This window comes from Pseudomonas fluorescens (assembly GCF_001902145.1).
GTDB lineage: Bacteria > Pseudomonadota > Gammaproteobacteria > Pseudomonadales > Pseudomonadaceae > Aquipseudomonas > Aquipseudomonas fluorescens_BV.
In genome coordinates this window covers 549,727-607,397 of the sequence record NZ_MRST01000024.1, presented here as the reverse complement: position 1 = coordinate 607,397, position 57,671 = coordinate 549,727, and the positions used below count along the sequence as shown (strand labels likewise).

The 57,671-nt window shown below is 61.7% G+C and carries 43 protein-coding genes and 1 pseudogene (1 of these 44 running past the window's edge); 27 read left to right on the top strand and 17 right to left on the bottom strand.

Translation table 11 applies throughout. The features are described from left to right. The 5 genes from BUE92_RS16600 to pbpC form a co-directional block, all read right to left on the bottom strand. On the bottom strand, positions 1–227 hold the 5' end (the start) of the coding sequence (locus BUE92_RS16600; RefSeq protein WP_020302184.1) for a DUF4136 domain-containing protein. Its footprint begins 331 nt before the window's first position; only the first 227 of its 558 coding nucleotides appear in the window; the start codon lies at positions 225–227; its stop codon lies off the left edge, out of view. Between the two features lie 44 nt (positions 228–271). Further along, positions 272–874, bottom strand: a complete 603-nt coding sequence (locus tag BUE92_RS16595; protein ID WP_073525007.1) for a DUF4136 domain-containing protein — start codon at positions 872–874, stop codon at positions 272–274. 23 nt (positions 875–897) lie between these two features. After that, positions 898–1,647 (bottom strand): methyltransferase, encoded by a 750-nt coding sequence (locus BUE92_RS16590; RefSeq protein ID WP_073525004.1) that lies wholly within the window; start codon positions 1,645–1,647, stop codon positions 898–900. Further along, positions 1,640–1,948 carry a MazG-like family protein gene (locus BUE92_RS16585; protein ID WP_073525002.1) on the bottom strand — a complete coding sequence of 103 codons (309 nt, stop codon included), beginning with the start codon at positions 1,946–1,948 and terminating at the stop codon, positions 1,640–1,642. The genes BUE92_RS16590 and BUE92_RS16585 overlap by 8 nt, the downstream gene beginning before the upstream one ends. Before the next feature lie 164 nt (positions 1,949–2,112). Further along, positions 2,113–4,425, bottom strand: coding sequence for a peptidoglycan glycosyltransferase PbpC (gene pbpC, locus BUE92_RS16580; RefSeq protein ID WP_073524999.1), 2,313 nt, complete (start codon positions 4,423–4,425; stop codon positions 2,113–2,115). Between the two features lie 224 nt (positions 4,426–4,649). On the opposite strand from pbpC, the gene BUE92_RS16575 reads away from it, so the two are divergent. Beyond that, positions 4,650–4,943, top strand: coding sequence for a hypothetical protein (locus BUE92_RS16575; RefSeq protein WP_073524997.1), 294 nt, complete (start codon positions 4,650–4,652; stop codon positions 4,941–4,943). Positions 4,944–5,073: 130 nt separating this feature from the next. Here the strand turns inward: BUE92_RS16575 and BUE92_RS16570 are convergent, their stop codons facing one another. Further along, positions 5,074–9,972 carry an alpha-2-macroglobulin family protein gene (locus tag BUE92_RS16570; RefSeq protein ID WP_073524994.1) on the bottom strand — a complete coding sequence of 1,633 codons (4,899 nt, stop codon included), beginning with the start codon at positions 9,970–9,972 and terminating at the stop codon, positions 5,074–5,076. 851 nt (positions 9,973–10,823) lie between these two features. Here BUE92_RS16570 and BUE92_RS16565 point away from each other — a divergent pair. Next, positions 10,824–12,167, top strand: a complete 1,344-nt coding sequence (locus BUE92_RS16565; protein ID WP_073524992.1) for an MATE family efflux transporter — start codon at positions 10,824–10,826, stop codon at positions 12,165–12,167. A 112-nt stretch (positions 12,168–12,279) separates the two neighbouring features. Here BUE92_RS16565 and speA read toward each other — a convergent pair whose 3' ends face one another. From speA to BUE92_RS16545, 4 genes are all read right to left on the bottom strand, one after another. After that, the gene (gene speA, locus BUE92_RS16560; RefSeq protein WP_034126423.1) at positions 12,280–14,193 is read right to left on the bottom strand and encodes an arginine decarboxylase; all 1,914 of its coding nucleotides are present in this window, start codon (positions 14,191–14,193) and stop codon (positions 12,280–12,282) included. A 142-nt stretch (positions 14,194–14,335) separates the two neighbouring features. Continuing rightward, positions 14,336–14,707 carry a translation initiation factor Sui1 gene (locus BUE92_RS16555; RefSeq protein ID WP_073524990.1) on the bottom strand — a complete coding sequence of 124 codons (372 nt, stop codon included), beginning with the start codon at positions 14,705–14,707 and terminating at the stop codon, positions 14,336–14,338. A 306-nt stretch (positions 14,708–15,013) separates the two neighbouring features. Continuing rightward, positions 15,014–15,550 (bottom strand): NUDIX hydrolase, encoded by a 537-nt coding sequence (locus BUE92_RS16550; RefSeq protein WP_073524988.1) that lies wholly within the window; start codon positions 15,548–15,550, stop codon positions 15,014–15,016. A 2-nt stretch (positions 15,551–15,552) separates the two neighbouring features. Continuing rightward, positions 15,553–16,620 carry a DUF2333 family protein gene (locus BUE92_RS16545; protein ID WP_073524986.1) on the bottom strand — a complete coding sequence of 356 codons (1,068 nt, stop codon included), beginning with the start codon at positions 16,618–16,620 and terminating at the stop codon, positions 15,553–15,555. 298 nt (positions 16,621–16,918) lie between these two features. Between BUE92_RS16545 and BUE92_RS16540 the strand changes: the two genes are divergently transcribed. The 13 genes and pseudogenes from BUE92_RS16540 (at position 16,919) to BUE92_RS16480 (ending at position 33,849) form a co-directional block, all read left to right on the top strand. Then, positions 16,919–18,589 carry a response regulator gene (locus tag BUE92_RS16540; protein ID WP_073524984.1) on the top strand — a complete coding sequence of 557 codons (1,671 nt, stop codon included), beginning with the start codon at positions 16,919–16,921 and terminating at the stop codon, positions 18,587–18,589. A 1,499-nt stretch (positions 18,590–20,088) separates the two neighbouring features. Next, positions 20,089–20,604, top strand: a pseudogene (locus tag BUE92_RS29320) (methyl-accepting chemotaxis protein); the annotation flags it as partial. Between the two features lie 254 nt (positions 20,605–20,858). Further along, positions 20,859–21,314: a type II 3-dehydroquinate dehydratase gene (gene aroQ, locus BUE92_RS16530; RefSeq protein WP_073524980.1), complete on the top strand. Its 456-nt coding sequence runs from the start codon at positions 20,859–20,861 to the stop codon at positions 21,312–21,314. Positions 21,315–21,338: 24 nt separating this feature from the next. Further along, entirely contained in the window at positions 21,339–21,800 is a 462-nt protein-coding gene (gene accB / locus BUE92_RS16525; protein ID WP_012721998.1) for an acetyl-CoA carboxylase biotin carboxyl carrier protein, read from the top strand. Between the two features lie 17 nt (positions 21,801–21,817). Next, entirely contained in the window at positions 21,818–23,179 is a 1,362-nt protein-coding gene (gene accC, locus BUE92_RS16520; RefSeq protein WP_003188188.1) for an acetyl-CoA carboxylase biotin carboxylase subunit, read from the top strand. Positions 23,180–23,394: 215 nt separating this feature from the next. Beyond that, positions 23,395–24,273, top strand: a complete 879-nt coding sequence (gene prmA / locus BUE92_RS16515) for a 50S ribosomal protein L11 methyltransferase (protein ID WP_034134793.1) — start codon at positions 23,395–23,397, stop codon at positions 24,271–24,273. 30 nt (positions 24,274–24,303) lie between these two features. Next, the gene (locus BUE92_RS16510) at positions 24,304–25,551 is read left to right on the top strand and encodes a DUF3426 domain-containing protein (RefSeq protein ID WP_073524978.1); all 1,248 of its coding nucleotides are present in this window, start codon (positions 24,304–24,306) and stop codon (positions 25,549–25,551) included. Positions 25,552–25,736: 185 nt separating this feature from the next. Then, positions 25,737–26,750 (top strand): tRNA dihydrouridine synthase DusB, encoded by a 1,014-nt coding sequence (gene dusB / locus BUE92_RS16505; protein ID WP_034126416.1) that lies wholly within the window; start codon positions 25,737–25,739, stop codon positions 26,748–26,750. Further along, positions 26,747–27,067 carry a DNA-binding transcriptional regulator Fis gene (fis, locus tag BUE92_RS16500; RefSeq protein ID WP_002555375.1) on the top strand — a complete coding sequence of 107 codons (321 nt, stop codon included), beginning with the start codon at positions 26,747–26,749 and terminating at the stop codon, positions 27,065–27,067. The genes dusB and fis overlap by 4 nt, the downstream gene beginning before the upstream one ends. An 82-nt stretch (positions 27,068–27,149) precedes the next feature. After that, entirely contained in the window at positions 27,150–28,757 is a 1,608-nt protein-coding gene (gene purH / locus BUE92_RS16495) for a bifunctional phosphoribosylaminoimidazolecarboxamide formyltransferase/IMP cyclohydrolase (protein ID WP_034126415.1), read from the top strand. Between the two features lie 150 nt (positions 28,758–28,907). Then, positions 28,908–30,200 carry a phosphoribosylamine--glycine ligase gene (purD, locus tag BUE92_RS16490; protein WP_073524975.1) on the top strand — a complete coding sequence of 431 codons (1,293 nt, stop codon included), beginning with the start codon at positions 28,908–28,910 and terminating at the stop codon, positions 30,198–30,200. Between the two features lie 116 nt (positions 30,201–30,316). Next, the gene (locus tag BUE92_RS16485; protein ID WP_073524972.1) at positions 30,317–33,088 is read left to right on the top strand and encodes a hybrid sensor histidine kinase/response regulator; all 2,772 of its coding nucleotides are present in this window, start codon (positions 30,317–30,319) and stop codon (positions 33,086–33,088) included. Between the two features lie 164 nt (positions 33,089–33,252). Further along, complete coding sequence (locus BUE92_RS16480) at positions 33,253–33,849, top strand: MarC family protein (protein WP_003171467.1); 597 nt, start codon at positions 33,253–33,255, stop codon at positions 33,847–33,849. Here the strand turns inward: BUE92_RS16480 and BUE92_RS16475 are convergent. The 5 genes from BUE92_RS16475 to cobG all read right to left on the bottom strand — a co-directional run bounded on the left by BUE92_RS16475 (position 33,846) and on the right by cobG (position 39,196). Further along, the gene (locus BUE92_RS16475) at positions 33,846–34,625 is read right to left on the bottom strand and encodes a hypothetical protein (protein WP_073524971.1); all 780 of its coding nucleotides are present in this window, start codon (positions 34,623–34,625) and stop codon (positions 33,846–33,848) included. The genes BUE92_RS16480 and BUE92_RS16475 overlap by 4 nt on opposite strands. A 237-nt stretch (positions 34,626–34,862) precedes the next feature. Beyond that, positions 34,863–36,500, bottom strand: coding sequence for a precorrin-3B C(17)-methyltransferase (gene cobJ, locus BUE92_RS16470; RefSeq protein ID WP_073524970.1), 1,638 nt, complete (start codon positions 36,498–36,500; stop codon positions 34,863–34,865). Beyond that, positions 36,500–37,231: a precorrin-2 C(20)-methyltransferase gene (locus tag BUE92_RS16465; RefSeq protein WP_073524969.1), complete on the bottom strand. Its 732-nt coding sequence runs from the start codon at positions 37,229–37,231 to the stop codon at positions 36,500–36,502. Before BUE92_RS16465 ends, cobJ begins: the two co-directional genes overlap by 1 nt. Further along, the gene (locus tag BUE92_RS16460) at positions 37,231–37,857 is read right to left on the bottom strand and encodes a precorrin-8X methylmutase (protein WP_073524968.1); all 627 of its coding nucleotides are present in this window, start codon (positions 37,855–37,857) and stop codon (positions 37,231–37,233) included. Before BUE92_RS16460 ends, BUE92_RS16465 begins: the two co-directional genes overlap by 1 nt. Then, on the bottom strand, positions 37,850–39,196 hold the full coding sequence (gene cobG / locus BUE92_RS16455; RefSeq protein ID WP_073524967.1) for a precorrin-3B synthase: 1,347 nt from the start codon (positions 39,194–39,196) through the stop codon (positions 37,850–37,852). Before cobG ends, BUE92_RS16460 begins: the two co-directional genes overlap by 8 nt. 38 nt (positions 39,197–39,234) lie before the next feature. Here cobG and cbiE point away from each other — a divergent pair, with 38 nt between their 5' ends. Beyond that, positions 39,235–40,440 carry a precorrin-6y C5,15-methyltransferase (decarboxylating) subunit CbiE gene (cbiE, locus tag BUE92_RS16450; RefSeq protein ID WP_073524966.1) on the top strand — a complete coding sequence of 402 codons (1,206 nt, stop codon included), beginning with the start codon at positions 39,235–39,237 and terminating at the stop codon, positions 40,438–40,440. Next, the gene (locus tag BUE92_RS16445) at positions 40,437–41,156 is read left to right on the top strand and encodes a cobalt-precorrin-6A reductase (protein ID WP_073524963.1); all 720 of its coding nucleotides are present in this window, start codon (positions 40,437–40,439) and stop codon (positions 41,154–41,156) included. The genes cbiE and BUE92_RS16445 overlap by 4 nt, the downstream gene beginning before the upstream one ends. Before the next feature lie 119 nt (positions 41,157–41,275). On the opposite strand, the gene BUE92_RS16440 is transcribed toward BUE92_RS16445, so the two are convergent. Further along, a complete protein-coding gene (locus tag BUE92_RS16440) occupies positions 41,276–41,527 on the bottom strand; it encodes a DUF6124 family protein (protein WP_073524962.1) in 252 nt (83 codons plus the stop codon). A 443-nt stretch (positions 41,528–41,970) separates the two neighbouring features. Here BUE92_RS16440 and BUE92_RS16435 point away from each other — a divergent pair, with 443 nt between their 5' ends. The 9 genes from BUE92_RS16435 (at position 41,971) to BUE92_RS16395 (ending at position 49,728) form a co-directional block, all read left to right on the top strand. Next, positions 41,971–42,351 carry a PAAR domain-containing protein gene (locus tag BUE92_RS16435; RefSeq protein WP_073524961.1) on the top strand — a complete coding sequence of 127 codons (381 nt, stop codon included), beginning with the start codon at positions 41,971–41,973 and terminating at the stop codon, positions 42,349–42,351. Beyond that, on the top strand, positions 42,348–43,811 hold the full coding sequence (locus BUE92_RS16430; RefSeq protein WP_073524960.1) for an S-type pyocin domain-containing protein: 1,464 nt from the start codon (positions 42,348–42,350) through the stop codon (positions 43,809–43,811). Before BUE92_RS16435 ends, BUE92_RS16430 begins: the two co-directional genes overlap by 4 nt. Position 43,812: 1 nt before the next feature. Further along, positions 43,813–44,295 carry a DUF6392 family protein gene (locus BUE92_RS16425; RefSeq protein ID WP_073524959.1) on the top strand — a complete coding sequence of 161 codons (483 nt, stop codon included), beginning with the start codon at positions 43,813–43,815 and terminating at the stop codon, positions 44,293–44,295. Positions 44,296–44,322: 27 nt separating this feature from the next. Next, entirely contained in the window at positions 44,323–44,610 is a 288-nt protein-coding gene (locus BUE92_RS16420; protein ID WP_073524958.1) for an addiction module antidote protein, read from the top strand. Positions 44,611–44,706: 96 nt separating this feature from the next. Then, positions 44,707–45,099, top strand: coding sequence for a DUF2946 domain-containing protein (locus tag BUE92_RS16415; protein ID WP_073524957.1), 393 nt, complete (start codon positions 44,707–44,709; stop codon positions 45,097–45,099). A gap of 47 nt (positions 45,100–45,146) precedes the next feature. Then, the gene (locus BUE92_RS16410; protein ID WP_073524956.1) at positions 45,147–45,629 is read left to right on the top strand and encodes a copper chaperone PCu(A)C; all 483 of its coding nucleotides are present in this window, start codon (positions 45,147–45,149) and stop codon (positions 45,627–45,629) included. Positions 45,630–45,639: 10 nt separating this feature from the next. Further along, the gene (locus tag BUE92_RS16405) at positions 45,640–46,038 is read left to right on the top strand and encodes a DUF2946 domain-containing protein (RefSeq protein WP_073524954.1); all 399 of its coding nucleotides are present in this window, start codon (positions 45,640–45,642) and stop codon (positions 46,036–46,038) included. 93 nt (positions 46,039–46,131) lie between these two features. Further along, positions 46,132–48,192 carry a TonB-dependent copper receptor gene (locus BUE92_RS16400; protein ID WP_073524953.1) on the top strand — a complete coding sequence of 687 codons (2,061 nt, stop codon included), beginning with the start codon at positions 46,132–46,134 and terminating at the stop codon, positions 48,190–48,192. 159 nt (positions 48,193–48,351) lie between these two features. Next, positions 48,352–49,728 (top strand): PepSY-associated TM helix domain-containing protein, encoded by a 1,377-nt coding sequence (locus BUE92_RS16395; protein ID WP_073524952.1) that lies wholly within the window; start codon positions 48,352–48,354, stop codon positions 49,726–49,728. Between the two features lie 107 nt (positions 49,729–49,835). On the opposite strand, the gene BUE92_RS16390 is transcribed toward BUE92_RS16395, so the two are convergent. Next, entirely contained in the window at positions 49,836–55,745 is a 5,910-nt protein-coding gene (locus tag BUE92_RS16390) for a DUF4329 domain-containing protein (RefSeq protein ID WP_073524951.1), read from the bottom strand. Between the two features lie 417 nt (positions 55,746–56,162). Between BUE92_RS16390 and urtA the strand changes: the two genes are divergently transcribed. Continuing rightward, entirely contained in the window at positions 56,163–57,428 is a 1,266-nt protein-coding gene (urtA, locus tag BUE92_RS16385; RefSeq protein ID WP_073524950.1) for an urea ABC transporter substrate-binding protein, read from the top strand. The last annotated feature ends 243 nt before the right edge of the window (positions 57,429–57,671 follow it).

Here is a 57,671-nt window from a genome sequence, read left to right as displayed (position 1 = left end):
AAACCGCGTTGGTCCAGCTGTTCGCCCACGGCCTGGCGAATGCGTTGCTCGGTGAGGTCGCTCTTGATTCGCGGGTCATCGGGACGGTACTGCAACGCTGGGTCTTTCCAGGCCCAATTGCGGTAGGCGCCGAAGTCTCGGCTGGCGTCGAAATCGTGGTTGACCTGGTTGCTCTGGCAACCGCCCAGCAACATGACAACAGCAAGTGCAGCGATGCGACGAAGCATGGTGTTCTCCAAAAAACAACGTGGGCCTGTAATGAGAATAGCTGCTAGCTGGGCGGATAGGCAGCCATTGCCTTCTGCATCGCCTTGCGCAAACTATCAGCGCGTTCGCTCAGGCTGCCCTGGCTGGTGGTTTCAGCGCTGGTGCTCCACACCGGCTGGCGGGTGCGCGCATCGAACAGGCTGATACGCGCCACGGCCACTGTCACTTCATAGGTGCGCACCACGGGCACGCTGTTGTACATGCCGTAACCGTTGCCATAGCGGTTATAGCCGCCGTAGCCGTAACCATAATCGTCCTGGACCTGGCGCAGGCGTTTTTCCAGGCGTACATCGGCGCTCACCAGCAGGTCGGGCGCACGCTTGTCATGCAAGGGGCGCAAGCCGCGCTGATCGAGGGCGCCGCTGACCGCCTCGGCAATCTGCGCCGAATCGGCCCAGGCCGTGCCCGCCGGCAACTGACCGTTGAGCCAACCCCAGCTGCGGTAGGCGCCATAGTCGCGCACCGGCGCGGGGTAGGCGCTGGCATCAAAGGTAGTGCCCGCCTGGGCGGGCGCCGGCGGCATCGGTGCCGAACTGGCCACGTAAGGGTTGGGGCTCGAGCACGCCCCAAGACCTAAAGACAACAGGATTAAACCGAGACGACGCATGTCGACCTCCCACGCTGGGCCGCTTAAACCGGGCGGCAGATCCAGTGTAAATATCGCCCAAGCCCGGCAAAGCTTGGGTGACGACGGTGAGCGAGCTCCATCTCCAACAAGTCCTGCAGATTGGCGCGAGCCTGGAATTCCACCGGCATATAGTCGTGGAACACCCGCACACCACTTTGGCTTTCGACCTGCCACAACCCCTCGAGTTGCGCCGCCAACTCCCGTGGGTCCAGGGGTTGCTGCGGCGTCAGGCTCTGCTTTTCACCGGCCATGTCATTCTTGCGCATCTTGCGGAAGTGGCCTTTGAGCAGGTTGCGGTAGATCAACGCATCCCGGTTGTAGAACGCCAGGGACAACCAGCCACCCGGCAGTGTCAGTTGGTGCAGCACCGGCAGGATGGCGTGGGGCTCGGCCAACCACTCCAGCACGGCATGGCAGAGCACCAGATCGTAAGGCTCGGTGAGTTGGCCGAGCAAGTCCTGCCACGGTGCATGAATAAAGGTCGCGGTCTGGCCGGCGTCAGCAAAGCGCTGACGCGCCCCTTCAAGCATCGGCGCAGCGGGTTCGGCCAGGGTTACCTCGTGGCCCTGCTCGGCCAGCCACAGCGACATATGCCCCAGGCCTGCACCGATATCCAGCACGCGCAATGGGCGTTGCGGCAAGGCTTCTACCAGGTCGGCCTGGAGCACCGCCAGGCGAATCGCGCCCTTGGCGCCGCCGTAGATCTTTTCGGCAAAGCGCGTGGCCAACTGGTCGAAATGACGATCACTCATGGGCAAACCGCCGTTCGCTATCGGCCAGCTTGGCGCGCACCACGTCGTTCATATCCAGGCCCAGTTCACTGCACAGCAACAGCAGGTACAAGACGATGTCACCCACCTCCTGGCCCGCATGGGCGAGTTTATCGGCGGGCAGTTGGCGGGATTGGTCTTCGGTGAGCCATTGGAAGATTTCCACCAGCTCGGCCATTTCCACGCTGGCAGCCATGGCCAGGTTTTTCGGGCTGTGGAACTGCTTCCAGTCATTGGTATCGCGGATGCGGTGCAGGCGTTCGGTGAGGTGTTCGAGGTTCATGCGCGGGCTCCTGAATGGGTATAGCTTCAGGGGGATGGGGGATGAACGCAAGCGTCTGTAGGAGCGAGCTTTCTCGCGAAGAACCCCAAGACACCGCGTGCTTTCTGGCTGCACGCGTTATCGTTAACGTTTTTCGCGAGCAAGCTCGCTCCTACAGTGAGGGGCTAGTCGACAACGCTGAACTCGAGCCTGGCGGTTTGGCCGGCTTCATCCAATACGCTGAGCTGATAGCGGCCCAGCCGTTCAAAACTGGCATTGATGCTGTCCTGGTTCGCGCTGTCACCCAACGGCGCACCGTTGAGAAACCACCAACGTCGACCACTGCCGCCCAACGCCGAGATTTTCAGGCGCAAGGCTTGTTGACTGGCAGCAGGCAGACGCAATTGATCGCCCTCGCGCACGCCCACGATGGACAACGGCGACGCCGCAGTCAGCGCCGGCGGCGGGCAATCCGGGTCAGGCGCAGGAATGCGCGCTTCACGGCGTTCAATCCGTGGCAACCAGGGCTCCAGCGGCGCCGGCCACAGCGCAATGCTTTTGGGGGTTGCGCCAGGGCAATGGGCATTGACCCTCAAGCCCTTGGGGTTAACCCAGATGCTTTCCATCAAGCCCACGCTCAAGGGTTGATCCAATGCCTGCAAGGTCGGCGGCGTGGTGTTGTCCAGGGTCCAGGCAAAACGCTGGCGACGGCAATTGGGGTCGCTGCGGCTCATGGGCTGGCCCAATGGCCAACAGATCGCGGCCACGCCGATATTGGCAGGCACCGGTTTGACCGGCGCACTGATGCCGCGCTGGCTGTCGCGGTTGGTCAGCACGTCATGCACCTGCAACATCAACGGCGCTGCCGACGCCAGGCCGAACTGCCCCGGTACCGGCGTGCCATCGGGCCGGCCGATCCATACGCCGATCAGGTAACGCGGGCCCACGCCAATCGCCCAGGCATCGCGAAAGCCATAACTGGTGCCGGTTTTCCACGCCAGCACCGGGCGTTGGACCAGCTCGGCGCGCGGGTCGCGGTCGGGCCGCGCCTGGCCACTGAGGATGCGCCGCACAATCCATGCAGCACCGGGCGACAGCAACGGCCGCTCCCTGAGCGTATCGTCCGGCTGTAACCGCAGGCTGGCGCTCTTGCCATCGCGGGCCAGGGCGCTGTAGCCACTGACCAGGTCTTCCAGGCGACTGCCCGCACCGCCGAGGATCAGCGCCAGGTTCGGCTCGGCCAATGCCGGCAATGCCAACGGCATGCCACCGATGCGCATCTGCGCGGCAAAGCGCTTGGGCCCGTAGGCTTCCAGCAGTTGCACCGCCGGCAGGTTCAACGAGCTGGACAACGCCGTGCTCGCCGGCACCGCCCCGGTAAAGCCCATGGAAAAGTTGCCAGGGCGGTAATCGCCATAGCGTCGAGGCACGTCCTGCAACAGCGATTCGGAGTGAATCAGGCCGTCATCCAACGCCATGCCGTAGAGAAACGGTTTCAAGGTGGAACCGGGCGAACGCAGCGCGCTGATCATGTCCACATGACCAAAGCGCTTGGTGTCGTTGATATCCACCGACCCCAGGTAGGCGCGCACCGCCATGCTTTCTTCTTCCACTACCAGGATGGCCGCCGAGGTGTGCTCCGGCAGGCGTGCGCGCCAGCCCAGCAGCAGGTCTTCGAGACGGCGTTGCAGGGTGGCATCCAGGGTGGTGCGAATCAGTGGCGGGCTGTCGGGGCGATTCAAGCGACGTGCGAGCAAGGGCGCCAGGCTCGGTTCCAGGCGTGGGGCGAGCAACAGGGGTTCTTCCAGGGCTTCATCGACCGCCGATTGCGGCCATACCTGGAATTCTGCGAGGCGGCGCAGCACTTTGTCGCGGGCTTGCTGGGCGCGTTGCGGATGACGGTCCGGGCGTAAACGGCTCGGCGCCTGGGGCAACACCGCGAGCAACGCGGCTTCGGCGTGGGTCAGCTGGGACGGCGACTTCCCCAGGTAGGCCCAACTCGCCGCCGCCACGCCCTGCAGCGTGCCGCCGAAAGGTGCGCGGTTCAGGTACAGGTTGAGGATTTCGTCCTTGGACAGGTGCCACTCCAACTGCGCGGTACGCCACAGCTGGCGTAACTTGCCGTGCAGGGTGCGCGAATGCGGGTCGAGCAAGCGCGCCACCTGCATCGACAAGGTGCTACCGCCGGATACCACCCGTGTACCGCTCAGGTTTTGCCAGGTCGCACGCACCAGCGCCAACGGGTTTACGCCGGGGTGGTGGTAGAACCAGCGGTCTTCGTAGGTGAGCAGCGCGTCGAGATAATACGGCGACACCTCGCGGGTCTGTACCGGGTAGCGCCATACGCCGTTGGCATCGGCAAATCGCCACAGCGGCGTGCCATCTTCGGCCAGCACCACCCGCGCCAAGTCGTCCTGGGGAAGGGGCAAGGGCCAGATACGATCGGCCAGCCATAGCAGGGCAACCACCAACACCACGCAACCCAAAGCCCAGCGCAATAACTGTGGGAGCGGGCTTGCTCGCGAAAGCGGTGGGTCAGTTGGCAGAGATGTCACAGGCACGCCGCCTTCGCGAGCAAGCCCGCTCCCACATTGGGCGGAGTACATCCAGGTGTGATTAAACTAAAACTCAAACGGGCAAACCTCTATGCTTGCAGGGAACTCGCCTGCGTTATCGACAACCAAAGGCACAGTTACGCCCACCTTCTCATCAGGACACGCACATGCAGGTAGAAAGCTTTTTCGAATGGTTGGGCCAGGCGCTCGGCTCCGTCATCCGGTTTATCGTCGACGGGCTCAGCGGTTTGTTCGGGGCCTTGACCCACGCCGGCGGCAACTTTATCGACGGCCTGTCACGCACCTTGGGCATGGACACCTCGATCATCAGCATCATCACCCTGATCGTCGGCCTGTTGTTCCTCTATTCGGCGGTACGCGCCTTTATGCGGGCCTCGATTATCGTGGGGATCATCTGGCTGATACTGGGCCTGTGGCTACTCAGCTGGGTCGTGCACTGACGGTGCAACCACTCGATTCCCCCTGTAGGAGCGAGCTTGCTCGCGAAGAACTCACAGACACCGCGTTTATTCAGGAAGCACGCGTTATCGTTGACGTTTTTCGCGAGCAAGCTCGCTCCTACAGTGGCTTTCAGCGGCCCTTGATCACCATATCCACCGGCGTCTCGCCCACCGCCTGCCAGTTCGGCCGATACATCGACTCTACCTGCGGCGGCGGCACGCGGTAGGTTCCCGGCGTCACCGCACGCGCCAGGTACAACAAGTGCGCGGTGCCATAGCCATCCAGATTCATCGCTGCCACATAGCGATCGTCCCTGAACTCCTGATGCTTGAGCGAGGCATTCTGCATCGACTCACGCCACTCCTTCACCTGGCTGCTGGCGTTCTCCAGGCTCGCCGCGCTTTGGGCCAGGTTCTGGTTTTCCAGTTCCAGGCCGGCAGGTAACAGGTCGACCACCAAGGCGTCCGGCACGCGTTGCTTGGCGCTGACCGCCAAGTGCACCAGCACCAGATCACCGCTGTTGAGGTTACGCAGGTTCAACGGCTGGCCGTTCATGCCCAGATATTCACGGCGGATACTCAGGTTGTTGCCCCCGGCCGCTGGCGGCACTTGTGGATAACCCGAGACCGTCAATTGCTGGTACACCGGCGCTTCACCCTGATTGCTCAAGGCCAGGTCGCTGGACAACAACTTGCCGTCCAACTCCAACGTCGATTGCTGGTTGTTCAACTCGCGTACGCCACCGCTACCGGTCAGCGACACCTGCCAGTTCGCTTCCGGCGTGGCGAACCCGAGGCGTCCGGCCAGGAACAGGGAATTACGCTCCTGGGTCGACAGATACGGGCTAGCCGCCAATTGGTCCGACAAGGTGAACAAACGCTCCTCGCGCTGGCCCTTGGCCAAGTCGTTCTCCTCCAGCAACGCCAGGATCATCGCCTGGTCGCGCAGCGGGCTGCCGTAGTCGGCCAGCCACTCATTGGCATTGCGCTGCGCCGCCAACCCGGCCAACAACGCCTGATCCGCACGGGGCTGGTCACCCATTTTCTGCAGGGCAATGGCCAACTGCACCAGCGGCAAGCCGGAGCGTGCGTCGCTGCGCCGTTCGAACAGGCTGCGCAACGCACCCAACGGCGCCTGCTGACTGCGCGCCAACACCATGCCGGCATACGCCTGCACGGCAAACCGGGTGTGTTCGGCGTTGTCGCTGTAATCCACCTCGATCAGGTTGCGTTCCTGCACATACCGCAACAGCCGCTCGCTGGCCTTCTTCAAGGCTTCAGGCGGTACGGCAAAACCCTGGTCGCGGGCGCGCAGCAGAAAGTCGGTGACATAGGCGGTCAGCCAATATTCTTCCTCGCCATCGGCGCCCCACAAACCGAAGCTGCCGTTGTAGCGCTGCATGCCCAGCAGGCGCTCGATGCCCAACTCGATCTTGCGCTTGCGCTCGGCATCCGGCTCGCCCTTGATGCTCAGGCGCTTGAGCAGCGCGTCGTCGGCGTACAGCGACGGGTACAAGCCACTGGCGGTTTGCTCCAGGCAACCATAGGGGTACGCCTTGAGCGCACTGATCTGCGCGCCCAGGTTCAACGGCGGCCGGCTCGACAGGCTCAACAGCGCCTCGCGCCCCGAGGCATCGAATTGATCCAGTGCGCCCGACGGCAAGCTCCACGGCTGATCCTTGAGCACGGCGCGGTAATGCTTGAGCAAGGCCGGGTACGCCGGGCGTACGCCCAAGGTCCATTCGCGGCTGAACGGCGGCAGGTTTTCACCCGGCAAGTCCAGGCCGTTGACGGTGACCGTGACCTTGCCCTGGCCGAGCCCGCCCCAGGCTTGTACCGGAATACGCAAGGTGGTGCGCTGGCCTTGCTTGAGCTCAACCGATTGCGCGCCGCTGTTGACCAGTTGCAATTGCCCTTGCGCGGTCAGTTGCACATCGAGCTTCTGTGCCTTGCCCGACAGGTTGGAGAGGTCCAGGGCCAAGGTGGTCTGGTCGCCTCCCGCCAGGAAACGCGGTGCCGACAACTCGGCAATCAACGGGGCGGCGATCACCGTCTTGCCTTCGGCCATGCCATAGCGGTCATCGCTCCAGGCCTGAGCCATCAAGCGCAGTTCGCCATTGAAGTCGGGAATATTGACGCTGACTTCGCCCTCGCCTTTGTCGTTCAGAGTCACCGGGGCGCTTTGCAGGGCAACGATGGTTACGCTGGTGTCGGGGCGCTTGCCGCCTTTGGCCAACGCCGCGTCGCCACCAAATGCCAGGCTGGCCAGGCGCCCCTGGCCGGCTTCAATCAACTGGCCGTAGATGTCGAATTGGTCGACGCCATAGGCTTTGCGGCCGAACAGGCTGGCGTACGGATCGGGCGTTGGGTATTCGGTGATATTCAGGATGCCCACGTCCACCGCCGCCAGCAGTACGTGCACCTGTTGAGGCACACTGCCATCGGCATTCTTGGCGGCGATCTTCACCGTCAGCGGTTGTTTGGGGCGCATTTTTTCTGGCGCGGTGAGGGTCAGGCCGAGTTTGCGCTGGGTACGATCCAGCGGCAGGTGCAGCAAGCCCACGGCGCGTTTAGGCGTGATGTTGGCTTTGCGCTCGCCGGGACGAATCACCAGGGCGCTCACATACAGATCGTGACGCGACCATTTCGGGTCGAGCTTCACCGCAAAGCTTTTGCCTTCGGCCGGTACGTCGATTTCCTGCCACCACAGCGGCCCTTCGGCAGACTCCACCAACAGGTAGCCTTTACCGGCAGCCGGGGGCGTGACGGTGACGTTGGCGGTGTCGCCATCGCCATAGGCGGGTTTGTCCAACGCCAGCTTGACCTGGTCGGGGCGCACGGCACCGCCTTCGGTGTTGTCCTGGGCCTGGTAGCCGGCCCAGAAACGCAGGCTGCTGACCAACCCGGTGTGCGGGTCTTCAACCTCCACACGGTAAGGGCCCCACTCCACCTGGAAGCTGACCTTGGCGGTGTCGCCAGCCTTGATGTTCAGGCTCTGCTCATCGAGGTTGAGGAATTTCTCGTTGAAGTGGTAGCTCCAGCCGTCATTCTCCGAGTAGTTCCAGTAGTAGTCGCGGCGCTCACGCACCAGGCGCACCTTGAGGTCTTGCGCGGCCAGTTTCTGTCCGTCCTGGTTGGCCACCAGCACGTCGAATTCCACCGGGCCATCGCCGTTGGTTTCCTTGCCGTCAAACAGGCCACGCAGGCCCGGCAATTGCTCGGCCGGCCAGATCGGCTGCACCAGGCGCCGGGTGATCGGCCGACCGCCGGACTCCTGCAGGCTGGCTTGCACAATCAGTTGCAACGGCGACTTGGCCTCGGCCCACTTGCTTTCCAGGGTCAGCGCTTGCTCGCCATTGGCGTCGAGTACGCTTTCGTCCAGTTCGAAATCCTGGCTCAGCTCTTCTTCAGTGACGGAACCGAACTGGTAGCCCGGCAGGGATTTGACCGCCTCACGCAGTGGGCGCACGTACACCTGGCCACTGACGCGGTTACCGGATGCGGGCGCGCCGTAGAGGTAGCGACCGTTGACCTGGATGACCGGGTTATCCGCCGGGCTCAACGCCGTGTCACTGCCCTTGAGTTCCAGCGCCAGGCGTTCGGGCAGGAAGTCTTCGACGAGAAATTCATAGAGTTGCGGCTTGCCGTCACCGAGGTCGAACACCAACTGCCAGCGCCCGGTCGGCGCCTCGCCAGCCAGCTGCAACGGGTATTGATACAGGCCGGACGCGTCGGCCTCCCACACGAACTTGCGGCTCACCTGTTCATCCGGGCGCCGCACTTCGACGCTCACCGGCTGAGGCTTCACCTCCTTGCCATCCTTGTCACGCAACAGCGCGTTGAGCAGCACGGTTTCGCCGGGGCGATACAAATCACGCGGGCCGAACACAAAGAACTGCAACGGGTGGGACGGTTGCCCGCCGATATCGAACTCCGCCAAATCCAGCGCGGCGCTGTCCAGGCGCAGCAGGCTGGTTTGCTCGCCCTGCTTGGCCAGTAACACCTGGGCTTTTTTCGGTAGCGGCAACTCGGCGTGACCACCGTCTTCGGTCTTGCCCTGGCCGAGCACGCGGCCTTCGGCATCGAGGATTTCCAGTTCGACGCCGTTCAGTGCCTTGCCGCCTTCCAACGCCTGGGTAAACACATCCAGGCGATTGGCATAGCGGTGCACCGACAGGCCGATATCGCTCAAGGTAAACAGGGTGGCCGGTTGCGAATAGTTGTAGGTGCCCGAAGCGCGCATCACCGCCAGGTACACGCCCGGCTGCTGCAACGGCTTGAGGCCGGCAATCGGCAGCAGCAGGGTTTCGCGGGTATTGCGCGCCGGGTTCAGGTCGAAACGCCCGCCGTAGACCAGCTCGGCCATCGGCAGCAGTTCACGTGACTCATAGCTTTGCAGGCTGGTATTGCGCCCCCACTGCGCCAGGAACGACGGCAGGGATTCGGGTTTGATCCGAAAGAATTCGACGTCGATCTTGTCGACATTCAACGCGATCACCGGCAGGCCCTCGGCCAGGCGCGTCGGCAACAGGGTGCCACGGCTGGCGAAGCCGACGGTGGCTTGCAGGTCGCGGGTTTCCAGGCGGGCGCTGTATTCGGCGGCGAGGGTGTTGCCGTTGACCGCCTTCACCCCGGCGTCCACGGTCAGCACCAGTTTGCGCCGCGGTTCAAGGTGGCGCAGGCGCAATTCCATCAGGTTATCGGACAGTTCCCAGGCGCCATCGACCTTGCCGGACTTGCTGTCTACCAGGTGCAGCTTGTCGGCGAATTTCTGATCGGGGTCCAGCGGAATGGAAAAACTCACCGACAGCGTGCTGGCCCCGTCCAACTGCACCTCGGACACATCCACCACGCTCAGCTCTCGCCCGGCATAACGCTGCTTCAACGCTGCCACGTCCACCGCCGCCTTGGCAGGTTTGGGCGCCACGCTTGGCGCTGCAGGGGCCACGGGTGCAGCCGGTTTATCGGAAGAATCACAGGCGCTCAGCAGGGCCAGCGCGCAAGCGAGGAACAGTCCTTTGTTAAACATGGGGCACTCGTCGTCAGAGGGAACCTGGGGGTGAACTATATATCAGCGTCGGTCTGGCTGCTGCGGGGCCGGTCACATTGACCGACGGAGGGGCGGTCGGTTCTAGGTGGGCATGAAGCCAAGCCAAATCCCACAGCCACTGGAGATCAAATTGTGGGAGCTGGCTTGCCTGCTATAGCCATAGGTATCTACACAACTTTAATGTGACGCCGGACCTGTGGCGAGGGAGCTTGCTCCCGCGACGGCCTGGCAGCCGACGCTGATCTAACTGATGCCCCGCGATCCAATGTGGGAGCTGGCTTGTCGGGTCGCCGCATCGCTGCGAAGGCGGCCTGAAAGCCGACCAGGATCTCGGATCAGACCGCGTACATATCCGTTCCTGCGGTAATGGCTGCTATTGGTTCCGCTTTTACAGCGGGTCACTTTTGAAGAGCCCAAAAGTAACCAAAAGGCTCTTGCCCCACCACTCGGCACCTCGCCTAGGCTCGGTGTACCCGTAATCCGACATTGATTTGGGGGGCCGCCGCCACGCGCCATCCATGGCGCGGGGCGGCTAAACCGGCATCCCTGCCGGTTTACCCCCCAAATCACTGTCGAATTCCGGCCAGCGTGGTTTAACGGGGCGCCTAAGATCAAAAGCAAATCAAGATCAAGAGCGGCTCGCCTCGCATCGTGGTTACCGTCGGCTGCTACAGGCTACAAAGTTGTGTAGATACCTATGCTGCTATAGCGGTGAGTCAGTCACCGGATGAGTGAGCAGAAAGTCCGTCATCGCAGGCAAGCCAGCTCCCACATTGCGTCTGCCGGGCGGCTGAGGGCCGGGTACAATACCGCTCCACCAAGGAGCCTTCATGACTGCCCTGACTACCGACTGGCGCCACCGCCCTACCCACCGCCGCGTCTGGGCCCTGGCCGCGCCGATGATCCTGTCGAATATCTCCGTGCCCTTGGTCGCCCTGGTGGACAGCATGGTCATCGGCCACCTGCCCCACGCACACCAACTGGGCGCCGTGGCTGTCGGCGCCAGCCTGTATACCTTCCTCGCATGGGCCATGGGTTTCCTGCGCATGGGTTCCACCGGCTTCGCCGCCCAAGCCGCCGGGCGCAACGATGGCGCGGCGTTGCGGCAGATTCTGTTGCAAGGCTTGTTGCTGGCGCTGGGCCTGGCGCTGCTGCTGGGCACCGTGGGCATTCCATTGAGCCATCTGGCCTTGGAGTGGATGCAGCCGTCGGCTGAACTCAATCAACTGACCCGCGAGTTTTTCCACACCCGCCTGTTCGGCCTGCCCGCCGCCCTCGCCAGTTATGCACTGGTCGGCTGGTTCCTCGGCACCCAGAACGCGCGGGCACCGTTGGCGATTTTGCTGACCACCAACCTGGTGAACATCGCGCTCAACCTGTGGTTTGTACTCGGCCTTGACTGGGGCGTGGTCGGCTCCGCACGCGCCTCGGTGATTGCGGAATGGACCGGCGCCCTGCTCGGCCTGGCGCTCACGCAAAAAGCCCTGCGTGCCTATCCCGGGCATATCGCCTGGGCCGCGCTGACACTGTGGCAAAGCTGGCGCCCGTTACTGGCGGTCAACCGCGACATCTTTATTCGCAGCCTTGCGCTGCAGTCGGTGTTTTTCATGATTACGGTGCAAGGCGCACGTCTGGGCGATGCCACGGTGGCTGCCAATGCCTTGCTGCTCAACGGGCTGTTGCTGACCGCCCATGCCCTGGACGGCCTGGCCCACGCCGTCGAAGCCCTGTGCGGCCACGCCATCGGCGCCCGCGACCGCCAGGCACTGCGCCGTTCGCTGGTGGTTGCCTGCGGCTGGTCACTGCTCGCCAGCCTCGGGTTCGCCCTGTTGTTCACCTTCGGCGGACACCTGTTTATCGCCATGCAAACCGATATCCCCAGCGTGCGTGAAACAGCCGACATCTACCTGCCTTACCTCGCGGTATTGCCGTTGATTGCAGTGTGGAGCTATTTGCTCGATGGCTTGTTTATCGGCGCAACGCGCGCGCGGGAGATGCGCAATGGGATGTTGCTGACGGTGCTTTTGGTGCTACCGGTTGCCTGGGCGTTGCAGGGAATGGGTAACCACGGGTTGTGGATTACCTTCCTACTGTTCATGGCGGTGCGCAGCCTGACGCTGTGGGCGATAGCCTGGCGTTTGAATCGGCAAGGGCTGTGGCTGGGCGCAACCTGAAGGAATACAAACCCAAATGTGGGAGCGGGCTTGCTCGCGAAAGCGGTGTATCAGCCAAATAATCAGCGACTGACACTGCGCATTCGCGAGCAAGCCCGCTCCCACATTTTTATTATGAGGACAGGTAGGAAGAACGCGTCAAGCCCAGGCGCAATGCGTCCAGGAACTGGGTGCGCTCCGACGCCGAGATCTTCGCACTGGCGCACTTGTCCCGGTAATGGGTCATCAACTCCTCCGGCGACAAGTGCACGTAGCGCAGCATGTCTTCGATGGTGTCGTGGGTTTCGATCCCGGCGCTGTACACCGAACCGTCTTCACGCTGGTAGATGTTCACCGAGTCGGTGTCACCGAACAGGTTGTGCATGTCGCCCAGGATTTCCTGATAGGCGCCCACCAGGAAGATACCCAGCAGGTAATCTTCGCCTTCGTTCAAGCCGTGAACCGGCAGGCTGGTCTCGATGCTCTGCTCGTCGACGTACTGCTTGATCTTGCCATCGGAGTCGCAGGTCAGGTCTTGCAGCACAGCGCGGCGCAGCGGCTCTTCGTCGAGACGGTGCAGCGGCAGAATCGGCAGGACCTGGCCGATGGCCCAGGTGTCCGGCAGGCTCTGGAACACCGAAAAGTTGCAGATGTACTTGTCGGCCAGCTTGTCGTTGAGTTCGTCCAGCACCTGGCGGTGCGAGCGCTGGCGGGCTTTCAACGAGTTGTGCAGGCGACGGCACACCGCGAAGTAGCACTGTTCGGCCAGGGCTTTTTCGGCCAGAGTCAGCTTGCCGTCGGCGTACTGGGTGGCCACGTCGCTCATGTAGTGGGTGGCGCGCCAGTAGGTTTCGGTGACCATCTCGATGTCGGTCGGGCCCAGCAGGTCCACCAGCCATTGCACCGTTTCCGGCAGGCTTTCCTTGTTTTCGATGGTCGGGATTTCGTCGTTGTGCTTCTCGACGTCAGTCACCTGCACCACCAGCATGGCGTGGTGAGCGGTCAGGGAGCGGCCGCTTTCGGAGAAGATATTCGGGTGCGGCAGGCTCTGCGCGTCGCAGAACTCTTTGAGCATACCCACCACCACGCCGGCGTAGTCGTCCATGTCGTAGTTGATCGAACTGGCGTTGCGCGAGTGGGTACCGTCGTAGTCCACGCCCAGGCCACCGCCGACGTCGATGTGGTCCACCGGCAGGCCGAGGTTACGCAGTTCGCCGTAGTAACGAATGGCTTCCTTGAACCCGTGCTGGTAGTCGGCCAGGTTGGCGATCTGCGAGCCCATGTGGAAGTGCAACAGGCGGATGCCCTGATCCAGGCCCGCCGCGCGGAAGCGCTCGACCACTGACAGCAACTGCGCTGCCGACAGACCGAACTTGGATTTCTCGCCACCGGTGTCGGCCCACTTGCTCGATGCCAGGGACGACAGGCGCACACGCAGGCCGACCTGAGGCTTGACCTTGAGGCTGGCGGCCTCTTCGATCACCAGCCCGACCTCGGACTCTTTCTCGATCACGATAAATACGTTGTGGCCAAGCTTCTGACCCATCAACGCCAGGCGGATGAACTCACGGTCTTTATAACCGTTGCAGACGATGGTGCCGCCCTTCGGTGCCAGGGCCAGCACGGCCAGCAGCTCAGGCTTGGAGCCGGCTTCCAGGCCGATAGAGACGTTCTGGGTGGCAATGATGTTCTCGATCACCGCTTCCTGCTGGTTCACCTTGATCGGGTACAGCGCGGTGTACTTGCTCTGGTATTCCAGGCGCTCGATGTTGGCATCGAAGGCACCGGTCAATTGCCGCACGCGGTCTTGCAGGATATCGGGGAAGCGCACCAGCAGCGGCAACGACAGGCCGCTTTTGCGCAACTCATCGACTTGCTCGTACAGGTCGACGGGCGTGCTGTTCGGGCCGTTCGGACGAACTTCTACGCGACCGGCTTCATTGATCGCGAAATACCCGGCCCCCCAATGGCGAATCCCGTAAACACTGCGGCTGTCCGCAACTGTCCATTGGCTGCCATCGTCTTTGCGTGTGCGTCGTACGGACATCGAAGTCCCCTATAAATGAAGGCGAAGGCGCCACCTCTCGCGGAGGCTGGCGCAGTCTAAAGAATGAAAATGACGATTTGCCTGCAAGGGAAGTAGACCCCACTGGCAGGACAGAGTTTAGCCACAGGTTGGGAAGAGGCTTTCAGCCGCCGGACTTCTTGGCCTTGTACCCGAGTTTGATCAGCTCGGCCCACAGCAACTCGACGTGATCGCCCTGGATCTCGATGACCCCGTCTTTCAACGCGCCACCGGTGCCACAACGCTTTTTCAGCGAGGTGGCCAATTCCTTCAGGGCCTCTTCAGCCAGGGGCACGCCGGTGATGGTGGTCACCGTCTTGCCGCCACGGCCTTTGCTCTCGCGACGCACGCGGGCAATACCATCGCCTTCGGGGATCAGGGTCTGTTTGCAGGTGCACGAATCCACGGGCTGACGACAGTCCGGGCAGTGTCGACCTGCGTCGGTGGAAAATACCAGGCCACCGAGGGCGGCGAAGGATGCGGCTTTTTTGGCCACCGGCAATCCTCTTGGGAGGATGAAGACTGATCGGCGCCGCACAAGGCGGTGACCGACCGCGAAGCCCCACTCAGGCAGGGGCAGCGCTACCGAACCGTCAAGGCCACCACCACTGTAGGAGCGAGCTTGCTCGCGAAGATCGTCAACGATAACGCGGGCATTCAGGCAGCACGCGGTGTCTTGGCGTTTTTCGCGAGCAAGCTCGCTCCTACAGGGTGAAACAATAGCGGTTCGGGTGAAAAGGCGCGCAGTGTAACGGCAAAAAGCCAAGTTGCTAAGAGCCAAATGGCGCCAATTTATACAACTTTAGCGACGTGAGGCGAGATAGCGCCGCAAGCCCTCTTGGGCGTCCGGGCAATAAGACTTTTGCTCGGCCTCTGCAAGCACCGTTTCAATGGATAGAAAACGCGCTTCCATGACCTCTTCAGGCTGCAAACACAGCGGGCCGTCCCATACAGCAGAGTAGGACGTACACCACAGGCGGCTGTCGCCATCTTCAAAGTAAAAATGATCGTGCTCGACCAACTCCACGCCACACACGCCCAGCTCTTCCGCCAATTCCCGCTGTGCCGACAGGGCATAGCTTTCTCCCGCCGCCACCATCCCGCCCGCCGCCGTATCCCAGAACCCTGGGTACAGGGCTTTGCTCAGCGTGCGCCGGTGCACACACAGCTCGCCTTTGGAATTGAACAGGAAGATAAAGGTGCAACGGCCGATCAAGCCGCGCTGGCGCAGGTCGGACCTGACCAGGTGGCCAAGCAGGTGGTCCTGGTCGTCAACCCAGCAGATCAGTTCAGCATCGGAAGCCGCTCGGTGTGCGGCCTCCTTTTGAGTAGCGTCCATCATCAACCCTGATTGAGGAGCTGACGCAAGTCGATCACTGCAGCGTTTGCCCGTGAAATGTAGTTGGCCATCACCAGCGAATGGTTCGCCAATACGCCGAAGCCACTGCCGTTAAGAATCATAGGACTCCACACCGGTTCCTGCGAGGCCTCCAGTTCACGAATGATCTGGCGCACGCTGACGGTGGCGTTTTTCTTGGCCAGTACGTCGGCAAAATCGACTTCGATGGCACGCAGCAGATGGGACAGCGCCCACGCCTGGCCGCGCGCTTCGTAGAACACGTTGTCGATCTGCATCCATGGGGTTTCCACCACTTCTTCATCGACCTGCGGCACTTCACCCGGCGCCAGCGCCTCGGTTTTCAGCGCAGTGTTCAACTTGACCCGGCCCACGCTGGCGGACAGACGCTGGGACAGCGAGCCCAAACGGGTCGCGACATCGCCCAGCCAGTTGTTGAGGTTGTCGGCACGGGCATAAAACAGCGCGCCGCGCTGGTTCGGGTCAGACAGGCGCGCTTCGTAGCGGCTCAGGGAATTGATGCCTTCCTGGTATTCCGACTCGCTGGAGGGCAGCACCCAGCTCTTGTTATCGAAGTTGAAGCGCGGCTCGGCCTTGGCCAAGTCAGCGTCTTCAGCCGACTGCGACTGGGAGCGGGCGAAGTCTTTACGCAGGGCTCGGGTGAGGTCACGCACCTGCACCAGTACGCCGTATTCCCAGCTCGGCATGTTGTCCATCCACAAGCCCGGCGGGAAACGGTCGTTGGAAATATAGCCGCCCGGCTTGTTCAGCAGGGTGCCGACCACGGTCTTGAGCGTCTCGACGGTGGTGTAGCCCACCACTATCTGCTTGCCTTCTTTCTCGGCGGCAAGCTGGGCATTTTGCTGAACCGGAAACAGCGCCGGCTCCTGGCTCCAGTACCACCCCAGGCCACCGGTGACCAGCAGGTACAAGCCAATGATGCTAAGCAGCGCCCGGCTCATCAGCAGGTTGCGAAAATAGCTGCGGTTGGCCGACTTTGGCTCAGGGGCGGGGCCTTTGGCACTGCCTTCGCGGTTTTTCCAGTCCAGCATGGCGATATCCTTTCAATCACTTGAGTTCATGCACGTCAATTGTCCGGGTGCGTTCAGACACTCCGACCACAACCCTACCCCATCGTGCCCATCGGCGCGGGGCTTTTACACGAAAGTGGCGCACCGGGGCGCTTGGACTATAAAGGATGCACGCCTTTTACGCTGGACGACCCACTGGTCAGTAAATGAATCGCAGGCCCGCAGACTTAATTGACGTATGACACTCATCTATCAGAAAAGAGGTGCTAGCATAGCGCCATCAGTCGACCTCAGCATGCACCCTCACAGTAGTCAGGATATGACCGAGCCAGAAGACCCCAGCCGCGAGCGTCTCAAGCAGCACTTTGCCCAGCGGGTAATTCATCAGGCACGTCAAATTCTTGAGATCTGGCAGCGCCTGCAACGCAGCGAGTGGTCGAATGCCGATTTTTCTGAACTCAGCGAAGCCAACCTGCGCCTGCAACACTTTGCCGAACGTTTCGAACAGCCGGAACACACGCAACTGGCACGGCATATCAGCGAATCCCTGCAAGCCGTGGACGAGAACCGTGGCCGCCTGAGCAGCCAACTGATCACCGAGCTCAACCGCTTGATGCAACGCCTGTCTCGCACCGGCTTGCGCCAGGGCGATCAGCTTGAGCAAACCTTCCTGCCGCCGATGCGCAAGCCGATCTATGTGATGCTGGCCGACCATGACCGCGCCGAACGCCTGGCCAAGCAGCTGGAGTTCTTTGGCATGAGCGCCCACGCCCTGGACAGCGTCTGCGCCTTTCGCGCGTCCATGGCCGAGCGTTTGCCGTCGGCGATTGTGATGGACGTAGACTTCTGCGGCACAGGCCTGGGCCTGAAGCTCGCAGCAGAGGCCCAGGAGGGCCTGGAGCAAAAGCTGCCGCTGTTGTTTTTCAGCCTGCACGAAACCGACACCCCGACGCGCCTGGCCGCCGTGCGCGCCGGTGGCGAAGAGTTCCTGACCGGCACCCTGGAAGCTTCAGGCCTGCTGGAAAAGATCGAAGTGCTGACCTGCGCGGCCCAGTACGAGCCGTACAAAGTGCTGATCATCGACGACTCGCGGGCCCAGGCGCTGCACACAGAACGCCTGCTCAACAGTGCCGGCATTGTCACCCGCACCTTGACCGAGCCGATCCAGGCCATGGCCGAGCTGGCGGATTTCCAGCCCGACCTGATCATCCTCGACATGTATATGCCTGCCTGTACCGGCACCGAACTGGCCAAGGTGATTCGCCACAACGACCGCTACGTCAGTGTGCCGATCATTTACCTATCGGCCGAGGACGACCTGGATAAACAGCTGGATGCGATGAGCGAGGGCGGTGACGATTTCCTCACCAAACCGATCAAGCCGCGTCACCTGATCACCACTGTGCGCAACCGTGCTTCACGTGCGCGCAACTTGAAGGCACGGATGGTGCGCGACAGCCTGACCGGGCTGTACAACCACACGCATATCCTGCAACTGCTCGAAGATTGCAGCTTCCGCGCACGCCGCGAGAACAAGCCCTTGAGCTTTGCCATGCTCGATATCGACCACTTCAAGCGCGTCAATGACAGCCACGGCCACCCCATGGGCGACCGGGTGATCAAGAGCCTGGCACTGTTTCTCAAGCAGCGTTTGCGCAAGACCGATTACATCGGCCGCTACGGCGGTGAAGAGTTCGCCATCGTGATGCCCGACACCGACCTGGAATCGGCCTGCAAGGTGCTTGACGATATTCGCCGGCGCTTTGCAGAAATCCACTACCCCGCCCAACCGCAGGATTTGTGGTGCACCTTCAGCGCCGGCCTGGTGGAGCTGTGCGACGATTCCGACAGCCTGATGATGGCCGCTCAGGCTGACGAAGCGCTTTACCGCGCCAAGGACGCCGGACGCAACCGCGTGCAAGCCGCTCGCACATCAAAGCAAAGTGCCATCTTTTCATCAGAATCCACCGATTCGGTCATGACGCTGTAATACAAACGCAATAAATTCAGGCGCTTATCTCTTGCCGTCGGTTGAAACCCCGCATGCGCCTGAAGCTGCTGACCAATCTCAATACCCTTCTGCTGGTGGCTGTGTGCCTGGCCCTCGGGGCGACACTGTGGTGGTCGCAACGGGCGCTGGAGCGCCCGTACTTGTTGATGGAGCGCTACCTCGGGTTGTCCCAGGTCTTTCAAAACCAGGCTGCCCGTAACATCGAGGACTACTTGGCCAGCGGCGATGCCCTGCGCCTGAGCAGTGCCACCCAGAGCCTGGAAAGCCTGCAGCTTCAGTTGGGCGAACTGCCGCCCGACTTGGCGCAAAACCTGCGCCCCAGCCTCATGGACCTGGAGACTTTCAGCAAGACCGACCTGTTGGCCGCCGGTAAATTGGCTGGTGACCCGCAAGCCCTGTTGCTGCAAGCCGAACGTGAACTGGGCGCGAACCTGGAACAACTGAGCCAGTACGCCAGCGGCGTCAATTCCGCGGAGGCTGCGCTCTATATGTCGCCGCTGCTCGCCGCCTCACAGCACCTGGGCAAACTGTCCCTGGCCCGCGACAAGCTGGTCAGCAGCGGGCGCGCCGAGTTGGCCACGGATGTCGAGCGTGAAGTGACCAGCCTGCGAACCCAGGCCGACCTGCTTGCGCAGCTGCCCTTATTGGGAATAAAGGCCAGCGCTGAATCCAACGCCGACGATTTTTCCGCGTTGATGGGCCTGGAAAATAGCGAAAAAAACGAAGCCCAGGACACCGGCGTCGACCTCAAGCGCGAACTCAACAGCCTGTTGACCCGCTACCCCGCCGAACTCCAACGCACCCGTGAACAGATTCAGCAACGCAGTGACCTTGCCGCCAGCACCCACCTGAAAATCACCAACGTACAACAGGCCATCACCGGCCTCGAACCCGTGGTGCGCGCGCAACACGCGAAGATTCAGGGTGAAGTGCGTGTGATACAGGGGGTGATGATTGGCCTGATCCTGCTGATCGCATTGCTGATCGATACCCTGCAACGCCGCCTGGCGCGCGTGCTGACCAACCTGGCACCAGCCTTGTCGACCTGGGCCGAAGGAGACTTCAGCCAACCGATTGCCCTGGGCAAGACCAACCGTGAACTGCACGATATCGAGGCCTCCCTCAACCGCCTGCGCGCCTATCTGGTGGATCTGGTCGGCACCATCCGTGGCAATGCCGAAGAAGTGGCGGGCAGCAGCCGCACCCTGGCCGAACTGAGCAGCGGCCTGCACGACGGCGCCGAGCGCCAGGCCGGCGACACCGCGCAAATCCGTGATTCCCTGGGCGAGCTGGAAGCCACGATCCAGCAAGTCGCCGGGGATGCCAGCCAGGCCGCCGGGGCCAGCCGTAGTGCGGGCCAGGCGGTGGAGCAAGGCCAGCGTGTGATCGGCCTGAGCCTCACCGGGCTGCATGCGCTGGTGGGCGAAGTGCAGCAAAACGCGCAGATGATCGAGAAACTTGCCGAAGAGTCCGCCACCATCGGCGGCGTGCTCACGGTGATTCGCTCGATTGCCGACCAGACCAACCTGCTGGCGCTCAACGCCGCTATCGAAGCCGCCCGCGCCGGTGAAGCCGGACGTGGTTTCGCCGTGGTAGCCGACGAAGTGCGCTCCCTGGCCCAGCGTACCGCCGGCGCCACCGCCGAAATCCAGGGCCTGATCGCCGGCCTGCAAAGCGCCGCGCACCAGTCGGTAGAAGGCATGCGCGCCCAGGTCGAACACGCCGAAGCCACCGCCCAGCAGGCCCAGGCGGCGGATGGCGCGCTGGATGAAATCGTCGGGGCGATTCAGACCATCTCGGATACCGCCGTACGCATTGCCGATGTGACCGCGCAGCAGAGTGGCGCCGTGAGCGAGATACGCGACAACAGTGAGCGGATTCATCAATTGGGTGAGGATAATTTGCTGCGCATTGGCCAGGGCCGTAGCCAGGGCGAGCACCTGCTGGTACTGGGCGGGCGACTCACTACTGCCGTACAAGCCTTCCGCGTCTAACCCCCGCCCTGTAGGAGCGAGCTTGCTCGCGAAGAACGCCCAGACACCGCGTTTAACCAGACGACCCGTGTCATCGTTAACGTTTTTCGCGAGCAAGCTCGCTCCTACATTGACTGCATTGAGGCTCCCAGTCACAAATTTTGCGCAATCCTCGCTAATCGTGCCGGCTACTGCATAGAACTGGACAGTCACAAAGGCTTTGCGGCATAGTCGCCGGGTTCTGATGCACCCACACCAATAACAAGGAACAGCCAATGGCGACCTTACTGGTTCTTCACGGACCCAACCTGAACCTGCTTGGCACCCGCGAACCGGGCGTCTACGGGGCAGTGACCCTGGACCAGATCAACCTCGACCTGGAAAAACGGGCCCGTGTTGCCGGCCACCATTTGCTCTACCTGCAAAGCAATGCCGAGTATGAATTGATTGATCGCATCCATGCCGCGCGTGGCGAAGGCGTGGACTTTATCCTGATCAATCCCGCCGCTTTTACGCACACAAGCGTTGCATTACGTGACGCGCTGCTGGCGGTGAGCATCCCATTCATCGAAGTGCATTTATCGAACGTGCACAAACGCGAAGCTTTCCGCCATCACTCTTACTTCTCCGACGTAGCGGTAGGAGTGATCTGCGGCCTTGGCGCCAGCGGTTACCGACTGGCCCTGGAGGCCGCCCTGGAACACATTGAAGAACAGGCTAAACGCCCCTGACCGACCCTTGGGAGTTGATGATTCATGGATATCCGTAAAGTTAAGAAACTGATCGAACTGCTGGAAGAATCCGGTATCGACGAGCTGGAAATCAAGGAAGGCGAAGAGTCCGTACGGATCAGCCGTCACAGCAAGACCCCGGCCCAACAGTTCTACGCGCCACAGATGCAAGCACCGGCGCCAGCCGCTGCTGCTCCGGCTGCCGCGCCTGCCGCCGCTGCACCTGCCGCCCCAGCCGCTCCTGCGCTGAACGGCTTCGTGGTCAAGTCGCCAATGGTCGGTACTTTCTACCGCACCCCGGCACCGACCTCGCCAGCCTTCGTTGAAGTGGGCAAGACCGTGAAAGTGGGCGACACCATCTGCATCGTTGAAGCGATGAAAATGATGAACCACATCACCGCGGAAAAAGCCGGCGTCATTGAATCCATCCTGGTAGAAAACGGTCAGCCGGTTGAGTACGACCAGCCGCTGTTCACCATCGTTTGAACCGCGGAGCGCCTTCGATGTTGAAACCTGCGAAGAAACTGCAAAAAGTCCTGATCGCCAACCGCGGCGAGATCGCGCTGCGTATCCTGCGCGCCTGTAAGGAAGAGGGCATCAAGACCGTCGCTGTTTACTCGACGGCCGATACCGAATTGATGCACGTGAAACTGGCGGACGAAAGCATCTGCATCGGCCCGCCACTGGCCACGAACTCGTACCTGAAAGTCTCGAACATCATCGCCGCGGCAGAAGTGACCGGCGCCGATGGCATCCACCCGGGCTACGGCTTCCTCGCGGAAAACGCCGACTTCGCCGAACAAGTGGAAAAATCCGGGTTTGCCTTCATCGGCCCGAAAGCCGAAACCATTCGCCTGATGGGCGACAAGGTCTCGGCCAAGGACGCCATGATCGCGGCCGGCGTGCCAACCGTTCCAGGCTCCGACGGCCCACTGCCTGAAGACGAGGAAACCGCTCTGCGCATTGGTCGCGAAGTCGGCTACCCGGTGATCATCAAGGCCGCCGGTGGCGGTGGTGGTCGCGGCATGCGCGTGGTGCACAAGGAAGAAGACCTGATCGAAGCCGCCAAGCAGACTCGCTCCGAAGCGGGCGCCTGGTTCGGCAACCCGATGGTCTACCTGGAGAAGTACCTGACCAACCCACGTCACGTGGAAGTCCAGGTACTGTCCGACGGCCAGGGCCACGCCATCCACCTGGGTGATCGCGATTGCTCGCTGCAACGTCGCCACCAGAAGGTATTGGAAGAAGCTCCGGCACCGGGCCTGGACGAGAAAGCCCGCCAGGAAGTACTGGCGCGTTGCGTCAAGGCGTGCATCGACATCAACTACCGTGGCGCCGGTACCTTCGAGTTCCTCTACGAGAACGGCCGCTTCTACTTCATCGAGATGAACACTCGTGTGCAGGTAGAGCACCCGGTATCGGAGATGGTCACCGGTATCGACATCGTCAAGGAGATGCTGAGCATCGCCGCCGGTAACGTGCTGTCCTTCACCCAGGACGACGTGAAGATGCACGGCCACTCCCTGGAGTGCCGCATCAACGCCGAAGACCCGAAAACCTTTATCCCAAGCCCTGGCCTGGTCAAGCATTTCCACGCGCCCGGCGGCAACGGCGTACGTGTGGATTCGCACCTGTACAGCGGCTACAAGGTTCCGTCCAACTACGACTCGCTGATTGGCAAGCTGATCACCTGGGGCGCGACCCGCGACGAGGCCATGGCCCGTATGCGCAACGCCCTGGACGAAATCGTGGTAGACGGCATCAAGACCAACATCCCGCTGCATCGGGATCTGGTTCGCGATGAAGGCTTCTGCGAAGGTGGTGTGAACATTCACTACCTGGAACACAAGCTGGCCAACCAGTAAGTGCTCCACCCAACAAAGCCGCCTTCGGGCGGTTTTGTTGTTTGTGGGCCACCGACCTGGCTGGATGAATACTGTCCACCTGTGGGAGCAAGCCCGCTCCCACACTTTGTGCTGTGCAAACCTGCTGTGGTGTCGTCTTCTGCCCTCCGCTCGCGTAAACTTGCGCGCTTTCGCGGCCTGCCCGCCGCACATTCATTTTTTCAAAGGTGCCCGCCATGCCTTGGCTGCAAGTCCGTCTCGCCATCAGCCCAGAACAAGCCGAAACCTACGAAGACGCGTTCCTCGAAGTGGGCGCCGTGTCGGTGACCTTCATGGACGCCGAAGACCAGCCGATTTTCGAGCCGGAACTCAACACCACGCCGCTGTGGTCCCACACCCACTTGCTGGCCCTGTTCGAAGACGGTACCGACGCCGCCGCCGTGCTGGCCCATATGGAACTGCTCACCGGCGGCCCGCTGCCCGAGCATCACAGCGAAGTCATCGAAGACCAGGACTGGGAACGCAGCTGGATGGATAACTTCCAGCCCATGCGTTTCGGCCAGCGCCTGTGGATCGTGCCAAGCTGGCACGCCGCCCCTGAGCCAGACGCCGTCAACCTGCTGCTGGACCCGGGCCTGGCGTTCGGTACCGGCACCCACCCGACCACCGCCCTGTGCCTGGAATGGCTGGACGGCCAGGACCTGACCGACAGCAACGTACTGGACTTCGGCTGCGGCTCGGGGATTCTGGCGATCGCCGCCCTGCTGCTGGGCGCCAAGGAGGCCGTGGGCACCGATATCGACGTGCAGGCCCTGGAAGCCTCCCGCGATAACGCCGGGCGCAACAACATTGCCGAAGGCAAATTCCCACTCTACCTGCCTGAGGACCTGCCCCAGGTTCAGGCCGATGTACTGGTGGCCAATATCCTCGCCGGGCCACTGGTGTCGCTGGCGCCGCAACTGTCGAGCCTGGTCAAGCCGGGCGGGCGCCTGGCGCTGTCGGGCATCCTCGCCGAGCAAGGTGAAGACGTGGCTGCGGCCTACGCCAAGGATTTCGAGCTGGACCCGATCGCCAACCGTGACGGCTGGGTACGCATCAGCGGTCGTCGGCGCTAGAATGAGCGCTTGCCTGAATCGGATGGCCGCATGACCGACAGTTTCGTCACCCAGTGCCCACATTGCCAATCGCGCTTTCGCGTCAACCACGCCCAATTGAGCGTGGCCCGCGGCGTGGTGCGTTGCGGCTCGTGCCTGCAAGTGTTCAACGCCGCTCGCCAGTTGCTGGAGCAACGCGCCCAGGCGTCTGCGCCGGAACCTGAAGCGCCGACGACCTCCGAGCCGACTGGCGAAGCACCTCCCGAGCCGCCACGGGCCATCAGCCAGAAACAGTGGACGGCCGAAGAGCTGGACCTGGATAACCTGGACAAGGAACTGGCCAAGCTGGAACGTCGCGAGATCCAACACACCCAGGCCTTGGGGGCAGAACGTCGCCAGCCAGGTGCCGACCGTCGGCAAAAGGAAGAGTCCTTCAGCGCCAGCCGCGATACGGTCAAGGCCGAGGAAGAAAAGTGGGCGGCCAGCCTGTTCAGTGAGCCCCCCGAGGAGCGCGCCCAGGCCCATGAAGAGGAGCCCGAGCCGGCCAAGTCCCCTGCGTCCAAACAGCGCACCGAACCGTCCATGTCCGCCCACAGCGACCACCTCGCTGACGAACCGGCACTGCACGCCACTGCCGTGGATGATGACCTCGACCCGCCGCTGACACCCACCCGCGACGAGCACGATGAGCCTGAACCCGAAGACCGCGCGTTCGCGCGCCGCAAGCGTGCGCGAACGGAGGCTGGTGTACACGACGAGTTGCTCCAGGACCTGGAAGACGACCCCCTGCACCTGTATGCGCAGAAGCGTCCGTCAAGCTTGGGTCGCCGTCTGCTCTGGATACTCTTGGTAGTATTCGCCGCCGCAGGCCTGGCCGGCCAGTACATCGCCTACCAATTCGACGACCTGGCCCGCCAGGATGCCTACCGTCCCTGGTTCCAGGCGCTGTGCCCGAAACTGGGATGCACGGTGCCATCGCGGGTCGACATTACCCATATAAAGAGCAGCAATCTGGTGGTGCGCAGCCACCCCGAATTCGCCGGGGCGCTGGTGGTGGATGCCATCATCTATAACCGCGCGACCTTCTCCCAGCCCTTTCCGCTGCTGGAGCTGCGCTTTGCGGACTTGAACGGCAGCCTGATTGCCAGTCGTCGCTTCAAGCCCGCCGAATACCTCAGCGGCGAGTTGGCCGGCGTCAGCGAAATGCCCTCGCAGACGCCGATCCACATCTCCCTGGACATTCTTGATCCGGGCAATAGAGCCGTGAACTACAGCCTGAGCTTCCATTCGCCCGAGTAAAACGGCGTGCCCACCGAGGTTTGACGGCGGATTATTGACTTGGCCGCCGTCGACCAAACCGATGGCGATAAAAAAGTAACTGTTCAGATTTTATCCAATTCAGCCTTTAACCAGTCATCGAGAGCGGGTATCATGCCAACCCTTTTTCGAACTCTAATGATCCGGCCCCACAACAGGGAAGTCCTATGTCGGCGGTACGCATCGGCCCATACACATTGCAAAACGGCTTGATCCTCGCCCCGATGGCGGGTGTCACCGACCAGCCCTTTCGTCAGCTGTGCAAGCGTTTGGGCGCGGGTCTAGTAGTCTCTGAAATGGTTACCAGCGACATGAGTTTGTGGAACACCCGCAAGTCGCGGATGCGCATGATCCACGAAGGTGATCCCGAGCCACGCTCGGTGCAGATCGCCGGAGGCGATGCGCAGATGCTGGCGGATGCAGCACGGGCCAATGTGGAGCTGGGTGCACAGATCATCGATATCAACATGGGCTGCCCGGCCAAGAAGGTTTGCAACAAGGCCGCCGGCTCCGCACTGTTGAAAGATGAGCAGTTGGTCGCCGAGATCCTGCAGGCCGTTGTCGGCGCAGTGGATGTGCCGGTGACCCTGAAGATTCGTACCGGTTGGGACCGGGACAACAAGAATGGCCTGACGGTGGCGAAGATCGCTGAACAGGCAGGAATTACAGCGCTGGCGGTGCATGGCCGTACCCGCGCCGACCTTTACACCGGTGAAGCCGAGTACGACACCATTGCCGCGATCAAGCAGGCCGTGTCGATGCCCGTCTTTGCCAATGGCGACATCGACAGTGCCGAGAAAGCCCGGCGCGTACTGCACGCAACCGGTGCCGATGGCTTGTTGATTGGCCGGGCCGCCCAGGGGCGGCCGTGGATTTTTCGTGAAATCGAGCATTTCCTGCGTACCGGTGAAGTCTTGCCGGCACCAGAGTTGGTCGAGGTGGAACGTATTCTGCTTGAGCATCTGGCCGCCCTGCACGCCTTCTATGGGGACGTGATGGGAGTACGCATTGCTCGCAAGCATGTCGGCTGGTATCTCGCCACCTTGCCGGGCGCCAAGGAATTCCGCGCTCAGTTCAATCGTTTGGATGAAACGCAGGCACAGGTCGCCACCGTTCGTGAGTTCTTCGCCGGACGCGACAAGAGCCTGGGAACAGGGGATGGAGAAGGGGTGGCCGCATGACGATGATGACCGAGACTTTAGTGAGTGGAACAACACCCGTGAGCGACAACGTCAATTTGAAACAGCACCTCAACACGCCCAGCGAAGAAGGCCAGACCCTTCGCGGGAGTGTCGAGAAGGCGCTGCACAATTATTTCGCCCACCTTGAGGGCGCTTCCGTCACGGACGTGTACAACCTGGTGCTCTCCGAAGTCGAGGCGCCCTTGCTCGAAAGCGTGATGAACTACGTCAAGGGCAACCAGACCAAAGCCAGTGAGCTGCTGGGCCTCAACCGTGGCACCTTGCGCAAAAAGCTCAAGCAGTACGATTTGCTGTAAGCATTCAATCAAACCAGAAAGGCGCCCGCGTAAAACCGGTCGCCTTTTTTGCTGACTTCCTTTGCTTTTGATGGAAATTGAGATGACCGACCAGACCACCCGCCTGCCGATCCGCCGTGCCTTGATCAGTGTTTCCGACAAGACCGGGATCCTCGAATTTGCCCGGGAGCTGGAAGCCCTGGGTGTGGAAATCCTCTCCACGGGCGGGACCTTCAAGCTGCTGCAGGACAACGGCGTGGCCGCAGTAGAAGTCGCGGACTACACCGGTTTCGCAGAAATGATGGACGGTCGCGTCAAGACCCTGCACCCGAAAATCCACGGCGGCATCCTTGGCCGTCGCGGCATCGACGACGCCATCATGACCGAGCACGGCATCAAGCCCATCGACCTGGTGGCCGTTAACCTCTACCCGTTCGAAGCCACCATCAACAAGCCAGGTTGCGACCTGCCGACCGCCATCGAAAACATCGATATCGGCGGCCCGACCATGGTGCGCTCGGCAGCCAAGAACCATAAAGACGTGGCCATCGTGGTCAATGCCAGCGACTACGCCAACGTCCTGGAAAACCTCAAGGCCGGTGGCCTGACCTACGCCCAGCGCTTCGACCTGATGCTCAAGGCGTTCGAACACACCGCCGCCTATGACGGCATGATCGCCAACTACATGGGCACCGTGAACCAGGCGGCTGACACCCTGAGCACAGAGGGCCGCAGCCAGTTCCCGCGCACCTTCAACAGCCAGTTCATCAAGGCCCAGGAGATGCGCTACGGCGAGAACCCGCACCAGAGCGCGGCGTTCTATGTGGAAGCCAAGCCGGCCGAAGTGGGCATCGCCACCGCCACTCAGTTGCAAGGTAAAGAACTCTCCTACAACAACGTGGCCGATACAGACGCTGCGCTGGAATGTGTGAAGAGCTTCGTCAAGCCGGCCTGTGTGATCGTCAAGCACGCCAACCCGTGCGGCGTGGCCGTCAGCCCGGACGCTGAAGGCGGTATTCGCCAGGCTTACGAACTGGCCTACGCCACCGACACCGAATCCGCATTCGGCGGCATCATTGCCTTCAACCGCGAACTGGATGCCGAGACCGCCAAGGCCATCGTCGAGCGTCAGTTCGTCGAAGTGATCATCGCTCCAAGCGTCAGCGAAGAAGCCCGCGCCATCGTCGCCGCCAAAGCCAACGTGCGTCTGCTGGCCTGTGGCGAGTGGTCGGCAGACCGCGCTGCTGCCTGGGACTACAAGCGCGTCAATGGCGGCCTGCTGGTACAGAGCCGCGACATCGGCATGATCGGCAGCGACGACCTGAAAGTCGTGACCAAGCGCGCGCCGACCGAGCAAGAGATCAACGACCTGATCTTCGCCTGGAAAGTGGCCAAATACGTCAAGTCCAACGCCATCGTCTACGCCAAGAACCGCCAGACCATCGGTGTCGGCGCTGGCCAGATGAGCCGCGTGAACTCGGCACGTATCGCCGCGATCAAGGCTGAGCATGCCGGTTTGCAGGTGGTGGGTTCGGTGATGGCTTCCGATGCGTTCTTCCCGTTCCGTGACGGCCTGGACAATGCCGCGAAAGCAGGCGTGACCGCCGTGATCCAACCGGGTGGTTCGATGCGTGACGCGGAGGTTATCGCCGCCGCTGATGAAGCTGGCATTGCGATGGTCTTCACCGGCATGCGCCACTTCCGCCACTAAACAGCACCGCTTCCCTACTGCAGGAGCGAGCTTGCTCGCGAAGAACTCAAAAACGCCACGGGGTGTCAGGTTCCCCTCGTCATCGTTGTCGACCTTCGCGAGCAAGCTCGCTCCTACAGAGAAGCACAGCGTTTCTCAGAGGTTTTTGAAATGAATGTTTTGATCATTGGCAGCGGTGGCCGTGAACACGCCCTGGCCTGGAAAGTTGCCCAGGACCCACGCGTGCAGAAAGTCTTCGTCGCCCCCGGCAACGCCGGTACCGCCATTGAAGCCAAGTGCGAAAACGTCGCCATCGACGTGCTGGCCCTGGAGCAGTTGGCAGATTTTGCCGAGAAGAATGTTTCCCTGACCATCGTCGGCCCGGAAGTGCCACTGGTAGCAGGCGTCGTCGATCTGTTCCGCAGCCGTGGCCTGGATTGCTTCGGCCCTACCGCTGGCGCCGCCCAGCTGGAAGGTTCGAAAGCCTTTACCAAGGACTTCCTGGCTCGCCACAAGATCCCGACGGCCGACTACCAGAACTTCACCGAGATCGAACCGGCCCTGGCTTACCTGCGTGAGAAAGGCGCACCGATCGTGATCAAGGCCGATGGCCTGGCTGCCGGTAAAGGCGTGATCGTCGCCATGACCCTGCAGGAAGCCGAAGACGCCGTGCGCGACATGCTCGCCGGCAATGCCTTTGGTGACGCCGGCTCGCGCGTAGTCATCGAGGAGTTCCTCGACGGCGAGGAAGCCAGCTTTATCGTGATGGTCGACGGCAAGAACGTATTGCCGATGGCCACCAGCCAGGACCACAAGCGCGTCGGCAACGGCGACAGCGGCCCGAACACCGGCGGCATGGGCGCCTACTCCCCGGCGCCCGTTGTAACCGCCGACGTGCACCAGCGCGTCATGGACCTGGTGATCTGGCCAACCGTGCGCGGCATGGCGGATGAAGGCAACCTGTACACCGGCTTCCTCTACGCCGGCCTGATGATCGACAAAGCCGGTAACCCGAAAGTCATCGAGTTCAACTGCCGCTTCGGCGATCCGGAAACCCAACCGGTGATGCTGCGCCTGCAGTCGAGCCTGGTGCTGCTGGTGGAAGCCGCCCTCGCCCAGGCCCTGGACAAGGTCGAAGCGCAGTGGGACCCACGCCCGAGCGTCGGCATCGTAATGGCGGCCGGTGGCTACCCTGCCGACTACGCCAAGGGCGATATGATCGAAGGCCTCGACGCGGCCGCTGCGCTGGAAGGCAAGGTGTTCCATGCAGGCACCGCGCTCAAGGACGGCAATGTTGTAACCGCCGGCGGCCGCGTGCTGTGCGCCACCGCGATGGGTGCCAGTGTCGATGCCGCGCAACAGCAGGCGTACAAACTGGCGGCGAAAATCGACTGGAAGGGCTGCTTCTACCGCACCGACATTGGCTACCGTGCCATTGCCCGCGAACGCGGTGAGAACAACTGAGCAGCTACACTTGCAGTAGCTATCCGTTCGGTTAGGTAAGGGCCTTTGGCCCTTGCCGTACCCTGTCGCCCCGCGCATAGTTAACCCGTGCATCCACCTACCGAAGGGATTTCGCCGTGCGCTGGCTCAGGATCGCCATAGGTTTCACAATCAGTCTGCTGACCCTGCTCTGCTTGCTACCGGCCCAGGCCGCCGCGCAAGGCAGTGGCTGGGCGGTATTGCTTGATGAACAGGCCGACCTGCAACTGAGCGACATCCGTTCCGCCCGCTATACCAATCAATTCAGCCCCATCGAACTGGACCGGATCACTGCCGCGCAGCCGGACGGTGCGCTGTGGGTGCGTTTCAGGCTGCAGCCCGGCAAGCACGAACAAGTGCTGCGGGTGTTCGCCCCGGACCTGTCCAGCCTGAGCCTGTACGTGCTGGACGGCGACACTCTGGTGGAGCAACAAACCACCGGCACACGCCAGCCCCAGGCTGAGCGCCCTTTGCCGAGCAGTGACTTCATGCTGCCGATACCTCAGAGCCAACGGCCACTGGAGGTGTACCTGCGCCTGGTCTCGGAACACGAACTGCGGCCTTACATCACCCTGGAACCAGCGGTGCTGGCCGCCGCCGACCAGAACCAGACGCTGATCTACGGCCTGCTGTTCGGCGTGCTGTCGATGCTGATCCTGCATAACCTCACGCGCTTCGCCTACCACCGCTCGCGCAGCAGCCTGTGGCTGGCCGCCTGCGAATTGCTGTTGATGCTCAGCCTGGCGCTACTGCTCAACCTGGTGGGGCCATGGCTGCCGAACTGGCACGCGATCCAGGCCCCTGGCGCCTACCTGGCCCTGCTGCTGACCGCACCCTGCGGGCTGATGTTCGCCTACCGCTTCTTCATGCCCCTGGGCCCGCATCCGCTGAACAAAGTGTTGATGGCCGACATCCTGCTGATCGTCCTGTGCGGCTTGCTGTTGTTGTTCGTCAATACCTTGCCGCTGAACATCATCACCTATGCCCTGGTCGCGCTGGCGGGCCTGAGCATGCTGTTCGTCTCAGCCTATCACTGGCAAAAAGGCTACCGCCCGGCGCGCTTGTTCGTGGTGGCCATGGTGGTGTTCAACATCGGCACGCTGATCATCCTGCCCGCACTGCTCGGCCTCACCCTGGTGGCGCCACAGGGCCTGATCGTCACCCTCTTGAGCTTTATCTGCCTCAGCGGCCTGCTGATGAGCCTGGCCCTTGGCGAGCGCCAGCGCGCCATTGTCGAAACCCGCTTCAGCCTGAGCCGCGACCTGGCGGCCAGCAACGCCGAAATCGCCGCCAAGGCCGAGTTCCTGGCGAAGATCAGCCACGAAATCCGCACGCCCATGAACGGTGTGCTGGGTATGACCGAGTTGCTGCTGGGCACACCATTGTCGGTGAAGCAACGCGACTATGTGCAGACCATCCACAGCGCCGGTAACGAGTTGCTCACCCTGATCAACGAGATTCTCGACATTTCCAAGCTCGAATCCGGCCAGATCGAACTCGATGATGTGCAGTTCGATCTCAACGCATTGATCGACGACTGCCTGAGCATCTTCCGCGCCAAGGCCGAGCAACAGAATGTCGAGCTGATCAGCTTTATCCAGCCTCAGGTGCCGCGGGTGATCAGCGGTGATCCGACGCGGCTGCGCCAGGCGCTGCTGAGCCTTTTGGAAAACGCCCTGCACAAAACCGATGAAGGCGAAGTGCTGATCGTTGTCGCCCTGGATGAGCGCAGCACCAAGCCACGCCTGCGCATTGCCGTGCAAGACAGCGGCGTGCCCATGGAAGCTGCCGAACGCGACGCCCTGCTGCACAGCGAACTGCACAACAAGAACTTCCTTTCGGCGACGCGCTTGAGCGGCCACCTGGGCCTGGTCATCGCCCGCCAACTGATCCTGTTGATGAACGGCGAGTTCGGCGTCAAGAGTGGGAGCCACCAGGGCAGTACCCTGTGGCTGACCCTGCCGCTGGACCCGGAACGCCTGGAACACCCGACCAGCGACCTCGACGGCCCGCTCAAGGACGCCCGCGTGCTGGTGGTGGACGACAACGACACCTGCCGCAAAGTGCTGGTGCAGCAATGTACGGCCTGGGGCCTGAACGTCAGCGCCGTGCCTTCGGGCAAGGAGGCCCTGGCGCTACTGCGCACCAAGGCGCACCTGCGTGATTATTTCGACGTGGTGCTGCTGGACCAGAACATGCCCGGCATGACCGGCATGCAACTGGCGGCGAAGATCAAGGAAGATCCGAGCCTGAACCACGACATCCTGCTGATCATGCTCACCGGCATCAGTAACGCGCCGAGCAAGATCATCGCGCGCAACTGCGGGATCAAGCGCATCCTCGCCAAACCGGTGGCTGGCTACACTCTCAAGACCACCCTGGCCGATGAACTGGCCCAGCGCAGCAAAGGCGCACCCGTGGCACGCCCGGCCACCAGCGCACCGGCAGCCATCACCGTGCCCAGCGATTTCCGCATCCTGGTAGCCGAAGACAACAGCATCTCCACCAAAGTGATTCGCGGCATGCTCGGCAAGCTCAATCTCGACCCGGACACCGCCAGCAACGGCGAAGAAGCGCTGCAAGCGATGAAAGCCCAGCGCTATGACCTGGTATTGATGGACTGCGAAATGCCGATCCTCGATGGTTTCTCCGCCACGCAGCAACTGCGGGCGTGGGAAGTCAGCCATCAACGCGTGCGCACACCGGTGGTGGCGCTCACCGCGCATATCCTGTCGGAACACAAAGAACGCGCACGCCAGGCAGGCATGGACGGGCATATGGCCAAGCCGGTGGAACTGTCGCAGTTGCGCGAGCTGGTGGACTACTGGGTGGCGCAGCGCCAACAGCGCCCGGAACACGCCTCATCCTGACCTGAAATACACTCTGAATGTGGGAGCGGGCTTGCTCGCGAATGCGCTGGATCAGTTAAAGATGCATTGACTGACACACCGCATTCGCGAGCAAGCCCGCTCCCACATTTGATCTCTATCGCCTGATAGACTGCCTGCACCTACCCCGCCCGCGAGCCGCCCCCATGCTCCATGTGTTATTCAGCGTTTACCTGAAGATGCTGGTGCTCTATAGCCCGTTCTTCGTGCTGTCCTGCTTTATCAGCCTGACCCGTGGCTACTCCAGCAAGGAGCGTCGGCGCCTGGCGTGGAAAGTTGCACTGGCCACCCTGGTATCGAGCGTGCTGCTCTACCTGTTTGGCCGGGTGATTTTCAGTGTGTTCGGCATTACCGTCGACGCGTTCCGTATCGGCGCCGGCAGCGTGTTGTTTATCTCCGCCCTGGGCATGGCCCAGGGCAAGTCGGCGGTGCAGACCGACAACGTGCAGCAGGACGTGACCATCGTGCCGCTGACCATTCCCCTCACCGTCGGCCCCGGCACCATCGGCGCCTTGCTGGTGATGGGCGTCAGCCAACCGCACTGGGACGACAAGCTTACCGCCATCCTCAGTATTGCCCTGGCCAGCCTGACGGTGGGCGTGGTGCTGTACCTGTCCAACCGTATCGAACGCATTCTCGGCGACCAGGGCTTGCAGATTGTCAGCCGGTTGATGGGCCTGTTCGTCTGCGCCCTGGCCGCGCAAATCATTTTTACCGGGGTACGCGGCTACCTGGTGCCCTAGATCCGGTATTTGGCGATAGCCATTTCCACTTTGTCACCGGCGCTTTCGCGCATCAGCTGGATGGTTTTCTCGTTGACCATCGAGGTATTGAGCACCAGGCAAGTCTGCCCGCTGAAGGCCTCGAACGAGGAACTGTCCCACTCCAGGAAGGGCAGGCCCACCTGTTTATCCACACCATGGGTGCTGTAGGTCACCAGCACCATGATCAACTCGCCGTCTGTTTCAGCGCAGGAGGCCAGGCCGAAATCGCCGCCCTCACGCACCGCGCAATTGCGCTTGAACAGCTCGAAAGACGCTGGCTGACGCTTCAATGCGTCCAGCGCATCGGCGGCCAGCTTTGGCAAGGCGCTAAGCAGTGGCCCGAACAGCGCCGTCGACGTCAGCATCGAGGCGATGATATTCAGCGCCGCCAGTTGCACCGTCAGGCCCTTGCCCGCACGCGAGACCCGCTCAAAGCGGCTGCGCAGCGGCAGCCACCCCAGGCTGACCATCACCTTGATAAATTCCTCGTACCACGCCTCGCTGCCCCGCTGGACGTTCAGCACATCGCTCACATAACTGCTGGCCAGCAGATAGCTTTTGCGTACGTATTCGCGGTTCAACGCCGACAAGCCTTCGGCAAATGAAATCACCCCGTTGTTGACCACGGCCGCATTGCAATCATCGTCGCGATCCAGCGCGCAAGCGGCCTGCCGTGCAGGGGCGCCCGGCAATTTGTAGGCGGCAATCAACTTGCGCCTTTTTTTACTGTTGATCCTTCTGTGACGTCGCTCCATTTTCTGTTCTCCACAAGCACCCCACATGGGGCTTGCTTCCACCCTAGTCCAGGGAGCAGCGGGGTTTCCATGCGATAAACATCCCTTGGACTGCCCCGCCCAAAACCAGCACCCAGCAATGACAAGGCGCGGGCGGCAGGCTTCTGGTTTTCATCGCATAAAAAAGAAAAAGCCCCGAACAACGCCAGGGGAATCCCTGGGCTATTCGGAGCTTTCCGGCAGCCAACGGGGCTGTTTTCAGGAATTGGGTTTATCACCATACCAACGTGGTGTGTACACCCACTCGCCGCCACCCGCGCGCGGGAACACACAGGTGGTGGATGAACCGATCAGCACCATGGTGCGCATGTCCACCTGCTCGGGCGTCAGTTGCCCCAAGGTAGTGACGCGCAGCGTCTGGCCTGGACGACCGATGTCACGGCCCAGCACCACCGGCGTCTGCGGCGTGCGATGCAGCGCGACGATCTCCAGGGCGCGTCCCAGTTGCCAAGGCCGCGACCTGGAGATCGGGTTGTAGAACGCCAAGGCCAGGTCGGCCTGGGAAGCCAGGTCCAGGCGTTTTTCGATGATCGACCAGGGCTTGAGATTATCCGACAGCGACATCACACAGAAGTCATGCCCCAGCGGCGCGCCCGCCTGGGCGGCGGTGGCCAGCGAAGCGGAAACCCCCGGCAGGATTTCCAGGTCGACCTGATGCCAGGCCGGCTCGCTGGACTCGTGCAGCGCCTCGATCACCGCCGCGGCCATGGCGAATACACCCGGGTCACCAGAGGACACCACCACCACCGAGCGGCCTTGCGCGGCTAGCTCGAAGGCGTGGCGGGCGCGCTGCATTTCTTCGCGGTTGTCGGTGCAGTGTTGCACTTGATCGTCCCGGAACGGCCCGGCCATGCGCACATAGGTTTCATACCCCAGCACATCGGTGCAACGCGCCAGTTCCGCCTTCACCGCCGGCACCATCAGTTCAGCGGCACCGGGGCCCAGGCCGATCACCGCCAGACGCCCACGCGGGCGCCCAACCTGTGACAGGTCCAAGGGCCGCTCGGCCACGGTAATACTGATGTCCGCAACGGGACTCAGCGCGGCAAAGCGCAGCGGTACACCCAAGGCCGACGCGGCTTCATGCAAGGACGCGTCAGCCATCTGCAGGTCGCTGGCCAGCAGGCAGGCCAGGGATTGCACGGCCACGCCCGCCTCCTGCAACGCCGTGCGCACACGCTCGGCCAACTGCGCACCCGGCCGGCAGGTGACGTAGACGTTCTGCGGGTAAATCAGCAGTTCATTGGCTGCCGGTGTACGCTCGGCACTGCCCACATGAATTGCCAGGCGCGCCTGTTGATCCTGCGGCAGATTAGCGTCCTCCAGCCATGGCGCCGCCCCTTCGATGCGCACGCTTTCGCCGGCCAGAAGGTCAGAGACAAAGCGTTTGCCCAACTCAATGTCGGCCAGTCGATAGCCCGCCGGCGGGTTGAGCAGGCAGGTGCCAAAACGCAACTCGCCGCTGGTGGTGATTGCCGCGGATACGTCCAGTGCCGCGGCGATATCCCGCGCCATCACATTCACACCGCCCAGGCCACCGAGCAACGGCACCACGGCGCTGCCGTCTTCGGCCACGGCCAGCACGGCGGGCTCCTCGCCCTTTTCCAGCAGCAACGGCGCCAGGGTGCGAATCACAATGCCCGCGGCGCACAGGGCAATCAGTGGTGTGCCCTGCTGATAGAACTGACGCAAGGTCGCGCCGAACTCGCTGTAGGTGCGGTCTGCGCCCTCAACCCGAGCGGCCAGCCCGTGGATCAACGCGCCGGGGTAAACCTGCTGGATCTTGCGTGCCGTGGCCAAACTGCCCTGGCCCAGAATTACAATCGCCGGGGTCATCAACCTTGCCACCTTTCACCGGGCACGATGATCAGTGAGAAATACGGCGACGACATCGGCTCCACCTGATCCAGCGGCACGATCTTCTGGTTGGCCATGGTCGCGCGCTCCACATACAACGCACGCTCGGCCAGGCCCAGCTCTTCCAGCACCTGGCGCACCTTCGGGAAGTTGCGCCCCAGCTTCATGATCACTGCGGCATCGGCATCCGCCAGGCGGCGCTTGAGGTCCTCATGGGGCAATACGCCCGAGAGCACCGACAAACTCTGGTTGCGATACACCAACGGCGCGCCGAGTACCGAGGCGCCACCGAGCATCGAGCACACGCCTGGAATCACCTGGGCCTCGTAGCGCTCGGCCAGGCGGTCATGCAGGTACATGTAGGAGCCGTAGAAGAACGGGTCACCTTCGCAGATCACCGCCACGTCGCGGCCCGCGTCCAGGTGAGCGGCCACGTCGAGGCTGGCATTGTCGTAGAAGTCGCTGATCACCTGCTCGTAGGACAGCGGCGCCGGCAGCACTTCGGTGGTCACCGGGTACACCAGCGGCATCAGGGTCTGTTGCGGCACCAGGTGGTCTTCGATGATGCCGAAGGCGTTGCCCTTCTTGCCCTTGGCCACGAAGTACGCCACCACCGGCGATTCACGCAGCAGGCGCAAGGCCTTGAGGGTGATCAGTTCCGGGTCGCCGGGGCCTACCCCCAGGCCGATCAAACGTCCGCGTGCCTGCATTATTCGACCTCCGTGGCGAGCGCATTGACTGCCGCGGCGGCCATGGCACTGCCGCCCAAGCGCCCCTGCATGATCACGAACGGGACGCCACGGCTATCTGCCGCCAGCATCGCCTTGGATTCGGCGGCACCGACGAAGCCCACGGGAAAACCCAGGATCAACGCCGGTTTCGGCGCGCCGGCGTCGAGCATTTCCAACAGATAGAACAACGCGGTCGGCGCGTTGCCGATCACCACCACACTGCCCTCCAGGTGCGGGCGCCACAGTTCAAGGGCGGCGGCGGAACGGGTATTGCCCAGCTCCCGCGCCAGCTCCGGCACGCTGTCGTCGCGCAAGGTGCAGATCACCTGGTTATTGGCTGGCAGGCGTGCGCGGGTCACGCCTTCGGACACCATCCGCGCATCGCACAGAATCGGCGCGCCAGCGGCCAACGCGTCACGCCCGGCCTTGCCAGCACCTTCGGAGAATTGCAGGCCGTCGATGGCCTCGACCATGCCGCACGCATGAATCACCCGCACCGCGAGTTTTTCCAGATCAGCCGGGATGCGGTCCAGGTTGGCTTCCGCGCGAATAATGGCAAAGGAGTTGCGATAGATCTCCTGACCGTCGCGGATGTAATCAATCATCGGTGTTGCTCCGTGGACGAGCGCGCAACAGGGCGCCCGCCGCTTCAATGGAAAGGGTGCGCGCGTGCAGCCGGCCAAAACCAGGCTGGGCTGCATCGCGAAAATAGAGGTCGTAGTGGCCGGGGCTTACCGCCAACATGGTGACGGGCGCGGTGTGCGCGGCAGCGCAGGAGCGCGGGCAGCCGGACAGATGCACCTCGACGCCCGGTTGCAGAGCGGCCAGTTGCACAGCGTCGGCCTTGGTGTCGGCCAGGCCTTTTGCGCAGCCGCTGGAACCGGTGCAGGCAACCATGCGCGCCAGCGGGTGGTCGAGCGAGCAGATAAAGCCCAGTTGCGCCAGGCGCTCGGTCACGGCGTGAGGCTTTTCGACGTTGGGCACCAGCACGCCCTGCCAGGGGGTGAAGCGCAAGGTGCCGTCCCCATAGTCACTGGCCAGTTGTGCGGCGCCCTTGAGCATCTTCGGGTCCAGGCGGCCCAGGGGCGCGAGGGCGGCGACGTAGAACTGATTCTTTTGCACTTGTGGATAAGTGCCCACCTTTAGCGACGCGTCGCTGGCCGGGCGTGTGAAGCCGTCGACTGGCAGCAACGGCAAGCGCAAATGGCCCAGCACGTTATCCACAGGCAAATGGCGCATGCGCGTTTGCTCTGGGGTGGCGAGGTCCAGAAAGGCTTCCAGCACAGCCACTACCAACTCAAGGCCTTGGCCCAATGGCACGGCGGCCAGGGGCGCATCCAGGCCCGGACAGCCGGCCAGGCCAAACGCGAACAGGGTTTCGCCATGGCGTACGAAGGCCGACAACCACAGGTCGTGGTGATGTTCGAGCATCGCCAGGTCCTCGCCACCATCGAGTTGCACCGCGAACTTGGCCGACAGTTCATGGAAACGCGGACGGTTCTCCAGGGTGGCGAGGATCTGCGCGGCCAGCGGGCAGGTGTCGAACAGCATCTGCGGGTCGATGCCGGCGCTGGGGCTGAGCATCAGGTTGCGCACGTCGTCACCGCCCGCGTTGCTGGGCCCCAGGCCCGCCGCCAGCAGCCGGGCGATCAACGCCTCCTGCTCGGCGCCGATGCCGCGGATCTGCAGGTTGGCGCGGTTGGTCGCCTCGATCACCCCACCCGCGTACGTCTGGGCCGCGTCCGCCACAGCATGGGCCTGGGCGGCGGTGATCACGCCGCCTGCCAATTTGATCCGGCAAATGCCGCCGTCCAACGCCTGGACAATACGCAGCAACCCCGGACAAGCCGAGGGGCGCAAGGTATTCACAGCGGGCGTTGGGTTCACGGGGCTACCGGTTGACGGGTAAAGGCGCGGTATTATGCCTGCTTTGTCCGGCGGCATGAAAAGCCTGCCCGTCGGATGTCGCTCAAGGAGTTGATATGTCGCCCTGGCTGACGGTTGTAGGCATCGGTGAAGACGGCTTCAAGGGTCTGGGCAGGAATGCTCGGCATGCCTTGCTGCGCGCCACGCGGATTATAGGTGCTCAGCGCCAGTTGGACCTGCTGCCCCAGTGTATTGGTGGCGAGCGCCAGCTGTGGCCGAGCCCGTTTTCACTGGAGCCGGTGTTGTCGCGGAGTGGGGAGCCTGTGTGCGTATTGGCCAGTGGCGACCCGATGTTCTATGGCGTCGGCGCCAGCCTGGCCCGGCAAGTGGCGGCTGAGGAGTTGTCGATTTTGCCCGCGCCCTCGTCGGTATCCCTGGCGGCGGCGCGCTTGGGCTGGCCGTTGCAGGAGGTGGTGACATTGTCAGTGGTGGCGCGGCCATTGGCGGCAATCAACGCGCATTTGGCCAGTGGCGTGCGCTTGTTGGTATTGAGCAATGACGGCAGCAGTCCCGCCTTGATTGCTGCGTTGTTAGCCGAGCGCGGTTTTGGCCCCAGCCGGATAAGTGTGTTTGAACACCTGGGCGGCACGGCTGAGCGGCGTATCGATGGGCACACGCAAGCGTGGGAGCACATTACGGTTGCCGATTTGAACCTGGTCGCCATCGACTGCCTGGCGGATACGAACGCACCGCGTCTGTCGCGTCTTGCAGGTTTGCCCGACTGGGCCTTCAAACACGACGGCCAACTGACCAAGCGCGATGTGCGCGCCATGACCCTCGCCCGCCTCGCACCGATGCCCGGCGAACTGCTGTGGGACGTGGGCGCGGGCAGCGGCTCCATCGGTATTGAATGGATGCGCACCCATCCCAGCTGTCGCGCCTTGGCGATCGAAGCCGACATCGGCCGCCAGGGCCTGATCGAACACAACCGCGACGCCCTCGGCGTGCCCGGCCTGCAATTGATTCGCGGCAAGGCGCCGGAGGCGTTAACCGGCCTGGAAACGCCGGACGCCATCTTTATCGGCGGCGGCGTCACCCGCGACGGCGTGCTCGACACCTGCTGGCAACACCTGCGCCCCGGTGGTCGGCTAGTTGCCAATGCCGTGACCCTGCAAAGCGAAATGACCTTGATGAACTGGCGCGCCGAGCATGGCGGCGAACTGACCCGCATCCATGTGGCCCAGGCGCAGCCCTTGGGCGAGTTCGATACCTGGCGCCAGGCGCTGCCGATCACGTTGCTGGAAGTGATCAAACCGTTATGAAAAGGATTCTTTTACTGGGCGGCGTCACGGAAGCGCTGGCCATCGCCCGCACCTTGGGGCCGGAACACATCTACAGCCTGGCCGGCGTGGGCCGCGTACCCACCGACCTCACCTGCCAGGTGCGGGTCGGGGGCTACGGCGGTAGTGAAGGCCTGGCACAGTTTGTACGTAACGAACGCATCAGCCTGATCCTCGATGCCACGCACCCGTATGCGGCGCAGATCAGCCGCAACGCGGCCGAGGCTGCAAGGGAATCCGGCGTACCTTGCTGGGCATTGCGACGCCCGGCGTGGCAGCCACAGCCGGGGGATGATTGGCGAGAGGTCGCCGACTGGGCCGAACTGGTCGAAGCGCTCAAACCCTTCAAACGCCCTCTGTTCACCTTGGGGCGCGAACCCTTGCAGCACCTCGACGAAATCCCCGCCGAGCAGTTCTGGACCTTGCGCGCGCTGGATGTGTACCCGGGCAACAAGCGCTGTGAAGTGATCGGCGCACGCGGGCCGTTCCTCATCGAGGACGAGCGGGCGTTGTTCGAAGAACGGCGGATTGATGTGCTGATCAGCAAGAACAGCGGCAGCACCGCCACCGAGCCGAAGCTGGAAGTGGCGCGTGAGCGGGGGGTGCCGGTGTTGGTGTTGAAGCGGCCGGTGTTGGCTGCGGTGGATCGAGAATTTACGGCAGTGCCAGCGTTGCTACAGGCAATCACCCTTTTCTAAACACCACCTATCCAATGTGGGAGCGGGCTTGCTCGCGAAGGCAGTGGGTCGGCCAAAACAGCCAGCGACTGTCACACCGCTTTCGCGAGCAAGCCCGCTCCCACATTTGTACTGTGTTGCTAGCGGCTTGCGGCGGTCCCCAGCCCGACACCACTGTGCACCCGATCAGCCAGCAACTGCGCCAGCTCGATCAACTGTGCAACACCCAGCAACTCCTCTCGTTTAGGGCCTTCCAGATCAAAGGCCAGGTCGCAACTCAGCGCATTGGCCGAGGCGAGTGTTTCGCTGAGGTTGACCAACAGATCTTCAGTGCTGATTCCATCGGCCACGGTAAATAGCCGGATGGGGGGATTTGGGGTGTGCTTGATCATTGTGAAGTTCCTTAATCTAAGTGGAGCCGCCACTGATCGCCGCGATGCGATGGGAGTGGCAGCTGTGCGCAGGTTCGCGGACCGGAGATCAAGGAAACCGGCATACCCGAAGGTATCCCGCGCACAGCCACCATAACGCCGCACAGTAGACGATAAAAAAGCGTCAACTGAAAGGAGGCAATGCTTGATCAGTCCGGGCCGCGACGCCCGACCGCTGCGTTTGCAGCGGTGTAAGGAGACTAGAGATCGAGTGTCCTAGGGGCAACCTCAAAGCCTTGTAAGACGTTTCTGTTTTTCCCAATACCTAGCCGAACGGACAGTTGTTCGGCTTTGCGCCTGCCAGCACCATCTTTCTTGCGCCATTTGCGCGCCATCCCCTTTGCATAAGTCAGTGCCACGACTGTGTTTGGGCCCTCCTGTGCGGATAATAAAAAGGACGAAACATGAAAGACACCGCTACTGAAAGCCAACCATCAACTCGCCCAATCAAAGCCATCTACGACTATGCGACGCTCGGCTCGAGAACACGTATGGGCGGAGAAATTATCACTGCAAGCACCAGCCTCGAGATCCATGACTTGCGCATCGCGTGCGTCGGCGACCGAGTGCGCTACCCCGATGGCAAAGAGAGCGAAATTGTCTCGGGAGCAGGTTTCGCAGCCACCTACAAAGGTCTGCCCATCGCCATTGTCGGCAGCGCTACCGACAACGGCGACACCGTGACGAGCAGCCTGCAAAACCTGGCTCAGGTGGTGGAGTACGCGGACGGCGAGGGTATTCCTGGCCTTCTAAAGCCTGGATATCGCGTGGAGAGCCAGATGTGAGGCGCTACAACATCACCACCGGTTCAACCACCACGGTGGGTGGCAAGGTAACCAGCGGTTGTGAGGGCACCAGTTTCAACGGCGAAATGATCTCGAGGGAGGGTGACCGGGTCGCTTGTCCGGCTTGCGGCACTGAAGGCTTCATCGCGCTTACCGGCCCTCATTTGCACGAAGAGTGGAACGGCAAGCAAGCGGCACTGGAGGGTGATCTGTGCATCTGCAAATGCGATCCGCCGCCGGAGTTGATTGCCAATCAGAGTTCCAAATCTCAGGAGTTCGGTCCCCAACCTCAACGTGTCACCCCGATTGTAATGAGGCCGACTGCATCCGCCTCGCCCCCTGCGAATTATGCCGCGCCCGTTGCGTCGAATCGTGCCGCTGATGCCTGCGTTTTCGCCAAGTCCTGCGTTTCGGTACCGGCCGGTTCTACAGCTGCGGGCACCGCTCCGGAAAACGCCAAAAACTTCGGTACCACCGCCCTCATGGCTTCAACCGGTAGCACGGGCGCCGTCGGCAGGGTAGCCGGCACACTCGGCAGCGACCTCGGTGCCTGGGCTGTACGAGGCTTGGCCGGCACCAGCTCCGCCCTCAACCTCGTGCTGCTGGCATTCTGGCCACGGGATATCGGTGACTCAACGCTGTACACCCCGGAGCAGTTGGAGGGGATGCGTTTGGCCAGCACGCGAGTGCGTTTCCAGTTTCGCCAGGATGAGTCCGGTGAACTGCGTGTTTATGGCCTACATACCCAACCTGGCAGTGGCGCTGACCGTGTGCCGGTTGCACAAGCCCGGTGGAATGTGGACAAAAGCGCGATGGTGGCGGTGCTGGATGGCATCAGCATCACATGGACGCCGAACCATGGGCCGGTTGTCAGCGTGCCGAGCCCGTATCCCGGAACACCGGAACGCTTGGATAACGTGTTTGTTCATCCGATTGCGGTGGGGCAAGATTCGGCGATCAGTCACTATCCAGGGCGGGATGCAGAAAACATCACCTGGCAGGATACGATCATTTCGTTTCCGGCTGATTCGGGTGTGCCGCCGTTGTATTTGGTGTTTGCCAAGCCGGCGGTCAGGCCGTTGGAGGTTGATATTTATGGTGCGTTCAGTGGACGACTGCGCAACGGGTTGCACGTGGATCACATACCCTCGCAGGCAGCGATAAGACGTCATCTCGAACGCTATGCAATAAGCTTTACAGAGAAGCAGCTCAAGGAAGCGTTAAATAATGCTGCGAGCATTGCTATTCCGTCTTACATCCATCAAAAGTTTAGTGAGACTTACGGTTGGCGAAACACGGAGAAAAAGCAGACGTTAGACGCCGACGATCTTCGTCAGGCGGCAGACAGCAATTTTGATGCTATCAAGCCATACCTCCTGGATCATGGCTTCGCTGAGTCTGATCTCGAGATGGCACGCACCCGAATGCATAAGGTCAACGAAAACCAGGGGTGGTACTAGGATGGAAGCAGTAAACATTGATCGCTTGGTAAAACGCTTGGGACGCACCTACGATGATTTTGTTGCCGAGGGCTTACTTCGTGCCGGGTCAATAAAACCATTATTTGAAAACGGTCAAAACTCCCATTTCATTCATAAACCAGAGCCAGGCGTTGAGCTTTGGTTTTGGGCCGAAACCATGAGATTGGAGCGAATCGTTTTTTGCCTGATTTCACTGGCACAAGGCGAGCCCAAGTATTCCGGTGAACTGCCTGTACCCCTCACCCTCTCAATGAACCAAGACAGCATCCGAAAAACGCTTGGAATGCCACACGAGTCCAAAGGGCCAGTGAAATTACCGTTACCGATTGGAGCTTCAGGTGGATGGGATTCCTATCGACTCAGCTTGGAAACCCACTCAAACGCAAGGATTGCCGTGCAATATTTATCCGATAAAACCGTATGTGGTTTAGCGTTCACTTTGGTTGATATGGGCCGCGATTGAACGCGTTAACAGAAAAAGGAGTGACCCATGACTCAATTTAAAGATTTCGATATAGCCGAGCATCTGACGACCCCTGAGGACATGGCGGAGTATCTCGAAGCTTCTTTCGAGGAGGACGCCGGTGACGGATTGCTGATTCGCTCAGCGCTTAACAATATCGCGCGCGCCCAAGGCATGACCCAAGTAGCCCGTGATGCCGGCCTGGGACGCGAAAGTCTGTACAAAGCCCTCTCCAGCACGGGCAATCCCGAATTCGCGACTATCATGAAAGTCGTGAAAGCTCTGGGCCTCAAGCTCCACGCCACGGCCGTCTGAACCACTGCGACACCAAACCACACCCGCCCTTTTTACTTATCCCCCCCGATCAGGCTAAATACCCGCCTGATCGTTTAACCCTACGGATTATCCGCCATGGCCCGTCAACGCTTTGCAATTGCCTGGATCGCCTGCCTTGCAGTGCTGTTCAATGCGTTTGCCATGCCGTTGGCCAGTGCGATGCAGCAGGCTGATGACCCGGTCAAGCGTCTGATCTGGGGCGGGTTCTGTTCGTCCAATGGCGCGAGCCTCAAGGCCATTGCCCTGGGCAAGCTGGAAGTTCCCGCACCGCCGGACGATCACTCGGCTATGCAGCACTGCTGGTGTTGCTCAGGCTCGGCGCCGTTGGTGGCGCTGCCGGGGCATGTGCCGCAGCTGTATGTGACGCGCTTCAAAGCGGCGCAGAACCTGCCACCGCGCTTATTGCGCAATCCCACCCCGCGCCAGCAATGGCCAAGCCTTAACCCCCGCGCCTCTCCGACGGTCTGAGTTTTTTCGCAAGTGAACTGCGTTTAGAACCGTTCTGGAGAACTGCCATGCTTAAATCTTCCCTGCTTCTGGCTGCGTTGCTGCTGCCGGTGTTCAGTGCTGCCAATGCCGAGGACTACAAGGCCGGTGACCTGTTGGTGAGCGATCCCTGGTCTCAGGAACTGCCACCGAATGCGCCGACCGTCGCGGCGTACTTTGTGATTCATAACACCGGGGCTACCCCGGATCGCCTGCTCGGCGTTGAAACCAGCGTCGCCGAGAAAGCCGAGTTGCATGAGCATGTGATGCAAGGCGACCTGATGAAGATGCAACAAGTGCCCAGCGTTGCCGTACCGGCCAAGGGTGAGCTGACCTTCGCGCCGATGGCCTATCACGTCATGCTGCTGGGCCTCAAAGACCGCAGCCTGCTGGCCGACGGCAAGCAATTCCCGCTGACCCTGACCTTCGAAAAAGCCGGCAAGGTCGAGGTGCAAGTGTCGGTACACAAAGCGCCACCGACAGCTGGCCACGAGCATATGCACGCTCAGTAAGCCCACCTCGATGGGCGCCCCTAGCGCCAGGCTGTCTCCCCACTACCGCCTGAAGCGCGGCAGTTGGATCAGCCTGTTCGCCATGCTGATGATTTTTATCGGTCCGCTGATTTCCCAAGCGATGCCGATGGATCATCACGCCAGCATGTCCATGACCATGGACATGCCCAACTGCCATGGTGAACCTGCGCAGCACAACAAAGCCCCCGACGAACATCATGTTCTCTGGGAAAAATGCGGCTATTGCAGCCTGCTGTTCAGTTGCCCGGCCCTGCCCGGCAGCGTCTCCTACATAATCCTCGGCACCCCACCGCCGGCCAACACCCTCACCCCCGCCACGCGCCTGGGCCATGCCCGGCAGAGCATCTTCCCCGGCGCCCGCAGCCGCGCGCCGCCCATCGTTTCGTAAGCCCTTCACCGCGTTACTTCACCCCGGCCGACTTTAGACAGACAGCCGTAGGCTGCTGGCCGTGTTGTTTACGATTGATTGATGGAATTTGTCATGTCCAGGTTTTCTGCTGACACCCGTTTGGGAAGTACTGCCCTGCTCACCGCCTTATGCGGCGCACTAATGGCTACCCACGCTCACGCCGACGAGCATGAGCTGAGCCCCACCGTCATCACCGCTATCGCCCCCAGCTCGCCGCTGACCGTGATCACCAACCCGAAGGACCCGCGCCAGCCGGTGCCCGCCAGCGATGGCGGCGACTACCTCAAGACCATCCCCGGCTTCGCCCTGGTGCGCAACGGCGGCACCAATGGCGACCCGGTGCTGCGCGGCATGTTCGGCTCGCGCCTGAATATCCTCACCAACGGCGGCATGATGCTCGGCGCCTGTCCTGGGCGGATGGATGCCCCCACCTCCTACATCTCGCCGGAGACCTACGACAAGCTCACCGTGATCAAAGGCCCGCAAACCGTGCTTTGGGGCCCGGGTGCGTCAGCGGGCACCATCCTGTTCGACCGTGAGCCGGAGCAGTTCGGCGAGCTGGGCACGCGGGTCAACGCCAGCGTATTGGCCGGCTCCAACGGGCGTTTCGACAAGGTCATCGATGCCGCTGCCGGTGGGCCATTGGGCTACGTGCGCGTGATCGGCAACCAGGCCCATGCCGACGACTACAAGGACGGCAAAAACGACACCGTCGCCTCGCGCTATGACAAGTGGAACGGTGACGTGGCTGTGGGCTTCACGCCCGACGCCGACACCCTGCTGGAACTCACCGCTGGCCGTGGTGATGGCGAGGCGCGCTACGCCGGGCGCGGCATGGACGGCTCGCAGTTCCTGCGCGAAAGCCTGGGGCTGCGTTTCGAAAAGTCCAACATCGGCGAGGTGCTGGACAAGGTCGAGGCCCAGGTCTACTACAACTACGCCGACCATGTGATGGACAACTACAGCCTGCGCGTCCCTTCGGGCACTGGCATGATGGCGGGGCCCATGGCGTCCAACGTCGACCGTCGCACCCTCGGCGCACGCATCAAGGCGACCTGGCGCTGGGCCGATGTGCAATTGATCAGCGGCCTGGATGCACAGACCAATGAACACCGTGCGCGCAGCAGCATGGGCATCGACACCTACAAGGACCTGCCGCGCAACAAGGACGCCAACTTCCACAATTACGGCGTATTTGGCGAACTGACCTGGTACGCCGCCGACAACGATCGCCTGATCACCGGCGCCCGCCTGGACCGCGCCTCGGCCAAGGATTTCCGTCAACGCACGGGCTCGGGAATGATGTCGCGTCCGAACCCGACCGCCGGCGATACCCGCGCCGATACGTTGCCCTCGGGCTTTGTGCGCTACGAGCACGACCTGGCGGACACGCCTACTACCGTCTATGCGGGCCTGGGTCACGCTGAACGCTTCCCGGATTACTGGGAACTGTTCTCCCCCAACACCGGTGCGGGCGGCTCGGTCAATGCGTTCGACGGCGTGAAGCCCGAGAAGACCACCCAGCTGGATGTCGGCGCGCAATACAAAACCGCCGACCTTGAAGCCTGGGCCTCGGGTTATATCGGCCAGGTGCGCGACTTCATCCTGTTTGACTATAGGCCCGGCAGGATGGGCACCACCTCCCAGGCGCGCAATGTGGACGCGCGCATCATGGGCGGTGAACTGGGCGCGGCGTACAAGCTGACCCGCAACTGGAAAGCCGACGCCAGCCTCGCCTATGCCTGGGGCAAGAACAGCAGCGACGGCAAGGCCCTGCCACAAATGCCACCGCTGGATGCACGCCTGGGCCTGACCTACAGCGAAGACGATTGGAGCGCTGGGGCCTTGTGGCGCGTGGTCGCGGCGCAACACCGCATCGACCCCAACAAAGGCAACGTGGTCGGCAAGGACTACGACAAGAGTGGCGGCTTTGGCGTGTTCTCGCTGAACGCGGCGTACCGCATCAATAAGAACTTCAAGGTCAGCACCGGGGTCGACAATTTGTTTGGCAAGGCTTACGCCGAGCATCTGAATCTGGCCGGTAACGCAGGCTTCGGTTACCCGGCGAACGACCCGCAAGCCATCAAGGAGCCGGGGCGTACGCTCTGGACCAAGGTGGACATGAGCTTCTAAACAGAGCCCTGTAGGAGCGAGCTTGCTCGCGAAAAACGTCAACGATAACGCAGCGTTTCTGGTTTACCGCGGCGCTTTCGGTTTTTTTGCGGGCAAGCCCGCTCCTACAGTTCTTGGCGTTCACAACCGGAATCGATAACAAGCCTTGCGGAGCCCCTGATGAGTACTCAAAAAATCTCCTTCTACAACCTGGCCTGGCGCTGGCACTTCTACGCCGGGCTCTTCGTCGCCCCCTTCATGGTGCTGCTGGCCCTCACCGGCATTATCTACCTGTTCAAACCCCAGCTCGACCCGCTGATGTACGGCAACCTGCTCAAGGTGTCCGCCGCGGAACACGCACTGACTGCCGATGAGCAACTGCAGCGCGCCCAGGCCGCCTACCCCCAGGCCGCCATCAGCAAATACCTGCCGCCTGCCGATGCCACCAGCAGCGCGCAATTCGTGCTGCACAACGATGGCCGCGAAGTGACGGTGTTCGTCGACCCGTATCGCGGCACCCTACTCGGCGAACAGGACGCGAAGTACAACCTGCAGGCCATCGCCCGTGCGCTGCACGGTGAACTGATGATCGGCACCACGGGGGATCGCCTGATAGAACTCGCCGCCGGTTGGGCCGTGATGCTGGTGGTGTCCGGCCTGTACCTGTGGTGGCCGCGCGGCAAGTCATCGGCAGGCGTTCTGTGGCCTCGCTTCAATACCCGTGGCCGGGTGCTCTGGCGTGACCTGCACGCTGTCGCCGGGTTCTGGGGCGCGGCGTTCCTGTTGGTAATGCTGCTCAGCGGCATGACCTGGACCGGCTTCTGGGGCAAGCAATACGCCGACCTGTGGAACACCTTCCCGGCGGCGATGTGGAACAACGTGCCGCAGTCCGACCAGCAGGCCCGTGTGCTCAATACGGCCACCCAGCAAACCGTGCCCTGGGCCCTGGAAAACACACCGATGCCAATGTCCGGCGACCACGCCGAGCACATGAACCACGGTGCGATGCAGGCAGGCCCGGCCGCACCCACCGTGCGCCTGCAGCAGGTGGTCGACCTGGCGAACGCGCGCAAGGTCGAGCCCGGCTACAGCATTACCTTCCCCACCACCGCCACCGGTGTGTTCACCGTCGCCGTGTTCGCCAACGACCCGCGCAACGACGCCACCCTGCACGTGGACCAGTACACCGGCAAGGTCCTCGCCGATGTGCGCTGGCAACACTACAACACCGTCGCACGTGCCACCGAGACCGGCGTGATGCTGCACGAGGGCAAGATGTTCGGCTGGGTCAACCAGCTGATCGTTCTGGTGATCTGCCTGATGATCCTGCTCAGCGCAGTAAGTGGCGTGGTGATCTGGTGGAAGCGCCGGCCACAAGGTGGGCTGGGGGTTCCACCGTTGCGTCATGACCTGCCGAAGTGGAAAACCGCAATGGTCATCATGCTCGGGCTGGCGCTCGCCTTTCCGCTGGTGGGAGCCTCGCTGATTCTGGTCGGGCTGCTGGATGGGGCATGGTCCTTCTGGCGTGGCAATAGGGCAACGCAATCGCAAGGTTGATCATTAGAGCAGGCGTGCTTGTGATTCAAGGCATCTCAAGCACGCCCGACAGCAACCGTGCTATCTGGCCGGGTGTTGCTTATCGGCTTGTCGCGCAAGCACCGAGGTCAGAGTTCATCCTTATCCCGCGAGTACCAGAACTCCTCGACTTGCGGCGCAGCCTGTACCTCGCTGACTTTCCAACCATCGCCCAGCAGGCCCTCACGCATCCAGAAGGCGTCGGCGACCACAACCGACAGACTGCCGTGCGCGCTCAACTGGCGGGCCAGCACGCTGGGGTCCGGCGCGGCCCCTGGCCCGAGCAAGGTGCTTTCAGCGGCCGTGAAGGAGGGCACGTACTTGAGCAGCGCACCGCCCCGGCAGGCCAGGTAAAGGCTCTTGGCGTCAGGGGTATTGCTTTTGATCACGGCAAGGTAGGCGCTCAGATCATCCTTGGCAGCAAAGTTGGCCAACAGTTGCGTGTCGACCCCCTCATGGCTGGTGGTCGATGGTATGGCTTTGTAAAACGCCTGGACGGCGGCAATTTTATAGCGACTCAGCGCATGATCACGCGGCAGATCAAACCCGGCGTGATCCTTCCAGAACAACAGTTCCAATGTGCTTTGCGTACCCGTGCCACGATCCTCCACCGGATCGAGCGCCACATAGCCCGGGGTTTGTTCAGGCGTCAGCAGAGCGCCCAGGTATTGCTTGCTTTCAAACGGAGCCAGCAGGCCTTGGGCATAGCGGGCCGCATCATCGGGGTACAGAAACAGCGGCCCGCAGAACGAATGAAAGTGCGGGTTATCCGCAAATTCATGGGCTTGCCTGCCGGGTACCCATTGCGCGGTGACCCGCTCACTGCGTCCCCACACCTGGCTGGTAGATGTGATGTAAAGCCCGCCCGCTGCAGCCAGGCGGCGCACATAGTCACGCACCTTGAGCGTGCCTTCGAGCAATTGCGCGCGGTCCAGATGTGCCCGGCTCGTCCAGTTGTACAGGGGCGATGTCCTGGGGAAAGAATAGGAGAGCAACGCACCATCGCGGCATAACAGGTACAACGGCAGAATGCCGCCGTTGCGTGGGCTGGTAATGAAGCTCAATGCATCAGCAATGCAGGAAGGCGGGAAAAAGTTGTGCGCCATTTCATCACTGTCCGGGGCGATGGGGACATTGCTGGCACTCAGATAAAAACCTTCGAGCACATAGCCCTGGGGCAACACGCCATTGATAAATATTTGTCGCAGATCGGAAAAGTTTCTCCTGACCAGGGGCAGCGTCGCCATGTACAGCGGTTTTTTCAGCGATTTGAGCACATAACCGAAGGCCACCTCGGCTCCCGTCGTCGACAAACGCTGGACGTACCGAACAGCATCCAGCGCTCGGCTAAAGATCGGGCTGCAGGGCGAGTCGGCAAATACTTCGCGGATAAAATTGTCGGCCGGTTCCGGTACATTGGCCAGAAACTCCAACGTTATGGGCCTGGACGGTCCCCATAACGCGTCACCCTTCACTACCCGCAAGGTGCCCGCTTTCGCCACTTGCGTCACAAAGTCCTGCGGCGAGAGCACACCGCTGCGCATCGCCTGCTCGACGCTATTGTCACTGTAATCGCCCTTGACCGCATTCAAGGGGGCCAAACGCTCCTTGAGCTGCTCTTCCTCGGCGGAGTCCGACAGGGCATAACTGAGAACCGAGCCATTGAGGCCAAACACGTATTCCAACTTGATATGCGCCTCACGGTGCAGCAGATTCGAGAGCACGCCGCTGGGTAGCATGGTTTTGTAAATGGCCCTCTGGGTGGCTGCCAGCAACAGCGGTACCTCCTCGTCCACCACAGACCGATAGCGCGCAACAATCGTGCTGCCGCCCGGATACAGCCCCACCTCGACCGCCTTGTCCGGGTAAATCCAGTGCAACGCAAAGCCTTGCGGCGGCAATGCCAGAGGTTCAGTCGCGGCGAACAAGCCATTGACCAGCTTGAGGATCACCCCGCCATAAGCGCGACGATAGCCGTTGTGCATCAACGCTGCGGCGTGGCGGGCGGCTTCATCGGGGTCGGCGAAGGCGGGGCTCAGGCGCCGGGGCATCAAGGTGGCGTAACCGGTCCAGGTCGGGCCGACAAAGCCTGGTTTATCCCAGCATTGGCTGGTACTCACCACACTCAGCTTGCCCTTGAGCGACCAGTCCCGAACGAAATCCTTGGGAGCCTTCAAACCGCTGTTCAGTTGCTCCTGCTCCTGGATCAACAACCTGTCGGTCGGCCCTCCTGGCTTAACATCCATCGCAAAGGGCACGTAGCGCAGCAGCGCGCCATCAAGGGTGGAAAAGTAAAGCGGCATATCGGTCACGCCGCTGCGCCTGGCTTCTGCGAGCGCAATGAACAACACATCCGGGGTAACGAAAAATTGCGTCAACCAGGCGGTGGAGGTGTTCAAGCCTGCTGGGGACCATTGCTGCGAGCGGAACAGCCCGTGCAGGATAAAGCCATCAGGCAGCCGGTACTCGCGCTCGGCCGCCAGCTCATACAGGCTGTTGAGCTTGAAGAGCTGATCGCGATAGGTAGCACCCGCCACCTCACTTGCGATGTATTGCGCCTTATCCCTGTGCTTGAGAATAACCGCAAAGCAGGCCTGCTCATCGAAGTTGCGCCCATGCACCCGTGCATGCAGGTTACGGGCAGCCTCATCGGCAGTCCCGAACACCGCCCCGTGGGTCGCGTAGTCCAGCGGGCCGGATCTGGGCGCATAGCTGTAACGAGGCGTCCAGTCGTTGTAGACCACCGAGCGCGGCCCCCACAGAGGGTTGCCTTGGATAATTTTGAACTCTCCCGCCTCGGCCAGTCGCCTGACCCAATCAGCCGGTTTGACCTGGCCGTTATCGAGACGGTTCTGGAGGCTGTTGTCTCCAGCCAGAGGGCCGATATTGGCCAGCAGCACCTGTTCGTGGGAAGACTTGTTCGGGGTGTACTCCAACAGGCAATTGGCGGCAGCAGAAAGATAAGCCACGCGCCCGGCCGGGATGATCGAGTGCATTTCATCGGGTGAAAACGCTTGCTGGTTGATCAACGACTCATCCAGAGTCCAACCGCGCCGCTGCAGTGGCGCCGGGTCTACCGTGGACAGTTCGGGATGGGAGCCATAACGCCCGACCAGCACATAGGGTTCCGGCGGAATCAGCGGCCCGCGGTTGTCGAGAGGAAAAAACAACGTGAAGGCAAACGGGTTGGCTGCACTGCGCATGGGTTCGGTGATGACAAAACGACCATCCTCACCCTTGAGTACGTAGCCGCCATAATAGCGATCGCGACGATTGCCGATACGCTCATGGGCATACACCGCCGCATCCCGCGCCGAGATAAACGGCTGGCTCAATACCGCCTTGTATAACGGACTGAGCAGCTCCGTGCGGTTTTCCAGCAGGCCCACATTGCGCCACAGGCCGCCGGCCTGGACCACCGTCAGATCGGTCGCCGCGATCACCCTGCGCACATAGTCACGCGGGCTCAGCGTACCGGCAACCATGGCCGCCTGAGCGCCGTTGTCGTCCAGCTCACCGGTGCCGGTCTGCCTGACCAATGGCGTATCCGCCGTGGCCTCGGGCACCTGAAACTTGAGCAGGGCGGCATCCGAGGCCTGCATGTACAGGGACAGTCCTCGGCTGCGCTCCTGGATATCCAGGGTCGCCCGGGCCTGGCGAGTCGCCGCCACAATCTGCGCCGGGGTGAAAAACGTGCTGGCCAGCCAGGTTTCCTTGGCCGTGACATCGCCGTTCTCATACCAACTGCTGAAGTAAATGGCTTCAAGGCGATACTGAGAGGGCAAACGCACTTTGCCGTCTGGGCGTTTGGGAAATACATCCGCCGCAGAGAACAGCGGCTCACGTTTGGCTTGCGCCAACGTCGCCACGTACGCATCTTCACGGGTGTGCTTGAGTACAAAACCTACCCGGCCGCTTTCGTCCGCAGTGCCGTGAGGCAGCAGCCCACGTAATACGGCAAGGTCCGGGCTTGGGAATACCTGGGTGAAAAAGGGTTGTTGCTCGACGCTGGTGGCGGGTGTGCGTAACCGCCATTGCTTGGTGATACGCCCGCGAACGCCGCCCCATACAGGGTGCGCAATCAACACCCACAGCTCGCCGGCCTCGGCCAACCTGCGGACCGGAAACTCAAAGTCAGGGCTGGTCTCCCCCGGCTCGCCACGGATTATTTGCGCCAGTTTGCTTTCAATCGCCGACCCGCTGCTGACATATTTGAGCAGTACATCGTCAGGCCCGGAGAAATAATGAGTCTTGGCAAACGCTCGGTTCTGGATGCTGAAGAGTTGATCGAAATCGGAATAAAAGTTGTTGAACAGCAGCACTTGATCCGCCGTAAAGGACGGAAAATGGCTCTGGATTTGTGCAGCGTCGGCAGGATGGGAGTGATAGAACGCTTCGGCAGCATAGCCATCGGGGGCGATGAAATGCCCTTCACTGTCTCTGGCCAACAAGCGCTTGTGATCGAAACTGTTACGCAGATCCGGTATGGGCGTCGTGGCATGGTAATAATTGCCCCGCTTGAGAATGACTCCGCCATATTCAACTTCGCGACGCCGGCCGATCCGCTCATGCGCCCAACGGGCCGCATCGTCGGCGGTGATAAAGGCCGGGCTCAACGTCGGCAGGGTAATGCTCGCAAAGGGGCGCCAGTCAGCACCCACCGTGCCGGTCTTGTCCCACACTTTGCTGCCCTTGCCCAACTGACTGGCCGTGATTACATCCAAACGGCCCGCCACTGCCAGGCGCAGCACAAAATCACTCGGTTTAAGGCTGCCATCGATCAAGGCCGAGTCGATCGCGTTATCTATAATCTTCCCATCTGGCTCGACCCGATACAGCTCGGCTTCGGCCGCAGAAAAGGAGCAGGTATAGCGCAACAGCGCGCCATCTTCGGCCCCCAGGAATATCGACAACCCGGCTTGCTTGAGCAAATCAGGTACCAACCGGCCGTGATAAAGGTGCTGGGCCAGTTCCGGCGGCGAGAAGAAATTGCGGTACAACCACGGCTGTCTGGTCTTCGCCAGTGCCGCGTAGCCGCCCTTGCCCAGGTAAACGGCGTTCAGATGAAAGTGCGCGGGCAGGCGATGCTTGCCGTCCGCATCCGTGGGAAATGCCGCTTGCACGGACAACTGATCGCCAACCGAGCCCGACGGCTCAGTCACCACGTACTGGTGTTTGTCGTCATGCTTGAGCACAAACACTTGCTGGATCGCGCCCGGCTTGGCTACCAGGCGCGCCTGGGCGTGTTTGATCGCGCCAGTGAGATTGGCTTGCACCGGCCCGCAAGGCGGCAGCTCGCGTTGTTTGGGCACAAAGGGTGAGTAGGGTTTCCAGTTCGCGGGTACCTCGCCGGTAGACCCTCCCCAGAGGGCGTTGGAAACAACGATCGACAGCCGGCTGACGCTGGCGACCTTCTTGAAGAGATTCTCCACCACGCCGTCATAGCCATCGGGTTTGCCGAACGGTTCTTTGTTCTTTATCCACAAAGCGAAACGTCGCTCTGCATCCGAACGGGTAAGAACGTGTTTGAACAACGCACCGTCAGCGCCGGATACATAGAAGGCACTGAAAAACTCCGGGTTCAGGATGTTGCCCATCAGGTCGTCAAAGGAATAAAAACTGTTCAGTGCTTTGATCTGTCGGTCGGAGAGCTCCGGATTGTTGCTCTTGTACTGGGTGAAAAAATCCGGGTGTGAGTGATATTCCGCCACACACCGATAGCCGTCGGGATGAAGTAGCTGCTTATTACTGTCCTCGTTCAGAACCGTGCCAACATCAAAAAAATTCTCACCGCCCTCAATCGGCTCGGTCGGATAAAAAAGTTCATCGGCCAGGCTCTGCATAATCACCCCACCGTACTCCTGATCCCGTCTGTCACCCACCTGCTCATGGGCGTAACGGGCTGCATCGTCCATGCTGACAAACCCCGGCCCAACCGGGGGTAACTCCACCGCTGGCTTGGGGTCTGCCCCAAACCAGCCACGCTTGAATCTCTCCATTTCATCACCGCTATGTGCATATACCGCGGCGCCAGGAATTGGCAACCGCCGCACTCATAGTCGGCAGTAACGGGCGATTGGAGGTGCCAAATAGGTATGCCAACGGGAACACCCTCGCGTACGGCACAGTACGGCTCATTCTCGACAACAGGGCGGCCATCCGGGCGGCCTCCACGTGCCTGAGCGGGAGCCCCACGCAGGAACATCACCGCGCGCCGCTTGCGCTGCATATTGCTTCTACGCCCCTTTTTGAGGCGCGCCGCGCACCCGCCGCCTTTTGCGGCGCCAAGCTGGTGCGCATGGCCGTGCAGCAGCCCCGGCAACCCCATTCAAACCTGCTGTTGGCACCGCAGGCACAGCCTTTGCAAAGCCCTGCGTATCTACCCATAAAAACTATCGGTTTACGGAGATCGCACCATGCAGCGTCGCAGCTTGATCAAGGCTTTCACTTTGTCGGCATCCATTGCAGCCATGGGGTTGACCTGGACCGTCCAGGCCGCCGAGACCATCAAGGTCGGCATCTTGCACTCGTTGTCCGGCACCATGGCGATCTCCGAAACCTCGCTCAAAGACATGGCCTTGATGACCATCGACGAGATCAACGCCAAAGGCGGAGTGAACGGCAAGATGCTCGAACCGGTGGTGGTGGACCCGGCGTCCAACTGGCCGCTGTTCGCCGAGAAAGGCCGGCAACTGCTGACCCAGGACAAGGTCGCCGTGGTATTCGGCTGCTGGACCTCGGTGTCGCGTAAATCGGTATTGCCGGTGTTTGAAGAACTCAACGGCTTGCTGTTCTACCCGGTGCAGTACGAAGGTGAAGAGATGTCGCCCAACGTGTTCTACACCGGCGCGGCGCCGAACCAGCAGGCGATCCCGGCGGTGGAATACCTGATGAGCGAAGAAGGCGGCAGCGCCAAACGCTTCTTCCTGCTCGGCACCGACTACGTGTACCCGCGCACCACCAACAAGATCCTGCGCTCGTTCCTGCACTCCAAAGGCGTGGCGGATAAAGACATCGAAGAGGTCTACACCCCGTTCGGCCACGCCGATTACCAGACCATCGTCGCCAACATCAAGAAGTTCTCCGCCGGTGGCAAGACGGCGGTGGTCTCCACCGTGAATGGCGACTCCAACGTGCCGTTCTACAAGGAACTGGCCAACCAGGGCCTGAAAGCCACCGACGTACCGGTGGTGGCGTTCTCGGTGGGTGAAGAAGAACTGCGCGGCATCGACACCAAGCCGTTGGTGGGCAACCTCGCGGCCTGGAACTACTTCCAGTCGGTGGAGAACCCGGTGAACCAGAAGTTCGTGGCCGACTGGAAAGCCTACGCCAAGAAACACAACCTGCCGGGCGCCGACAAAGCCGTGACCAACGACCCGATGGAAGCCACCTATGTGGGCATCCATATGTGGGCGCAGGCGGCGGAGAAAGCCAAGTCCACCGACGTCGACAAAGTGCGTGAAGCCCTGGGCGGCCAGACCTTCGCCGCACCGTCAGGCTTCACCCTGACCATGGACAAGACCAACCACCACCTGCACAAGCCGGTGATGATCGGTGAGATCCAGGCCGACGGGCAGTTCTCGGTGGTGTGGCAGACCCAAGCGCCGATTCGTGCGCAACCGTGGAGCCCCTACATTCCGGGCAATGACAAAAAGCCGGACTATGCCGTGAAGAGCAACTAAAGCCCCCCACAGATCAAATGTGGGAGCGGGCTTGCTCGCGAATGCGATGGATCAGCAAAAAATGTTTTGACTGACATACCGCATTCGCGAGCAAGCCCGCTCCCACAGTTTGACCGCGCATGATCAGGACATTTTGCTATGCCCACTGCCCTCCACCGCCTCATCCTCGCCCTGCTGCTGTTGCTGTTGCTGCCCCTGGCCGCACACGCCAGCGACGCCGAAGACTTCCTCAACGCCAATCCG

What these genes read in the sequence shown, in the direction of transcription:
- BUE92_RS16595 (WP_073525007.1), bottom strand. Translation starts at nt 874, where the DNA reads ATGCGTCGTCTCGGTTTAATCCTGTTGTCTTTAGGTCTTGGGGCGTGC.
- BUE92_RS16590 (WP_073525004.1), bottom strand. Translation starts at nt 1,647, where the DNA reads ATGAGTGATCGTCATTTCGACCAGTTGGCCACGCGCTTTGCCGAAAAG.
- BUE92_RS16585 (WP_073525002.1), bottom strand. Translation starts at nt 1,948, where the DNA reads ATGAACCTCGAACACCTCACCGAACGCCTGCACCGCATCCGCGATACC.
- BUE92_RS16575 (WP_073524997.1), top strand. Translation starts at nt 4,650, where the DNA reads ATGCAGGTAGAAAGCTTTTTCGAATGGTTGGGCCAGGCGCTCGGCTCC.
- BUE92_RS16570 (WP_073524994.1), bottom strand. Translation starts at nt 9,972, where the DNA reads ATGTTTAACAAAGGACTGTTCCTCGCTTGCGCGCTGGCCCTGCTGAGC.
- BUE92_RS16565 (WP_073524992.1), top strand. Translation starts at nt 10,824, where the DNA reads ATGACTGCCCTGACTACCGACTGGCGCCACCGCCCTACCCACCGCCGC.
- speA (WP_034126423.1), bottom strand. Translation starts at nt 14,193, where the DNA reads ATGTCCGTACGACGCACACGCAAAGACGATGGCAGCCAATGGACAGTT.
- BUE92_RS16550 (WP_073524988.1), bottom strand. Translation starts at nt 15,550, where the DNA reads ATGGACGCTACTCAAAAGGAGGCCGCACACCGAGCGGCTTCCGATGCT.
- BUE92_RS16545 (WP_073524986.1), bottom strand. Translation starts at nt 16,620, where the DNA reads ATGCTGGACTGGAAAAACCGCGAAGGCAGTGCCAAAGGCCCCGCCCCT.
- BUE92_RS16540 (WP_073524984.1), top strand. Translation starts at nt 16,919, where the DNA reads ATGACCGAGCCAGAAGACCCCAGCCGCGAGCGTCTCAAGCAGCACTTT.
- aroQ (WP_073524980.1), top strand. Translation starts at nt 20,859, where the DNA reads ATGGCGACCTTACTGGTTCTTCACGGACCCAACCTGAACCTGCTTGGC.
- accB (WP_012721998.1), top strand. Translation starts at nt 21,339, where the DNA reads ATGGATATCCGTAAAGTTAAGAAACTGATCGAACTGCTGGAAGAATCC.
- accC (WP_003188188.1), top strand. Translation starts at nt 21,818, where the DNA reads ATGTTGAAACCTGCGAAGAAACTGCAAAAAGTCCTGATCGCCAACCGC.
- prmA (WP_034134793.1), top strand. Translation starts at nt 23,395, where the DNA reads ATGCCTTGGCTGCAAGTCCGTCTCGCCATCAGCCCAGAACAAGCCGAA.
- BUE92_RS16510 (WP_073524978.1), top strand. Translation starts at nt 24,304, where the DNA reads ATGACCGACAGTTTCGTCACCCAGTGCCCACATTGCCAATCGCGCTTT.
- dusB (WP_034126416.1), top strand. Translation starts at nt 25,737, where the DNA reads ATGTCGGCGGTACGCATCGGCCCATACACATTGCAAAACGGCTTGATC.
- fis (WP_002555375.1), top strand. Translation starts at nt 26,747, where the DNA reads ATGACGATGATGACCGAGACTTTAGTGAGTGGAACAACACCCGTGAGC.
- purH (WP_034126415.1), top strand. Translation starts at nt 27,150, where the DNA reads ATGACCGACCAGACCACCCGCCTGCCGATCCGCCGTGCCTTGATCAGT.
- purD (WP_073524975.1), top strand. Translation starts at nt 28,908, where the DNA reads ATGAATGTTTTGATCATTGGCAGCGGTGGCCGTGAACACGCCCTGGCC.
- BUE92_RS16480 (WP_003171467.1), top strand. Translation starts at nt 33,253, where the DNA reads ATGCTCCATGTGTTATTCAGCGTTTACCTGAAGATGCTGGTGCTCTAT.
- BUE92_RS16475 (WP_073524971.1), bottom strand. Translation starts at nt 34,625, where the DNA reads ATGGAGCGACGTCACAGAAGGATCAACAGTAAAAAAAGGCGCAAGTTG.
- cobJ (WP_073524970.1), bottom strand. Translation starts at nt 36,500, where the DNA reads ATGACCCCGGCGATTGTAATTCTGGGCCAGGGCAGTTTGGCCACGGCA.
- BUE92_RS16465 (WP_073524969.1), bottom strand. Translation starts at nt 37,231, where the DNA reads ATGCAGGCACGCGGACGTTTGATCGGCCTGGGGGTAGGCCCCGGCGAC.
- BUE92_RS16460 (WP_073524968.1), bottom strand. Translation starts at nt 37,857, where the DNA reads ATGATTGATTACATCCGCGACGGTCAGGAGATCTATCGCAACTCCTTT.
- cobG (WP_073524967.1), bottom strand. Translation starts at nt 39,196, where the DNA reads ATGCCGCCGGACAAAGCAGGCATAATACCGCGCCTTTACCCGTCAACC.
- cbiE (WP_073524966.1), top strand. Translation starts at nt 39,235, where the DNA reads ATGTCGCCCTGGCTGACGGTTGTAGGCATCGGTGAAGACGGCTTCAAG.
- BUE92_RS16445 (WP_073524963.1), top strand. Translation starts at nt 40,437, where the DNA reads ATGAAAAGGATTCTTTTACTGGGCGGCGTCACGGAAGCGCTGGCCATC.
- BUE92_RS16440 (WP_073524962.1), bottom strand. Translation starts at nt 41,527, where the DNA reads ATGATCAAGCACACCCCAAATCCCCCCATCCGGCTATTTACCGTGGCC.
- BUE92_RS16435 (WP_073524961.1), top strand. Translation starts at nt 41,971, where the DNA reads ATGAAAGACACCGCTACTGAAAGCCAACCATCAACTCGCCCAATCAAA.
- BUE92_RS16425 (WP_073524959.1), top strand. Translation starts at nt 43,813, where the DNA reads ATGGAAGCAGTAAACATTGATCGCTTGGTAAAACGCTTGGGACGCACC.
- BUE92_RS16420 (WP_073524958.1), top strand. Translation starts at nt 44,323, where the DNA reads ATGACTCAATTTAAAGATTTCGATATAGCCGAGCATCTGACGACCCCT.
- BUE92_RS16415 (WP_073524957.1), top strand. Translation starts at nt 44,707, where the DNA reads ATGGCCCGTCAACGCTTTGCAATTGCCTGGATCGCCTGCCTTGCAGTG.
- BUE92_RS16410 (WP_073524956.1), top strand. Translation starts at nt 45,147, where the DNA reads ATGCTTAAATCTTCCCTGCTTCTGGCTGCGTTGCTGCTGCCGGTGTTC.
- BUE92_RS16405 (WP_073524954.1), top strand. Translation starts at nt 45,640, where the DNA reads ATGGGCGCCCCTAGCGCCAGGCTGTCTCCCCACTACCGCCTGAAGCGC.
- BUE92_RS16400 (WP_073524953.1), top strand. Translation starts at nt 46,132, where the DNA reads ATGTCCAGGTTTTCTGCTGACACCCGTTTGGGAAGTACTGCCCTGCTC.
- BUE92_RS16395 (WP_073524952.1), top strand. Translation starts at nt 48,352, where the DNA reads ATGAGTACTCAAAAAATCTCCTTCTACAACCTGGCCTGGCGCTGGCAC.
- BUE92_RS16390 (WP_073524951.1), bottom strand. Translation starts at nt 55,745, where the DNA reads ATGGAGAGATTCAAGCGTGGCTGGTTTGGGGCAGACCCCAAGCCAGCG.
- urtA (WP_073524950.1), top strand. Translation starts at nt 56,163, where the DNA reads ATGCAGCGTCGCAGCTTGATCAAGGCTTTCACTTTGTCGGCATCCATT.